General features: G+C 71.5%; 56 protein-coding genes and 3 pseudogenes (1 of these 59 only partly in view). 38 read left to right on the plus strand and 21 right to left on the minus strand.

The window, feature by feature from the left end:
* Window positions 1-44: the 5' end (the start) of an NAD-dependent epimerase/dehydratase family protein gene (locus tag AB0F11_RS01760; RefSeq protein ID WP_362167119.1), read on the minus strand. Its footprint begins 712 nt before the window's first position; the window shows 44 of its 756 coding nt (coding positions 1-44); its start codon is at window positions 42-44; its stop codon lies beyond the left edge, outside the window.
* A gap of 293 nt (window positions 45-337) precedes the next feature.
* Between AB0F11_RS01760 and AB0F11_RS01765 the strand changes: the two genes are divergently transcribed.
* The 8 genes from AB0F11_RS01765 (at window position 338) to AB0F11_RS01800 (ending at window position 8,355) form a co-directional block, all read left to right on the plus strand.
* Window positions 338-1,405, plus strand: coding sequence for a hypothetical protein (locus AB0F11_RS01765; protein WP_362167122.1), 1,068 nt, complete (start codon window positions 338-340; stop codon window positions 1,403-1,405).
* Window positions 1,402-1,980: a hypothetical protein gene (locus AB0F11_RS01770; protein ID WP_362167124.1), complete on the plus strand. Its 579-nt coding sequence runs from the start codon at window positions 1,402-1,404 to the stop codon at window positions 1,978-1,980. The genes AB0F11_RS01765 and AB0F11_RS01770 overlap by 4 nt, the downstream gene beginning before the upstream one ends.
* Complete coding sequence (locus AB0F11_RS01775; RefSeq protein WP_362167126.1) at window positions 1,977-3,437, plus strand: glycogen/starch synthase; 1,461 nt, start codon at window positions 1,977-1,979, stop codon at window positions 3,435-3,437. The genes AB0F11_RS01770 and AB0F11_RS01775 overlap by 4 nt, the downstream gene beginning before the upstream one ends.
* Before the next feature lie 48 nt (window positions 3,438-3,485).
* Window positions 3,486-4,109 carry an SIS domain-containing protein gene (locus AB0F11_RS01780; RefSeq protein WP_362167128.1) on the plus strand — a complete coding sequence of 208 codons (624 nt, stop codon included), beginning with the start codon at window positions 3,486-3,488 and terminating at the stop codon, window positions 4,107-4,109.
* Entirely contained in the window at window positions 4,106-4,720 is a 615-nt protein-coding gene (locus AB0F11_RS01785) for an HAD family hydrolase (protein ID WP_362167130.1), read from the plus strand. The genes AB0F11_RS01780 and AB0F11_RS01785 overlap by 4 nt, the downstream gene beginning before the upstream one ends.
* Window positions 4,721-4,756: 36 nt before the next feature.
* Complete coding sequence (galT, locus tag AB0F11_RS01790; RefSeq protein WP_362167133.1) at window positions 4,757-5,893, plus strand: galactose-1-phosphate uridylyltransferase; 1,137 nt, start codon at window positions 4,757-4,759, stop codon at window positions 5,891-5,893.
* A gap of 90 nt (window positions 5,894-5,983) precedes the next feature.
* Entirely contained in the window at window positions 5,984-7,000 is a 1,017-nt protein-coding gene (locus tag AB0F11_RS01795; RefSeq protein WP_362167134.1) for a hypothetical protein, read from the plus strand.
* An 86-nt stretch (window positions 7,001-7,086) separates the two neighbouring features.
* On the plus strand, window positions 7,087-8,355 hold the full coding sequence (locus tag AB0F11_RS01800; protein ID WP_362167136.1) for an MFS transporter: 1,269 nt from the start codon (window positions 7,087-7,089) through the stop codon (window positions 8,353-8,355).
* Window positions 8,356-8,460: 105 nt separating this feature from the next.
* On the opposite strand, the gene AB0F11_RS01805 is transcribed toward AB0F11_RS01800, so the two are convergent.
* Entirely contained in the window at window positions 8,461-9,453 is a 993-nt protein-coding gene (locus AB0F11_RS01805) for a LuxR C-terminal-related transcriptional regulator (protein WP_362167138.1), read from the minus strand.
* A 138-nt stretch (window positions 9,454-9,591) separates the two neighbouring features.
* Here AB0F11_RS01805 and AB0F11_RS01810 point away from each other — a divergent pair, with 138 nt between their 5' ends.
* From AB0F11_RS01810 to AB0F11_RS01820, 3 genes are all read left to right on the plus strand, one after another.
* Window positions 9,592-9,900 carry a hypothetical protein gene (locus tag AB0F11_RS01810; protein ID WP_362167140.1) on the plus strand — a complete coding sequence of 103 codons (309 nt, stop codon included), beginning with the start codon at window positions 9,592-9,594 and terminating at the stop codon, window positions 9,898-9,900.
* A 151-nt stretch (window positions 9,901-10,051) separates the two neighbouring features.
* Window positions 10,052-10,804 carry a response regulator transcription factor gene (locus AB0F11_RS01815; protein WP_362167142.1) on the plus strand — a complete coding sequence of 251 codons (753 nt, stop codon included), beginning with the start codon at window positions 10,052-10,054 and terminating at the stop codon, window positions 10,802-10,804.
* A gap of 6 nt (window positions 10,805-10,810) precedes the next feature.
* Window positions 10,811-11,050, plus strand: a complete 240-nt coding sequence (locus AB0F11_RS01820) for a helix-turn-helix domain-containing protein (protein WP_362167144.1) — start codon at window positions 10,811-10,813, stop codon at window positions 11,048-11,050.
* Window positions 11,051-12,602: 1,552 nt separating this feature from the next.
* Here the strand turns inward: AB0F11_RS01820 and AB0F11_RS01825 are convergent.
* The 3 genes from AB0F11_RS01825 to AB0F11_RS01835 form a co-directional block, all read right to left on the minus strand.
* A complete protein-coding gene (locus tag AB0F11_RS01825; RefSeq protein ID WP_362167146.1) occupies window positions 12,603-13,643 on the minus strand; it encodes a vWA domain-containing protein in 1,041 nt (346 codons plus the stop codon).
* Window positions 13,644-13,757: 114 nt separating this feature from the next.
* Window positions 13,758-14,879 (minus strand): hypothetical protein, encoded by a 1,122-nt coding sequence (locus AB0F11_RS01830; protein WP_362167148.1) that lies wholly within the window; start codon window positions 14,877-14,879, stop codon window positions 13,758-13,760.
* 89 nt (window positions 14,880-14,968) lie between these two features.
* Window positions 14,969-15,820, minus strand: coding sequence for a methyltransferase domain-containing protein (locus AB0F11_RS01835; protein ID WP_362167150.1), 852 nt, complete (start codon window positions 15,818-15,820; stop codon window positions 14,969-14,971).
* 132 nt (window positions 15,821-15,952) lie between these two features.
* On the opposite strand from AB0F11_RS01835, the gene AB0F11_RS01840 reads away from it, so the two are divergent.
* From AB0F11_RS01840 to AB0F11_RS01850, 3 genes are all read left to right on the plus strand, one after another.
* The gene (locus AB0F11_RS01840; RefSeq protein WP_362167153.1) at window positions 15,953-16,570 is read left to right on the plus strand and encodes a TetR family transcriptional regulator; all 618 of its coding nucleotides are present in this window, start codon (window positions 15,953-15,955) and stop codon (window positions 16,568-16,570) included.
* A gap of 157 nt (window positions 16,571-16,727) precedes the next feature.
* Complete coding sequence (locus AB0F11_RS01845) at window positions 16,728-17,066, plus strand: hypothetical protein (RefSeq protein WP_362167156.1); 339 nt, start codon at window positions 16,728-16,730, stop codon at window positions 17,064-17,066.
* A 295-nt stretch (window positions 17,067-17,361) separates the two neighbouring features.
* Entirely contained in the window at window positions 17,362-17,889 is a 528-nt protein-coding gene (locus AB0F11_RS01850; protein ID WP_362167158.1) for a DoxX family protein, read from the plus strand.
* Between the two features lie 9 nt (window positions 17,890-17,898).
* Here AB0F11_RS01850 and AB0F11_RS01855 read toward each other — a convergent pair whose 3' ends face one another.
* From AB0F11_RS01855 to AB0F11_RS01865, 3 genes are all read right to left on the minus strand, one after another.
* Entirely contained in the window at window positions 17,899-18,147 is a 249-nt protein-coding gene (locus AB0F11_RS01855) for a helix-turn-helix transcriptional regulator (RefSeq protein WP_362167161.1), read from the minus strand.
* A complete protein-coding gene (locus tag AB0F11_RS01860; protein ID WP_362167163.1) occupies window positions 18,147-18,632 on the minus strand; it encodes a DUF2975 domain-containing protein in 486 nt (161 codons plus the stop codon). Before AB0F11_RS01860 ends, AB0F11_RS01855 begins: the two co-directional genes overlap by 1 nt.
* Before the next feature lie 82 nt (window positions 18,633-18,714).
* A complete protein-coding gene (locus AB0F11_RS01865; RefSeq protein WP_362167164.1) occupies window positions 18,715-20,106 on the minus strand; it encodes an FAD-linked oxidase C-terminal domain-containing protein in 1,392 nt (463 codons plus the stop codon).
* Window positions 20,107-20,268: 162 nt separating this feature from the next.
* Here AB0F11_RS01865 and AB0F11_RS01870 point away from each other — a divergent pair, with 162 nt between their 5' ends.
* The 10 genes from AB0F11_RS01870 to fabG all read left to right on the plus strand — a co-directional run bounded on the left by AB0F11_RS01870 (window position 20,269) and on the right by fabG (window position 30,409).
* Complete coding sequence (locus tag AB0F11_RS01870; protein ID WP_362167166.1) at window positions 20,269-21,288, plus strand: beta-ketoacyl-ACP synthase III; 1,020 nt, start codon at window positions 20,269-20,271, stop codon at window positions 21,286-21,288.
* A 71-nt stretch (window positions 21,289-21,359) separates the two neighbouring features.
* Entirely contained in the window at window positions 21,360-21,599 is a 240-nt protein-coding gene (locus AB0F11_RS01875; protein WP_362167168.1) for a phosphopantetheine-binding protein, read from the plus strand.
* A complete protein-coding gene (locus AB0F11_RS01880) occupies window positions 21,599-22,822 on the plus strand; it encodes a beta-ketoacyl-[acyl-carrier-protein] synthase family protein (protein WP_362167170.1) in 1,224 nt (407 codons plus the stop codon). The genes AB0F11_RS01875 and AB0F11_RS01880 overlap by 1 nt, the downstream gene beginning before the upstream one ends.
* A gap of 159 nt (window positions 22,823-22,981) precedes the next feature.
* A complete protein-coding gene (locus tag AB0F11_RS01885; RefSeq protein ID WP_362167172.1) occupies window positions 22,982-24,844 on the plus strand; it encodes an acyl-CoA dehydrogenase in 1,863 nt (620 codons plus the stop codon).
* A complete protein-coding gene (locus tag AB0F11_RS01890) occupies window positions 24,844-25,266 on the plus strand; it encodes a thioesterase family protein (RefSeq protein WP_361903070.1) in 423 nt (140 codons plus the stop codon). The genes AB0F11_RS01885 and AB0F11_RS01890 overlap by 1 nt, the downstream gene beginning before the upstream one ends.
* Window position 25,267: 1 nt before the next feature.
* Window positions 25,268-26,164, plus strand: coding sequence for a fumarylacetoacetate hydrolase family protein (locus AB0F11_RS01895; protein ID WP_362167174.1), 897 nt, complete (start codon window positions 25,268-25,270; stop codon window positions 26,162-26,164).
* A complete protein-coding gene (locus AB0F11_RS01900; RefSeq protein ID WP_362167177.1) occupies window positions 26,158-26,898 on the plus strand; it encodes a 4'-phosphopantetheinyl transferase superfamily protein in 741 nt (246 codons plus the stop codon). The genes AB0F11_RS01895 and AB0F11_RS01900 overlap by 7 nt, the downstream gene beginning before the upstream one ends.
* Entirely contained in the window at window positions 26,899-28,494 is a 1,596-nt protein-coding gene (locus AB0F11_RS01905) for an acyl-CoA carboxylase subunit beta (RefSeq protein WP_362167179.1), read from the plus strand.
* A gap of 44 nt (window positions 28,495-28,538) precedes the next feature.
* Window positions 28,539-29,621: a branched-chain amino acid aminotransferase gene (locus AB0F11_RS01910; RefSeq protein ID WP_362167181.1), complete on the plus strand. Its 1,083-nt coding sequence runs from the start codon at window positions 28,539-28,541 to the stop codon at window positions 29,619-29,621.
* A gap of 68 nt (window positions 29,622-29,689) precedes the next feature.
* Entirely contained in the window at window positions 29,690-30,409 is a 720-nt protein-coding gene (fabG, locus tag AB0F11_RS01915; protein WP_362167184.1) for a 3-oxoacyl-[acyl-carrier-protein] reductase, read from the plus strand.
* A gap of 54 nt (window positions 30,410-30,463) precedes the next feature.
* On the opposite strand, the gene AB0F11_RS01920 is transcribed toward fabG, so the two are convergent.
* On the minus strand, window positions 30,464-31,033 hold the full coding sequence (locus AB0F11_RS01920; RefSeq protein WP_362167186.1) for an XRE family transcriptional regulator: 570 nt from the start codon (window positions 31,031-31,033) through the stop codon (window positions 30,464-30,466).
* A gap of 66 nt (window positions 31,034-31,099) precedes the next feature.
* Between AB0F11_RS01920 and AB0F11_RS01925 the strand changes: the two genes are divergently transcribed.
* The 3 genes from AB0F11_RS01925 to AB0F11_RS01935 all read left to right on the plus strand — a co-directional run bounded on the left by AB0F11_RS01925 (window position 31,100) and on the right by AB0F11_RS01935 (window position 33,699).
* Entirely contained in the window at window positions 31,100-31,846 is a 747-nt protein-coding gene (locus tag AB0F11_RS01925) for an AzlC family ABC transporter permease (protein ID WP_362167188.1), read from the plus strand.
* The gene (locus AB0F11_RS01930; protein WP_362167189.1) at window positions 31,843-32,175 is read left to right on the plus strand and encodes an AzlD domain-containing protein; all 333 of its coding nucleotides are present in this window, start codon (window positions 31,843-31,845) and stop codon (window positions 32,173-32,175) included. Before AB0F11_RS01925 ends, AB0F11_RS01930 begins: the two co-directional genes overlap by 4 nt.
* Before the next feature lie 1,164 nt (window positions 32,176-33,339).
* Window positions 33,340-33,699, plus strand: a complete 360-nt coding sequence (locus tag AB0F11_RS01935) for a helix-turn-helix transcriptional regulator (RefSeq protein WP_362167191.1) — start codon at window positions 33,340-33,342, stop codon at window positions 33,697-33,699.
* 59 nt (window positions 33,700-33,758) lie between these two features.
* Here AB0F11_RS01935 and AB0F11_RS01940 read toward each other — a convergent pair whose 3' ends face one another.
* The 6 genes and pseudogenes from AB0F11_RS01940 to AB0F11_RS01965 form a co-directional block, all read right to left on the minus strand.
* Complete coding sequence (locus tag AB0F11_RS01940) at window positions 33,759-34,235, minus strand: hypothetical protein (protein ID WP_362167193.1); 477 nt, start codon at window positions 34,233-34,235, stop codon at window positions 33,759-33,761.
* A 96-nt stretch (window positions 34,236-34,331) separates the two neighbouring features.
* Window positions 34,332-34,760 carry a hypothetical protein gene (locus AB0F11_RS01945; RefSeq protein WP_362167195.1) on the minus strand — a complete coding sequence of 143 codons (429 nt, stop codon included), beginning with the start codon at window positions 34,758-34,760 and terminating at the stop codon, window positions 34,332-34,334.
* 19 nt (window positions 34,761-34,779) lie between these two features.
* Entirely contained in the window at window positions 34,780-35,175 is a 396-nt protein-coding gene (locus AB0F11_RS01950) for an Imm50 family immunity protein (RefSeq protein ID WP_362167197.1), read from the minus strand.
* 1 nt (window position 35,176) lies between these two features.
* Window positions 35,177-35,659: a hypothetical protein gene (locus tag AB0F11_RS01955; RefSeq protein ID WP_362167200.1), complete on the minus strand. Its 483-nt coding sequence runs from the start codon at window positions 35,657-35,659 to the stop codon at window positions 35,177-35,179.
* 280 nt (window positions 35,660-35,939) lie between these two features.
* Window positions 35,940-36,498 (minus strand): annotated as a pseudogene (locus AB0F11_RS01960) (transposase); the annotation flags it as partial.
* 107 nt (window positions 36,499-36,605) lie between these two features.
* Window positions 36,606-37,577 carry a LuxR C-terminal-related transcriptional regulator gene (locus AB0F11_RS01965; RefSeq protein WP_362167203.1) on the minus strand — a complete coding sequence of 324 codons (972 nt, stop codon included), beginning with the start codon at window positions 37,575-37,577 and terminating at the stop codon, window positions 36,606-36,608.
* Between the two features lie 328 nt (window positions 37,578-37,905).
* Between AB0F11_RS01965 and AB0F11_RS01970 the strand changes: the two genes are divergently transcribed.
* The 4 genes from AB0F11_RS01970 (at window position 37,906) to AB0F11_RS01985 (ending at window position 41,927) form a co-directional block, all read left to right on the plus strand.
* Window positions 37,906-38,118, plus strand: a complete 213-nt coding sequence (locus tag AB0F11_RS01970) for a hypothetical protein (RefSeq protein ID WP_362167205.1) — start codon at window positions 37,906-37,908, stop codon at window positions 38,116-38,118.
* A 7-nt stretch (window positions 38,119-38,125) separates the two neighbouring features.
* Entirely contained in the window at window positions 38,126-38,440 is a 315-nt protein-coding gene (locus tag AB0F11_RS01975) for a hypothetical protein (protein ID WP_362167207.1), read from the plus strand.
* A gap of 244 nt (window positions 38,441-38,684) precedes the next feature.
* Window positions 38,685-40,361, plus strand: coding sequence for a CHAP domain-containing protein (locus tag AB0F11_RS01980; RefSeq protein WP_362167210.1), 1,677 nt, complete (start codon window positions 38,685-38,687; stop codon window positions 40,359-40,361).
* Between the two features lie 114 nt (window positions 40,362-40,475).
* The gene (locus tag AB0F11_RS01985) at window positions 40,476-41,927 is read left to right on the plus strand and encodes a transglycosylase family protein (RefSeq protein ID WP_362167212.1); all 1,452 of its coding nucleotides are present in this window, start codon (window positions 40,476-40,478) and stop codon (window positions 41,925-41,927) included.
* Between the two features lie 649 nt (window positions 41,928-42,576).
* On the opposite strand, the gene AB0F11_RS01990 is transcribed toward AB0F11_RS01985, so the two are convergent.
* Entirely contained in the window at window positions 42,577-42,942 is a 366-nt protein-coding gene (locus tag AB0F11_RS01990; RefSeq protein WP_362167214.1) for a hypothetical protein, read from the minus strand.
* Between the two features lie 83 nt (window positions 42,943-43,025).
* Window positions 43,026-44,552 (minus strand): helix-turn-helix domain-containing protein, encoded by a 1,527-nt coding sequence (locus AB0F11_RS01995; protein ID WP_362167217.1) that lies wholly within the window; start codon window positions 44,550-44,552, stop codon window positions 43,026-43,028.
* Between the two features lie 728 nt (window positions 44,553-45,280).
* Between AB0F11_RS01995 and AB0F11_RS02000 the strand changes: the two genes are divergently transcribed.
* The 3 genes and pseudogenes from AB0F11_RS02000 to AB0F11_RS02010 all read left to right on the plus strand — a co-directional run bounded on the left by AB0F11_RS02000 (window position 45,281) and on the right by AB0F11_RS02010 (window position 46,887).
* The gene (locus AB0F11_RS02000) at window positions 45,281-45,694 is read left to right on the plus strand and encodes a hypothetical protein (RefSeq protein ID WP_362167218.1); all 414 of its coding nucleotides are present in this window, start codon (window positions 45,281-45,283) and stop codon (window positions 45,692-45,694) included.
* Window positions 45,695-45,848: 154 nt separating this feature from the next.
* Window positions 45,849-46,433 (plus strand): annotated as a pseudogene (locus tag AB0F11_RS02005) (profilin family protein); the annotation flags it as partial.
* Between the two features lie 61 nt (window positions 46,434-46,494).
* The gene (locus AB0F11_RS02010; protein WP_362167221.1) at window positions 46,495-46,887 is read left to right on the plus strand and encodes a Tn3 family transposase; all 393 of its coding nucleotides are present in this window, start codon (window positions 46,495-46,497) and stop codon (window positions 46,885-46,887) included.
* Window positions 46,888-46,977: 90 nt separating this feature from the next.
* Here AB0F11_RS02010 and AB0F11_RS02015 read toward each other — a convergent pair whose 3' ends face one another.
* The gene (locus AB0F11_RS02015) at window positions 46,978-48,228 is read right to left on the minus strand and encodes an MFS transporter (protein ID WP_362167223.1); all 1,251 of its coding nucleotides are present in this window, start codon (window positions 48,226-48,228) and stop codon (window positions 46,978-46,980) included.
* A gap of 469 nt (window positions 48,229-48,697) precedes the next feature.
* Here AB0F11_RS02015 and AB0F11_RS02020 point away from each other — a divergent pair, with 469 nt between their 5' ends.
* The 4 genes from AB0F11_RS02020 (at window position 48,698) to AB0F11_RS02035 (ending at window position 51,734) form a co-directional block, all read left to right on the plus strand.
* The gene (locus tag AB0F11_RS02020) at window positions 48,698-49,405 is read left to right on the plus strand and encodes a hypothetical protein (RefSeq protein WP_362167225.1); all 708 of its coding nucleotides are present in this window, start codon (window positions 48,698-48,700) and stop codon (window positions 49,403-49,405) included.
* Between the two features lie 223 nt (window positions 49,406-49,628).
* The gene (locus AB0F11_RS02025; RefSeq protein WP_362167227.1) at window positions 49,629-50,597 is read left to right on the plus strand and encodes a hypothetical protein; all 969 of its coding nucleotides are present in this window, start codon (window positions 49,629-49,631) and stop codon (window positions 50,595-50,597) included.
* Window positions 50,598-50,934: 337 nt separating this feature from the next.
* On the plus strand, window positions 50,935-51,312 hold the full coding sequence (locus tag AB0F11_RS02030) for a hypothetical protein (RefSeq protein WP_362167229.1): 378 nt from the start codon (window positions 50,935-50,937) through the stop codon (window positions 51,310-51,312).
* Window positions 51,270-51,734 carry a site-specific integrase gene (locus AB0F11_RS02035; RefSeq protein WP_362167232.1) on the plus strand — a complete coding sequence of 155 codons (465 nt, stop codon included), beginning with the start codon at window positions 51,270-51,272 and terminating at the stop codon, window positions 51,732-51,734. The genes AB0F11_RS02030 and AB0F11_RS02035 overlap by 43 nt, the downstream gene beginning before the upstream one ends.
* 61 nt (window positions 51,735-51,795) lie before the next feature.
* Here the strand turns inward: AB0F11_RS02035 and murJ are convergent.
* The 3 genes and pseudogenes from murJ to AB0F11_RS02050 all read right to left on the minus strand — a co-directional run bounded on the left by murJ (window position 51,796) and on the right by AB0F11_RS02050 (window position 55,108).
* A pseudogene (murJ, locus tag AB0F11_RS02040) lies at window positions 51,796-53,360 on the minus strand (murein biosynthesis integral membrane protein MurJ).
* A gap of 126 nt (window positions 53,361-53,486) precedes the next feature.
* Entirely contained in the window at window positions 53,487-54,173 is a 687-nt protein-coding gene (locus AB0F11_RS02045) for a Tn3 family transposase (protein WP_362167262.1), read from the minus strand.
* A gap of 257 nt (window positions 54,174-54,430) precedes the next feature.
* Window positions 54,431-55,108, minus strand: a complete 678-nt coding sequence (locus AB0F11_RS02050) for a hypothetical protein (RefSeq protein ID WP_362167234.1) — start codon at window positions 55,106-55,108, stop codon at window positions 54,431-54,433.
* Between the last annotated feature and the right edge of the window lie 26 nt (window positions 55,109-55,134).

Consider the following 55,134-nt stretch of genomic DNA (forward strand, 5'->3'; position numbering starts at 1 on the left):
TCGTCGAGCTGGCGGGCGAGGAACCCGCGGCCGATGATCTCCATGGCGGTCGGTCAGACCGCGAGCGGCGGACGGTCGGCGGGAGCGTGCTTCAGAGGCATGGCGCACCTGGTCTCGGGACGGGGATCCGACGGGTGGTCTGCTCCATCAGGACGCCGTGGAGCAGCGCCATGCTCGCCCGCCGCCGGCACGCCTGTCGGCCCCATCTTCCCTGGCAGAACGGGGTGTTCGGCAGGACATGGTCACCCGGCCATACCCGAAGGGCCCGATTGTGGGCGCCGTCCGGCCGCTCCTAGGGTCCTGAACCGTCAGACACGGACTATCTCTGGGGGTACGGGTGACCCAGGCACCCCTGTTCACCGATTCGAGCTGCTACCACGCAGCCTTCGCAGCCCTGCTGCACGCGATCGAGCCGCAGACCGACCCGTTCCTCGTCCTCGGCAACAACGCCGCCACCGCCGCACGCCTCGGCGACAACGGCCTGCTGGCGTTCAGCGACCCGCTCGAACCCCTGACGGCCACCTTCGGCCGGCACGGCTACGAGCTCGTGCGCCACCCGGTCGCCGACGAGCAGGACTGGCTGCAGGCACTCCAGGTGCTGCAGGCGGGCCGGGCCGTCGCGATCGCCGCGGACGCGTACCTGCTGGAGCACTACTGGGTGGGCTACGGCACCAGCCACGCCCTGCACGTCGTCGTCCTGCAGGACTTCGACGAGGCGAGCGGCACCGTCCGCCTGCTCGATCCCGGTGAGGTCGTCTTCTTCGACGACCGGGTCCCCGTCGAGAAGCTGACCCCCGCCATGTGCGAAGGGGACGCGGGCCAGGCATGGATGGAACTCGTACCGCTGCCCGGACGCCCGCAGGGCGCCACCGCCCCGGGCCTCGACCGCGACGCGCTGCGCGGGCTCGCCCTCGCCCTGTCCGGCCCCGCGGAGAGCACCGCGGCGGGCACCCCTGAGGGCACCCCGGAGGGCACCGCGGACTGGATCAGCGGCACCGAACTGGTGCACGCCCTGCACCGCGACCTCGACACCTACCTCGACCTCGTCGGCAACCGCGAGCGCTCCGGCGAGGGCACCCAGCAGGACTGGGGCCTGGGCCCCTGGCTGCTGCTGGGCCTGTGGTGGTACCACCACACCCTGCGCTGGCTCGCCGGACACCTCGGCACCCTCGCCGCCGACGGCACCCTCGCCGGCCGCCCCGAGATCGTCGAGGCCGTGGACCGCGCCTCCCGCGACCTGCTCGTCGTACGCAACCTCATGATGCGGCTCGGCGTGATGGACCCCGGCGACCGGCGGTACGCCACCTTCCACGGCCAGCTGCGCCCCCGCCTCGAACTCGCCGTACAGAACCTGGACACGGCCGGATCGGCCCTGTCCGAGCTGGCGAAGGAGACCACCCCGTGAGCACCGCCACCCCGCCCGCCCGCGCCCTGCGCCTGGACCTCGCCCCGTACCGCAACAACGCCGCCTTCCTCGCGGCGGGCGTCGACCCCTCCGACGGCTTCGACGGCTTCGGCCGCGCCTACCCGGCCGAGGAACTCGGCGACACCGCGGAGCTGCTCGGCCTGCCCGCCGGCCTGGGCCACGGCGTGCCCGACAACATCGCCTGCGAGGGACAGGTCCTGACCCTTGAAGTCCCCCTGCTGGTCGACGGCATCGAGGTGGTGGGCGCCGGCTCCGGCGGCACCGTCAGCGAGATGCTGCTCCTGCACCCCGACGCCGACGGCGCCCCGCCCGCCGCAGAAGCCCGCGTCGAGCTCAGCGACTTCCTCTCCCGGCGCCCCGTCTTCGACGACCGCTGCTTCGCGCACAGCCCGTACCTCTACGACGTCGGCGGCCGCCCCGAACACGGCGCCGAACCGCGCCTGTGGGCCTCCACCGTCCACTTCCCGCAACCCGTGCGCTGCGCGCGCATCACCCTGCCCGTCAACCCCGACCTGCACGTGGTCGGACTCTGGCTGCTGCCGGCGGCAGGATGATGAACTGCCTCTACCTCACCCAGGAACTCGCCCCCTACTTCATGGAGGGCGGCCTCGGCCAGACGGCCCGCGCCCTGCCGGCCGCACTGGAGCGCGACCACGCCATCACCCACGACATCGTCGTCCCCCACTACCCCTGGCTCGTCGCCCGCCACGGCCTGGAAACCGAATGCGTCTGGTCCACGCCCGCACTCACCGTCGGCGCGGTGACCGGCCCCGCCCGCGTCGAACGGCTCCTGAACCGGCCCGGCCCCGGTGAGGTCTTCCTCGTCCGCGCCGACCACTGGTACGACCGGGGCGGCATCTACCGCGACGAGCGCTACGTCGAATTCCCCGACGCAGCCCTGCGCGCCGCCTTCTTCGGGGCGTGCATCGGCGCCTGGATCGGGGCCACCGGCCGCCGCTACGACATCGTCCACGGCAACGACTGGCAGTCCGGCCCCGCCCTCGCCCACCTGCGGGCGCTGCGCGCGGCGGACACGGCGCCGGCGCTCCTGGCCAACGTGCACAGCGCCGAGTACACCGGCGAAGTGGCCTCCGCCGCGGTCGACGCCCTCGCACTCCCGCCCGGCTGGGACCGCGTACTGAAGGACGCGGCAGCCGCGCACGGCGAGCAGCCCAGCCTGCTGCTCCTCGCCCTCCTCGCCGCGGACGCCGCCACCACCGGCAGCCCCGCGTACGCCGGGGAACTGCTCGCCCAGACGGCGGGCACCGCGATCGGCACCGCCCTGGGCGCCCTCCCGCTGACCGGGATCGTCGCCGGAATCGACACCGCCCTGTGGCAGCCCGCCGCGCAGGGCCGCCTGACGCAGCCCTACGACCGCCACACCGTGCGGGCCGGCAAGGCCGCCAACAAGCGGCTCCTCCAGCAGCGCTTCGGCCTGAAGGAAGACCCCGAGACGGCCCTCTTCGGCGTCTGCTCCCGACTGGTCCCCGAGAAGGGCGTGGACCTGCTGATCGAGGCGGCCGCCCCGCTCGTGCGCGACGGGCAGGCCCAGCTGGCCGTCGTGGGACAGGGGGACGAGGCACTGGTCGCCCGGCTCACCGCACTGGCCCTGGACGCACCGACCGCGATCGTCCACGTGCCCGCCTTCGACCAGGACTCGGCGTGGCTCACCTACGCCGGATCCGACTTCACGGTCATGCCCTCGCGGGTCGAGCCGTGCGGACTCAACCAGCTCATCGCGATGACGTACGCAGCCGTGCCCGTGGCCAGCGCGGTCGGCGGACTCACCGACACCGTCACCGACCTGGCGTCACCCGACGGCACCGGCTTCGTCGTACCGGAACTGACCGCCGAGGCCCTGCGCGCAACCATGCTGCGGGCCGCGCACTGGCTGGCCGGACCGGCCGACGAGGTGGACGCCGTCCGCCGCCGGGTGATGGACCTGGACTGGTCCTGGGCCCGGTCGGCCCGCGACACCGCCGGACTGTACCGGCGCACGGCAACACGCTGAACACCTCACCCACCTCCACTCCACCCATTCACGAAACGGGGTCCTCCCATGTCCGAGGCGACCGATCGCCACCTCGAGATGTCCTCCTACCTGACCCGGATGCGCCAGGCCTTCTCGGACGTCTCCACCACCGACCTCCTGTGGGTCGCGGAGACCCTGGAGCGCGCCTACCTGAACGGCCGCACCCTGTACATCTGCGGCAACGGCGGCAGCGCGGCCACCGCCTCGCACCTCGCCGTGGACATCTCGAAGAACACCCGCGTGCCGGGCCGCGCGCCGGTGCGCACCATGTCCCTCGTCGACCACGTCCCGTCCCTGACGGCATGGGCCAACGACGTCAGCTACGCCGAGGTGTTCACCGGACAGCTCGCCGGCCTGGCCGAGCCCGGCGACGTCATCATCGGCATCACCACCAGCGGAACCTCCCCCAACGTGCTGCAGGCCCTGCGCTACGGCCGGGCGCACGGCATGACCACGGTCGGCCTGCTCGGCCCGGACGGCGGGCTCGCGCGCGAGCTGTGCGACGCGTACGTCCTCGCCCCCGCCCAGTCCATCGAGGAGCAGGAGGACCTCCACATGGCGTTCGCGCACATCCTCACCCGCCACATGCGCTCCTTCGTAGGCGACCGTCAGGAGGCGCTCGCCGGCGCGGCCGCGCCGGCGGTGCAGTGACCGGCCGCGCCGCCGTCTTCCTGGACCGGGACGGCACCGTGACCGAACCCCGGCACTACCCCAGCCGCCCCGAGGACCTCGTCCTGCAGCAGGGCGTGGGCCGGGCGCTGCGCGAGCTGGAGGACCGGGGATGGGCGCTGGTGATCGTCACCAACCAGTCCGGGCTGGCCCGCGGCCTGTTCCCCCTGCAGGGCCTCGACGCCATGCACCGCCACCTGCGCACCCTGCTCGCCGAGTACGGGGTGACCCTCGACGGCATCTACGCCTGCCCGCACCACGAGGACGGCGCCGTCGACGGGCTGTCCTTCCGCTGCGGCTGCCGCAAACCCGAGCCGGGGCTGCTGCGCTGGGCGGCCGAGGAACTGGACCTGGACCTGTCCGCCTCCTGGATGGTCGGCGACTTCGCCTCCGACATCGAGGCCGGCCGGCGCGCCGGCTGCCGCACCGCATGGGTCGGCCGGCCCCCGCCGTACGACCCCGCCGGCACGACCGCAGGGACGGCGCCGGCACACCCCGCGGACCCCGACACCCCGGGAAGCGGACCGGAACCGACCCTGCGGACCGCCACGACCGCCGAGGCCTTGCGCCACATCGCCCTGTCGCGCCAGTGAGCCCGCCAGGGCACTGCGAGAACGATCGGACCTCCCATGACTCTGCCCCCGCACCACAAGACCAGCGCCCTGCTCGCGGACGGTCGCGAGATCCACTTCTACGACGACCACGCCGGCCGGCGCCGCGAGGTGGTCGACACCCGGGAGCTGCCGCCCGTCGAGTCCGGATCCGAACTCCGCTGGGACCCGACCATGGAGGAATGGGTCGTCATGGCCGCCCACCGCAAGGCACGGCCTGCGGACGCGTCCCAGCAGTGCCCCCTGTGCCCCTCGACGGACGGCGCCGCGACCGAGATCCCGGCCCACGACTACGACGTGGCCGTCTTCGAGAACCGCTACCCGGCCCTGCGCAGCACCGACGGCGCCCCCGGCGACCCCGGCGCAGCCCTCGCGATGCCCGCCGGCGGGCGGTGCGAGGTGATGGTCTTCGCCAGCGACCACGACGGCTCCCTCGCCCGACTGCCCGAACAACGGGTGCGCACCGTCATCGAGGCGTGGGCCGACCGGACCGGGGCGATGAACGCCCTGCCCGACGTCGAGCAGGTCGTCTGCTTCGAGAACCGCGGCAGCGAGATCGGCGCCACCCTCGCCCACCCGCACGGCCAGATCTACGCCTACCCGTTCGTGCCCAGCCGGTTCGAACGCATGCAGCGGGCCGCCCGGCACGCGCAGGCCCGCGGCACGGGCTGCGTGTTCTGCTCCGTCCTGAAGACCGAACTCGCCGCCGGGCACCGCATCGTCGCCCGCTCGCGCCACTGGACCTCGTTCGTCCCGCACGCCGCCCGCTGGCCGTACGAGGTCCACCTGTACGCCAACCGGCACGTCCCCGACCTCGCCGCGCTGACGGAGGAGGAGCGCGCGGACCTCGCCGGGGTCTACCGCTCGCTGCTGCGCCGCTTCGAGACGGTGGCCGAGGCCCCGCTCCCGTACATGGCGCTGTGGATCCAGGCCCCGGCCCGCGGGGAGCGGGAGCTGGGCCACCTCCACGCCCAGGTCTTCTCCGACCGGGCGACCCCGCTCAGGCCCAAGCGGCTGGCCGCGGGCGAACTCGGCGCCGGCACCTTCATCAGCGAGGTGGAGCCCGAACGGGCCGCCGCCGCACTGCGGGCCGCCGAGACCTGGCCGCAGGAGCCGAGCCACGCCGAGGAGTTCGCCGCCGCCGCGGTCCGCTGACCGCGCCGGCCGGCGACCCGGCCGTACGGGCGATCGTACGGGCGACGCTGCAGGCGACCGACAACGACTGAGAAAGCCGAGGAACCAACCGTGTGGATCAGCAGCGCACCCCTGCGCATCTCCCTGGCCGGCGGCGGAACCGATGTACCCAGCTACGCCGAGCGGTTCGGCGGCATGGTCCTGGGTGCCACCATCGACCTGCGCGTCACCGTGGTCGGCCGGCCCGCCCGCACCCACACCCACGTCCGGGCCTGCCTGGACACGTGCAGCTCCACCGCCGGCGGCGCAGCCCTCGCCAACCCCTTCGCCCGGGAGGCCCTGCGCCGCCACGGGGACGGCGGCCCCCTCGACCTGGCCTCGTTCGCGGACGTCCCCGGCGGCAGCGGACTCGGCAGCTCCTCCGCCTTCAGCGTCGCCCTGCTGGCCGGACTGGAAGGCGGCCGGCTCGCCCCCGCGGCCGCCGCCGAGGCGGCGAGCGCCATCGAGATGCAGGGCCTGGGGCGTCCGGTGGGCCGCCAGGACCAGTACCTGTCCGCGTTCGGCGGCTTCCGGCTGCTGCGGTTCCCGCGCGAGGGAGGCGTCGAGGTGGAGGAAGTCCCGGTCGACGAGGGGTTCGTGCGCCGGCTCGACGAGGAACTCCTGCTGTTCTTCACCGGTACCACCCGCGACGCCGGCGAGGTGCTCGGCGAGCAGAACGCCCGCGTGGGCGGCAGCGACCGGGACGCGGAAGGCCGGCTGCACGAGATCAAGGCACTGACCCCGCCGGCGCTGGACGCCCTCAAGAACAACGACGCCACCGCGCTCGGCGAGGTCCTCGGCCGGCACTGGAACCTCAAGCGCCGCCTCGGCTCGCGCGTCTCCCTGCCCGTCGTCGACCGCGCGTACGCGGACGCCCTCGACGCGGGCGCGAGCGGCGGCAAACTGCTGGGCGCCGGCGGCGGGGGCTACCTCCTGCTGCACGCGCGCGACACGGTGCGCGACCAGGTGCGCGCCGCCGTGACGGCGCACGGCTTCACCGAGCAGCCCTTCCGCTTCGACGGGCGCGGCGTCCGGGTCACGGCCGTGGACCCGGCCGGGCGGTACGAGGAGCTGGTGCCCGCCGCCTAGCCTCTGTGCGGTCCCCCGTCCTCCGCCTGCCCGCAGTCAGCCCCCGGCCCGCTCCTCCTGGCGGGCCCACCTCTTACGGAGACCTCATGCTCGCCCCCTACCGACGGCTGTTTTCCGCCAAGGGATCCGTCGGCTTCACCACGACGGGCTTCCTCGCCCGCCTCGCCCTGTCCATGTCCGGTGTCGGCACGGTGGTGATGATCGCCTCGATCCGCGATTCGTACGCACTGGCCGGCGCCGTCGGCGGCGCCTCGCTCGCCACCACCCTGCTGACGGTCCCGCTGCTGGGCCGCCTGGTCGACCGCTACGGCCAGTCCCGCATCGCCGTGCCGGCGGCCGTCTGGTCGGCGCTCATGTCCGCGGCCCTGGTGACCTGCCTGTCGCTGGACGCCCCCACCTGGACCCTGTTCGCGACGAGCGTCCTGTCCGCCACCGCGCCGAACGTCGGCGGGATGGCGCGCGCCCGGTGGGCCGACCTCTACGACGGCGACGCCGACTCCATGCACGTCGCCAACTCCTTCGAACAGGTGCTGGACGAGCTGTGCTTCATCCTCGGCCCGCTGCTCGCCGTCGCCCTGGCCACCGGCGTCGCCCCCGAGGCCGGCCGGATAGCCCCGCTGCTGCTGACCCTCGTCGGTACGGTCCTGTTCGCTGCGCAGCGCTCCACCGAACCCCGGGTCAAGCCGGCCGACCCCGGCGCCACCCGCTCCCCGCTGCGCAACCGGGGCCTGCAGGTCATGATGCTGGTGTTCCTGTTCACCGGTTCCGTCTTCGGCTCCCTGGAGATGGCCACCGTCGCCTACACCGAGTCGCTCGGCCACAAGTCCTCGGCCGGCATGGTGCTCGCGCTGCAGGCGATCGGCTCCGCGGTGGCGGGCATGGTCTTCGGCGCGCTGACCCTGCGCGGGACGAGCACCTCCCGGTTCATCGCCGGCGTCGGCGGCATGGCCGCGCTGATGCTCCCGCTCAACCTCGCGGGCGGCATGTGGTCCCTGGCCGGGCTGATGTTCGTCGCCGGCATGGCGACCTCACCGACGATGATCACCGGTATGGGACTGGTGATGGAGCTGATCCCGCGGTCCCAGATCAACGAGGGCATGACCCTCGCGGTGACCAGCCTGCTCGGCGGCATCGCCCTCGGCAGCACGGTCGCCGGCTGGTCCGTGGAGCGCTTCGGCGCCGACTCCGGATACCTGCTGCCGTCCTCCGCGGCGGTCCTCGCCCTGCTCGTCGCGGCCGCCGGCCTGGCCTGGCTGCGCCGGGAAGTCGCGGCCCGGTCCGCCGAATCGGCCCCGGAGGCCGACGAGGCCCCCGAGGCGGAGGAGGCCACCGAGCCCTCGGCCGCCCTGGCCTGAGGCCGGCCCCCGCCGCTGCCCACCCCGGCCCCGGCGCACCGCAGGGCGGGCTCCCTCCACGGGAGCCCGCCCTGCGGGCACGGTACCTGCCCGATCCCCCCGGGATCAGAGCGCGGCCACCGCCGGGAGCCAGCCGTGCTGCACCGCGAGCGCGCCCGCCTGGAACCGGCTGCGGGCACCGAGGCGTTCCATCATGTCGTTGGCCGTGCGCCGCGCCGTGCGCGGCGAGACGCCGAGCCGCTTGGCGATGGCGTCATCGGTCATCCCCCGGTAGAGGAAGGCGAGCACCTCGCGCTCCTGGGGGCTGAGCCCCGAATCGTCCCGCTTCTGCACCGCCCCGAGTTCGGCGGCCGACTCCCACGTGCTGTCGAACAGGGCGCACAGGGCGGTCAGCGTGCCCTGCCCGGTGAGCACCACGGCCGCCTGCCGGGCATCCTCCGCCCGCACCGGGATCACCGCCGTCTCACGGTCCACGATGACCATCCGTACCGGCAGGGAGGGAACGGTGCGCACCGCGCCCCCGTGGGCGGCGAGCCACTCCGCGTACGCCACGGTGTGCGGGCTGTTGCGCACGCTCTCCAGATACACCGTCCGCATGCGCACCCCGCGGCGCAGCAGCTCGGCGTCGAGCGGCTTGGCGCTCTCCAGACTCTCCGGCGTGTGCGCGCCGTTGGGGGCGAAGGTCATCACCTCGTGGCGCACACGGCGGGTCAGGACGACGAGCTTCTCGCGGATCTCCTCGATGTCGTCCAGGTGCTCGACGTGCGGCTGGCCCGCGGCGGGCCGTACGTCGGCGAATTGTGCGATCAGTTGCGCAGCGGCGGCCCTCGAGGCCTCGACCCGCTGCTGCTGTGCGGCCAGCTCCGCCTGCTGGCGGGCCAGTAACGCCTCCATGCCCAGCTCCGGAGTGACCGCGCGCAGCCCCTCCGCGGACGGGCGGACGAGCGACAGGTCGTGCAGCCGGTCCAGCGCACCCCGTACGTCCTGCTCCGCCCGGCCGAGCGCTCCCGCGATCCCGGCCACACCTGTGCCGGGGTTCGAGAGCATCGCCAGGTAGACCTCCTCGGTCAAGGTGTCCAAGCCCAGTGACGCAAGCATCGATGCCTCCCCCTCATCAGACTCGAGAATGATCATGGCAGATTGTCAGTAAGACCGTCAGGCCTGTTGAGGTAGTTGCCGGAACCGTCCAGCCCGGCCTTCTTGCCGCGCCCTACACGGGCCGAGATGTTCTTTTTCATGCATCTCATCCACCTGCGACTGGTGTCCGGCAACGGCCGCGCACTGCCCGCGGACGCAGCCGCCCAGCTGATGGCCCGCAGCCGGCCCGAGGACCGGCTCGAGCACGTCAGCGTCGCCAAGGCCCCCTCCGCCTCCGGCACTGCCACCCTCGGCCTGTTCTTCGCCACCCCCCGGCTGGCGGACGCGGAGAGCGCCGCCCTGGCCCTGGCCCTGCGGGCGCTGCGCGCGCCCGCCTTCGCCGGGTTCGCGGTGGAGGCCTGCGGCGCCGCGCTCCTCCCCTTCACGGGAACCGGACCTGAGCTCTGACCTGATTCGGTCAAGGACACATCCGTCCAGGTCAGAGCGCTTCCCTGACCACCGGACGACGGCAAAACTCAAGATCAATTCGGGACGCCGGAACCAGCCGCAGGATCCGCGGTGTCCCCTTGGTCCCCCGTCAGGAGAAAGCACCGCGCCCATGCCAGACGTCATCCCCCCCACACCCCGTTCCTCCCATCCCCCGCTGCCCTCGCTCTCCGCGCTCCCCGCCGACCTGCTGCTCGAAGCGGACCAGGCCGCCCTGGACGCCGCCCGCGGCCGGGGAGCCCGCAACGTCGCCCTGCTCGTGTCGAGCCCGGTCATCCGGGCGGGCCTGGAGGCCCTGCTCGACCAGGTGGCCGCCGTCGGCGAGGTGCTCGCCCTGGACCCCGAGGCGCTGCACACCCCGTACGCGCCCGGAAGCTTCGACGTCCTGATCGTCGCCACCGCGCAGTGGCACCTCCTCGCCGAAGCCCAGGACGACCGGTCCTGCCCGCTGCCTCCCGTCCTCGTGCTCGGCGACCCCGTCCACGACCGCCGCAACGAGGCCTTCGCCTCCCTGCCCGGCGACGGCTTCCTCTCGCTCGCGGACCTGTCCGGCCAGACCCTCTCCGACGCCATGGACCGCACCCTCGCCGGCGAGGTCCCGATGCCCGCGGCCCTGGCCCGCGAACTCCTCGGCATGCACCGCATCCCTCTGCCCCCGACCGTCTCACGGGCCGCCACGCTCACCCCCCGCGAGAACGAGACCCTCCAGCTGATGGCCAGCGGCATGAGCAACAAGCAGATCGCCCGCGCCCTGACCATCTCCACCCACGGCGCGAAGCGGCTCGTCGGCTCGATCCTCGCCAAGTTCGACGCACCCAACCGCACCGCGGCCGTCGTCAGCGCCGTCAACGCAGGGCTGGTGTGATCCGCCGTGAACCTGAGACTGCCGAAGAAGAAGCACCTCCTCGGACCCGAACGCGCCCGCTTCGCCGCCGAGCTCAAGCAGGCCTATCTCAACGGGACCTCCATCAGGGAGCTGTCCGAGCAGACGGACCGGTCCTTCGGCTGGGTCCACCGCATGCTGAGCGAAGCAGGCGTCACGTTCCGCTCGCGCGGCGGCCCCGGCCGAGCAGCCGGCCCCGACACCGACACCGACACCGGCGGGGCCTGAAGGCACCCGCCCCGAAAGCGGCTCCGCACCTCGCACGGCCCGCACCGCCGCCCGGTGGTCCACTGCACCCCGTCCTCGCACGCCCAGTCGCCACACCCCCACTGCGGCAGCGCCACCCCCAACAGCCAGCGCCCCGGATCGCGGATCTCGTCCGCCATCGTCCGGGCGAGGCGCCGCTCCAGACGCCCCCTCAGCCGCTCTACCGACATGCCGAGCCCCAGCTGCGCCGAGACGGCCCGGCCGATCCTGCGCAGCACGTACCGGCTCCTGATCCGGGACAGCAGATGCCGTACAGGCTCGAGCACCCGGTGCAGGCGAAGGCTGAAAGTGAGCGCCGGTCCGCCGTATCCCACGGTGGTGTCGCCTACGGCGGCCGACCCCGGCGCCGCCGGGTCCTCAGGTCGTTCAGTCGTGTGGTCTTCCTTGTACGCGAGCGATCCGTCCGAGCCGCAGTGACCGGATCCCTCACCAACGGCAGGACCGGAGGGCTCGTCGTACACGCGGTACACATGGCGCCCGTACGCACCCGAACGGCGGTCCACCCCGATCCAGCCGGCGCACTCCACCTCCTCCACCAGCCGGGACGCGGCGCCCGGGGACAGCGGCCGGCCGGCCCGGATCCCGCTGCGGTGGTACAGCCCCCGCGCGAGTTCGACCAGGCCGAGCGGCAGCCGACGCACCTGCGCGTACGCCAGCAGGGCGTAGACCCGCAGCTGGCGCGGCGTCAGCTCCTCGGCGGCACGCACCGGCAGCCACACGAAGCGCTCGTCCGGCTCCAGCTCCCGCAGTCGGCGCACGGCCGTCGCACCCCGGCCGCTGGGCTGCGAACGCCGCACGCTGGTCAGCTCGGTGACCCCGTCCGGCGCGGGCCGCATGAGCTCCGTCAGGGCCCGCTCGACGGTCGACTTGCCCAGCCGGAGGTACCCGGCGAGGACGGCCACACCGGCGGTGCAGCCCTCCGGGCGCTGGGCCAGAGCCTTGATCTTCATGTACGCCGCCAGCGTGGCGTCGCCGCTGAACGGCGCGACCACCAGCCGCAGCGGAACCCGCACCCTCTGGCGGAAACCGGCCCCGGAAGGGCCTAAGGGCATGGGCGAAGCTTGGAAAGCGCGCGTGGCGTAGGGCAAGATGGTTCTGTCTTTCCTGTGATGGCAGGGAATGACAAAGCCCCTCACGGGGCCGCTGCTGTCGTGGCAGTGATGTCGCCTCCGGCGGACGGTTGGTAGCCGTCCCTGCGGGGGCCTTCGCCCGGTTCGGTATACCGGACGGTGAACGCCGCACAGGGTGGGTGGTGCCACCCTGTGAGCGGTGCGGGGCAGACCTCGAGCTGCCCGAATCTCTACGCCATCTCCACATCCCCCGGTCTGCTGCGGCCGCAAGACTTTTCAAGGATCGGCCAACGAGATTGATCTTAGTCCCGAAAGTTTGCAATCCCCAAGGGGCGGGCCGGGTCCGCACAAGCCCCCCACACGGACCCAACCCTGCGCCTGTGCAAGCCGGTTGACAGCCTGACCGGCCCGACCGGCCCGACCGGCCCGACCGGCCCGCCGGATCAGCTCATCAGCAGCAGCCGGGTCTGCGGAACGAGCTTCCGGTTCACACTGGTGCTCTGCACGAAGATCGTGAAGTCGTCGTTGTGGTCCGGCTTGACGCGGACCTCCGCATCCGGCAGGCCGAGCAGCACCCGGGCCTGCGGCCCCGTGTACACCCGGTCCGTCTTCTTCTCCAGCACCGCGATCTGCTTCCGCGCCTGGATCTTCTCCGACTTGCTCAGCTGATAAAAGGCACCGCCCGTACGGTAGCTGTGCCCGTTTTCGACGATCCAGTCCCGGATGGCCGCTGCACGGTCCACGGAAAGCAGCTGATATCCCGACGGATCCGCGGGCCGGAGACCGGCTTTCTCGATCGTGTCCTTGTTGACCGCATCCGCGCCCGTGGAAAACATCGCCCGCGTTCCCCGGATTCCCTTGCTGCGGCCCACCATGAACTTCTCGGTGGCCTGCTTGATGACCTCTCCGGCCTCCTGCAGCCCCTGCGTGCTCGTGGCGTCCCAGATGGCGATGTTGTCCTTCGGGAACCCGTACTGCATGGCCTCCCGCTTGCCCATCTGGTCCGGCACGAGGACGGCCAGGGTCCAGTTGTCCGCCTGCGTCTCGATCATCGTGGCCACGGCCTGCACCAGTTCACGGGGCTTGCGGGAAGGGGCGTCGGGGCAGTGGTGGCTCGCGTTCTCCTGCCCGTCGGTCAGCACGAACGTCAGGAAGCTGTGGTCGCCGTACAACTGGGCCGTCTGCGCCAGCTCCCGCTGCGACTTCAGCGCGGCCGCCAGCAGGGCCGTCATCCCGCCGGTCCGGTACAGCTGCTTCAGGGACGGCATCCGCAGCACGTCCTTGTCATAGATGACGCACTCCACGGTATTGGAGAAGACGTACACCGTGACACGGGTCTCCTGGTCCAGTTCCCTGGACCGGCGGGCAAGATAAGCGATCTGCTCATCGGCGACATCGACGACCTTGCCACTGAGGTGCGACATGGACGAACTGGCATCCAGCACCAGGGCGACGTGATTGATGTAATTCTGCTTCCCGGCCATATCGGCTCCCCCTCATTTCCGAAGCGATGGATCCACCTTCTCACCCGCCACTGACAATTGATCCCGGCTCGGCGCCGCATGCACGACCGCTCGCCTGGGGCCGTGGAGCGCGGGCTAGAGGAGGCCGGCGCGCATGTGCTCCGTGAGGTTCTCGAGGATTCCGCGCAGCCACGGGCTGCGGACGCCCGGCAGCCGGACCAGGGTGCGCTCGAACACTCCCGGGTCGGCCCGGAACAGCCGACCGGGCCGCGGGGCGGGCGGGTCGTCGCGAAGAACGCCGGCGGGCATGCCGCCCGAGGCGGGGAAGGGCAGGTGCGGCTCGGGAAAGGCCAGCCACCGCCACACCCCGAACGGCAGCGGCACCGGGTACGCCGCGGCGGCCGGGTCGGTCGGGGTCCAGGTCTCCCCGGTCTGCGGGTGGGTCGGAACGAGGAGGATGTCGGCGTCCGCGTCGGGCACGGGCCGCCGCGGTCCGGCCAGAACGGCGCGCCGCGACGGCAGACCCGAAGGAAGCAGCGCATCGAGAGCACGCTGGAACACCTCCGCGACCAGCCCGTCGGGAGCGACGGCAACCGGCCGGCCCTCCGAGGCCACCAGGAGATGGGCGAGCGCCTGGCCGGCCGCCGCCTCCCACTGCGGACTCCACCCCCACCAGCGCCCCGCCTGCGGCCCCGCCCCCGGCCGCGCCCCCCATCTGACGATCGGCTCGAACGGCGGCGTGCCCTTCCCCTCCGCCGCCAGCTTCTCCCAGGAGAGCGCTGCGGCGTCGGCGCCGTCAACGGGCAGGCGGCGCACGGCGTCCGGAGCGAGCCACACCGCCTGCCACAGCGAGCAGTCGTCGATCCGGCTCGCCACGGGCAGCCCGCACGCCTCACAGGCCATGTTCGGGCCCTCGCCCCCGTCGAGACCACAGCAGTAGCCACCGCCCTTCTGCGGGACCAACCGGGTGCCGCGGGCATCGCCGGGAGCGATGACGACCGCACCGGGCACAGCGTCCGACAGGGCGTGGACCGGCGCGTGGACGCCACGGGCCGCGGCCTCGTCGGGACCGATCTCCTCCCACGTGCGCCACGGCGGCCCCCAGGGTTCCGGATCCACGGCGAACGTCCCCGGTTCCATGAGCACCGGGAGCTGAAGCCCGTTCCCGTACTTCTGATGGGCGTGGACCGGCAGGGCGACCCGGGACAGCGGGACGGTCAACTCGGCACCGCACCCCGCACACACAAAAACGAACAAACGCCCTCCACCGGCAAGAGAGAGGCATCATCGCAACCCGCCGGTGCCTGGCCAACGCACTTTCCGCGAGGCGGCGTGCGTGCCCGGCCTCAGACGCCGGGGGCCGTGGCGGTGAACAGCCGGCCGGTGCTGCGCAGCTTCAGACCGGCGTCGCTCTCGTACGGGCGGAAGGAGTCGGCCAGGCGGCTCCGGACGCGCGCGGCGGTGCCGGCATCGACGCCGGTGAGGAGGTGGCGGCCAGGTCCCGAGTCCAGGATGAAGTCGGCTGCCTGCTCCGCATCGCGTCCCCAGGTGCCGTACGCCGTCACGTGCTCGGCCCGTACGTCGCGCAGCCCCGCCCCGCTCAACAGAGAGGCCGCCGCGCCGGGGTCCGCGAGGGAGAACATGCCGGGCCCGCCGGCCGTGCCGAAGCCCTCCAGCGGCAGCAGGTCGCCGAGGGCGGCCAGGGCGGTCAGCCACTCGTTGCCCTCGGGTTCGGCGGCAGCCAGCAGCGCGACGCGGCCGCCCGGGCGCAGCGCGGCGGCGATGTTGGCGAACGCGGCGGCGGGGTCGGTGAAGAACATGACGCCGAAGCGGCTGATGGCGAGGTCGAAGGAGCCGCGGGGGAGCGGGTGGACCTGCGCGTCGCCCTGCTCGAAGCGGACGTTGCCGATGCCCTCGCGTGCGGCGCTCGCCCGGGCGCGCTCGAGCATGGGCCCGGAGAGGTCCAGGCCCAGGGCGCTCCCCTGCGGCCCGGCGGCGCGAGCGGCCAGCCGGGTCGTCGCCCCCGCACCGCAGCCGACGTCGAGGACACGCTCGCCCGGCTCGATTCCCGCCGCGTCCAGCAGGGGCTGGTCGAAGCCGGCGTTGACGGCGTCCCAGCGGTCCTGGTGCGCCGCCCAGTGGGCGCCCTCGTAGCCGTTCCAGGCCTGTGACTGCGCGGTGTTGGCGATGGGGTGCATGGCGAAAACCTCCGTGGACGCACGTACGGAAGGACGGACGGCACATAGAATGGGCGCCCGCCCAAACAGGACGGGTGCCACACTATGGGCGCATGCCCAAACCGGCAATCCCCTTCCCCCCAGGAGGACTTGGTGTCACCACGCGGAGTGGCCATCCCCGATCTGCGCGAGCGGCTCTTCGACGCGGCCGAGCGGGTCCTGGCCCGCGAAGGGGCCGCTGCCCTGACCAGCCGTTCGGTCACAGCGGAGGCCGGATGCGCCAAGGGGGTGCTGCACACGCACTTCGCCGGGCTGGACGAGTTCGTCGCCGAACTGGTGCTGGACCGCTTCACCCGCACCGCCGACCGGGCCGCCGCCCTCCCCGCGAAGGCCGGCACCGGCACCGTCACCGGCAACCTGCTGGACCTGACCTCGGCGGTGCTCAGCCTGGATCCCGGGGTCGTCGGCCTGGCCGTGACCCGCCCCGCGGCAGCCCTGCGGGTGCGCGAGGCCTGGGCCGCGGGAGCGCCCGGCTTCGACGCGATCCAGGCCTCGACCGAGACGTACCTCGGCGCCGAACAGCGCCTGGGCCGCATCGGGGAAGGCCTCGACCCCGAGCCGGTGGCCCTGGCCCTGGTCGCCACCCTGCACCACCTGCTGATGACGACCCGCCCGGGCGCCCCGTACCCCCAGGACCGCATGAAGCGCCTGATCCACGCCCTGGTGGGATCACGCACGGACGATTCCGGCAATCGCCCCCGACGTGCGTGACTGCGGCGCAATTCCTTCGGCCCGCGGGGCTCGAAGAGGCGGGCGTGTAATGCACGAGCGAGTCATGGAAAGCCAAGGGGAGAGAAAATCGGCATGCGCTCTGCATTCAGAAGAGGTCTCAGCACCACCGCCGACGTCGCTCTTGCCGGAATCGCAATTGCAATGCCGCCCGGGATCGGCCCAGGCCGACGACTCCCTGGTCTCACAGACTTCCCGGATCGCCGAGTACCAGGCCTACCTCGCCATGAAGTCGGCGCAGGGCGACGAGCAGGCCAAGGAAACCGCTCAGGGATTCTCGGCCCTCTCGACCACCCAGAAGTCCCGTTTCCTCGACCTCCTCGAAGACCGCTCCCTGATGACCAAGTTCTTCGAGACGGCCGAGTCCGCCGCGGCTGTCGCGGGCACCACGCCGGCCGTGATGGCGGGCGGCGACGTCGTGGTGGAGCGCGAGTCCGCCGGCGCTGTCGTCCTGGGCGTCAACCGGGCGGTTACCTGAAGGACGAGTAGACCGAATAACCCATAATCCCGAAGATGGGGCATTCGGTCGGGAACTGCGGAATTCCCGTTGACGTTCCGATTCGCCCACCCGGCTTCCCCTAAAACCGGCGTTGCCGACGGATTTCGGCTGCGCTGCCCACCTGCCCGGGTGATTGCCATGCAATCACCCGGGCCTCGGTGATTTCAGGCCACGGCGCTCGCCCGTTCGGCGGACATAACCCGGGTCGCGGGGCGTCACCGCCCGGAGGGGATACAGATGTTCCGCACCCGCCCCTCGTTCCAGGGAGACTCCGATGAGCTGCATCAACCGACGCGACCTCGCCCTGCTGGCCCTGCGCGCCGGAACCGGGGCCGTGCTCATGGCGCACGGTACGCAGAAGCTGTTCGGCTGGTTCGGGGGCGGCGGCCTCCAAGGGACGGCGGCGGCGATGGAGCGGATGGGCTTCACCCCGGGCCGGCGCAGCGCCCTGGCCGCCGGGCTGGGCGAGACCGGTGGCGGGGCGTTGCTCGTCCTGGGTCTGGCCACCCCGGCCGCGGGCGCCGCGGCGGCGGGTGCCATGGCGGGCGCGGTGTCCGTCCACGCTCCGGCCGGGTTCTTCGCCCAGGCCGGCGGGTTCGAGTACCCGGCGTTCCTCGGGTTCACCGCGGCCACGATCGGCCTCGCCGGCGCGGGCCGCTACTCCCTCGACCACGCCACCGGCCACACCTTCGACCAGCGGTGGATGCTCGCCCTGGCCTTCACCGCGAGCGCGGTCGCGGCAGCCGTGGTCGTCGCCAAACGGGCGCAGGGGCAGCAGGACGCCGACGGGCCCACCGGCTGACGGGTCAGGTCACACGCCCGCGGCGTCCGCGGCGTCTTCGGCGTGCTCGGCCTCCTCGGCCTCCCAGCGCAACAGGTCCCCCGGCTGGCACTCGAGCACCTCGCAGAGCGCGGCGAGCGTCGCGAAGCGCACCGCCTTGGCGCGGCCGTTCTTGAGCACCGCCAGGTTGGCGGGCGTGATCCCCACGCGGTCCGCGAGCTCGCCCACGGACATCTTCCGCCTGGCCAGCATCACGTCGATGTCGACGGCGATCGGCATCAGATCACCTCGTCCAACTCGGCCTGCATCTGCGTCGCTTCGGCGTCGCGCGCGACGGCCTGGGCGAGCAGCATCCGCAGCACGAGCACGATCAGCGCGACCCCCAGGATGGCCAGCCCGATCCCGCCCATGATGACGGTGACGCCCGGGTCGTCGCGCTGGCCCGGCGCATTGACGGCCGTGACCGCGAACCACAGGAGGGCGGCCGCCACGATCGCCCCGATCACGCCGTTGACGTACCGGAAGGCGGCGTGGGAGAACACGGTTCCCCGCCGCACCATCGCCACCAGCCGCCCCACGCAGACCAGGGCGACCTGGGCCGATCCCATGCCCAGGAACACGATCACGCGCAGCGGGGTCAGCGGGAGCGACCCGTCCTCCGGGTCGGTGAACAACGCCCACACCATCATGACCTGTACGAACACGGTGCCGACGAGCACCACCCCGAGCACGGCGCGCAACGCACCCACTGCCAACTTGCCCATGACCCACTCTCCCATCGAATCGCGATGGAAACCTATCGAATTTCGATAGGTTGAGCAAGAGGGTCGGTCCGGACCCGACCGGTCACGCCGAAGCGGTGAACACCTTCCCCGGGTTGAGGATCCCCGCCGGGTCCCAGACCCGCTTGATGCCCCGGTGCAGGTCGAGCACGGCCGGCCCGAGCTCCGACACCAGCCCGCGCATCTTCAGCAGCCCCACCCCGTGCTCCCCGGTGACCGTGCCGCCGAGCGCGACCGCCTCCTCGACGATCTGCTCGAAGACCTCCCGCCCCCGCGCCAGCTCACGGTCGTCGCCGCGCGGCACCACGATCATCGGGTGCAGGTTGCCGTCGCCCGCGTGCGCCAGGCTCGCGATCCGTACGCCCTGCTCGCGGCCCGTGGCCTCCAGCCGGGCGAGCATCTCGGGGACGAGCGTGCGCGGGACGCAGATGTCCTCGCTCAGCACCATGCCCTGGCGTTCCAGCGCCGGATAGACCAGCCGCCGTGCCGCGAACAGGGCGTCGGCCTCGGCCTGGTCCTCCGAGCGGGCGCTCCAGGTGGCGCCTGCGGCCCGGAAGCAGGCCAGCACCGTGTCGGCCTCCTGCCCCCCGGCCTCCCCGGGCGCGTCACAGCGGGCCAGCAGCAGCACGTTGCCGGTGTCGCCCAGCCCGGTGTTCTTCCACTCGTCCACGGCGCGCAGGCAGTACCGGTCGACCAGCTCCAGCGCACTGGGGACCACTCCGGACGCCACCACCCGGGCCACGGCCCGCCCCGCGGCGGGCAGGTCCTCGAAGGAGCCGACCACCGTCTGCTCGGGCGCCCGCTCCCCGCGCAGGCGCACGGTGACCTCGGTGACCAGGCCGAGCGTGCCCTCCGAACCGACCAGCAGGCCGGCCAGTTCGAAGCCCGCACTGCTCTTCGCCGTCCGACGGCCGACCCGTACGACCTCGCCGCGGCCGGTGACCGCCTCCAGGCCGAGCACGTAGTCGCGCGTCACGCCGTACTTCACGCAGCACAGCCCGCCCGCGTTGGTGGCGACGTTCCCGCCGATGGTCGACCAGGGCGCGCTCGCCGGGTCCGGCGGATACCACAGCCCCTCGGCGGCGCAGGCGGCCCGCAGGTCGTCGTTGACGACACCCGGCTGTACGACCGCCAGCCGCTCGTCCGCGTCGATCCGCAGGATCCGGTCCATGGCCGCGAACGACACCACCACGCAGCCCTCCACTGCATTGGCCCCGCCGGACAGCCCGGTCCCGGCCCCGCGGGCGACGACCGGCACGCCCCGCTCGGCGCAGTACGCGACCACGGTGGCGACCTCGGCGGTGCTGCGCGGCTCCACCGCCGCCACGGGCAGGACGTACGGGGCGCCGGCGGCCTCGTCGTGTGCGAACGACGCCAGCCGCACGGGATCGGTGACCACCCGTCCGGCGGGGAGGAGCCCGGCGAGATCAGACGCTGTCGTGGTTGTCGTGCTCATAGCCGGGAGGCTCGCACCGGCCCGACGGAAGGGTCAATTGGCCCTTGGTACACGCCCGAAAGCACGTGTACCAAGGGCCAATTGCCTGGTCACAGCCATCTCGGCAAGTCTGTTGACGCCAGGACAGGCCGTGGATTGCGGCCTCTACGAGGGGGTGGGTCAATGGCGGCAGTGGTCACCGGGATCGGGGGGTACCTCCCGCCCAGGACGGTCACGAACGACGACCTTTCGCGGACGCTCGACACGACGGACGAGTGGATCCGCACCAGGACCGGCATCCGGCAACGGCGGATCGTCTCCGAGGGCCTGTCGACGGGCGAACTCGCGGTGCGGGCCGGCGCCCGCGCCCTGAGCTCGGCCGGGCTGAGCGGCGTCGACGCGCTCGTCGTGGCGACCACCTCGCCCGAGCGGCTCTGCCCGGCGGTCGCACCGGAGGTCGCCTCCCGGCTCGGACTCGGCACGATCGCCGCGTTCGACCTGACGTCGGCGTGCAGCGGGTTCCTCTACGGGCTCGCCACCGCGGCCGGACTGATCGAGTCGGGCACCGCCGACACCGTGCTGTTCATCGGGTCCGAGGCGTTCACCACCCTGGTGAACCCCGCCGACCGGGCCACCGCGCCGATCTTCGGCGACGGGGCGGGCGCGGTCGTGCTGCGCCGCGGGGAACCCGACGAGCCCGGCGCGCTCGGCCCGTTCGACCTCGGCAGCGACGGCGCCCTCGCGGACCTGCTGGCCATCCCGGCCGGCGGCTCCCGCCAGCGCTCCGCCGACGGCGGCCTCGGCCACGCCACCGTACCCACCGAGGACTGGTACCTGCGGATGGAGGGCCGGGCCCTCTACACCCAGGCCGTCGAACGGATGACGCAGTCCGCGCGCACCGCCCTCAAGCGGGCCGACTGGTCCGTCGGGGACGTCGACTGGTTCGTCGGCCACCAGGCCAACATCCGCATCGTGGCAGCGGTGGCCGAGGAGCTGGAGCTCCCCGACGAGCGGGTCGCGGTCAACATCGACCGGGTGGGCAACACCCTCTCGGCGTCCGTGCCGCTCCTCCTCAACGACTACGCCGCCCGCGGCGAACTCAAGGCGGGCCAGCGGGTGCTGCTCTCCGCCTTCGGCGCCGGACTCTCGTGGGGCTCGACCGTCCTGGTCTGGCCCGAGATCCACGCCGAGCCGGTCGACTGACCCCTCGCCCCAACCGACTCCCGGCCGGGCCGCCGGCCGGGCATCTTCGTCCCCTTCCAGGAGGAAACACCATGAGCTCCGTTCACGACGCCGTCGTCGAGGTCTTCGTCTCCCGCTTCGACCTCGACCGCGAGAAGGTCGTCGCCGACGCCACCTTCGACGACCTCGACCTCGACTCGCTCTCCCAGATCGAGCTGGCCACTGCCCTGAAGAAGCGCCTGGGCGTCGCCATCACCGACGAGGAGCTGTCCGAGGTGTCCGTCGTCGCCGACATCGTCGCCCTCGTCGAGCAGAAGGGCGCCACGGTCTGATGACCGGTTTCGCCGCCGCCATCACCGGGATCGGGCTCGTCACGCCCGCCGGCATCGGCGTCAAGGAGAGCTGGGACCGGGTCGTCGACGGCCGGCCGACGGCCGCGCACCACACCGACCTGGCCGGCCTGCCGGTGACGATGGCGTGCCGGGTGCCCGACTTCGACCCGGCCGCACAGGGCCTGCGCGGCGCCTGGCAGTGGGACCGCTACTCGCAGTTCGCCGCCATCGCCGCCCGCGAGGCCCTGGCTCAGGCAGGGCTCACGCCCGGCGAGTGGGCGGACAGCTCGCGCGTGGCCGTCATCCTCGGTTCCGGGGCCGGCGGCACCGCGACGCTGGAGGAACAGCACCGGGTGCTGATCCAGGAGGGCCCGTCCGAGGTCTCCCCGCTGACCCTGCCCATGGGCCTGCTGAACATGGCCGCCGGGCAGGTCGCCATCGACATCGGCGCCAACGGCCCCTGTATGGCCCCGTGCACGGCCTGTGCCGCGGGCGCCAGCGCGATCGGCCTCGGCCGCGAGCTGATCCGCTCCGGACTCGCCGACATCGTGGTGGCGGGCGGCGCCGAAGCCCCCATCACCCCGCTGTACGTGTCCTCCTTCGCCCGGATGCGGGCCCTGTCCCGGCGCCTGGACGACCCGCAGACCGCGTCGCGCCCCTTCGACGCGGGCCGCGACGGCTTCGTCCTCGGCGAGGGCGCCGGCGTGGTCGTACTGGAGTCGGAGGAGCACGCGCGGGCGCGTGGCGTGCAGCCCGTGGCCCGGGTGATCGGGTACGGCGCGTCCGCGGACGCGCACCACGTCACCTCCCCGCACCCCGAGGGCAAGGGGGCCGAACTCGCGGTCCGGGCGGCCCTCGCCGACGCCGGGCTGACCGGGAGCGACATCGGCTACGTCAACGCCCACGGCACCTCCACCCCCGTGGGCGACGTGATCGAGGCGGGCGTCATCCGCCGGGTGGCCGGGACGGACGCCCTCGTCAGCTCCACCAAGGGGGTCACCGGGCACCCGCTGGGCGCCGCAGGTTCCATCGAGGCCGCGTTCGCGGCGCTCACGGTGCACCACGGCGTCATCCCGCCGTCGGCGGGGACCACCGACACCGACCCGAGGGTGGAGGTGGACGTCGTCCACGGCACCGCCCGCCACCGCCGGGTGGACGTGGCCCTGAGCAACTCCTTCGGCTTCGGCGGCCAGAACGCCGCCCTGCTGATCGCGTCCGCCTGACGGCCCCGGCAACGCCGACGGCACCGCCCGACCGGCCGGCGGCGCGGGGACGGGGGCCGGCGCACCCCCGCCCCGGCCCCCGCCCCGCCCCGCCCCCGCCGACGGCCGGTCGGCCGGTCGGCCGGCCGCACGATCCGAACCGCTGGAAAGGACCTCCCCATGACCTCGTCGGCCTCCGCCGACCTCACCCGGCTGCTCTTCGACGGCAGGTACGAGCAGACCCACAAGGACCTCCACGACCTCCTGCTCGACCCCGTCTTCGACCCGCGCGAGGGCCTGGACATGACCGGGGCCGGCAAGCTCGCCTACGAGCGCTCGCGTGCCGTGCACGCCGCCCTGGAGAGCCCCCGGGAGATCCTGGCGGACCCGTGGCGGCTCTTCGCCCTGGCCGAGTGGCCCTCCCTGGTGGACGTCTCCACGTTCTCGCTGCTGATGGTCCACTACAACCTGGCCTTCGGCACGGCCCTGGAGCACGGCGACCGCGAGGACCTGAAGGACCTGGTCGACGAGCTGGACCGGCTGGACTCCTTCAGCCCGTACATGGCCACCGAGCTCGGCTACGGCAACAACGTGGCCGCACTGCGCACCGAGGCCGTCTACGACCCCGCCACCGAGACGTTCGTCCTGAACACCCCGGACGCGCTCGCCCAGAAGTACATGTCCTACAGCGGCTTCCAGGACGTCCCCAAGCTGGCCGTGGTGATGGCCCGCCTGAAGGCGGACGGCAAGGACCACGGCGTGTTCCCGTTCCTGGTCCGCATCAGCGACGGGACGAAGCTGTGCGAAGGCGTGCACGCCGCCCCCTGCCCGGAGAAGCCGGTCCAGGGCCTGGACAACGGCCTCACCTGGTTCGACCACGTACGCGTCCCCCGCCGCAACCTGCTCCACGGCGACATGGGCGCCTTCGGCGAGGACGGCGTCTTCCGCCCCGCCTCCGGCAACCAGCGCAAGCGCTTCCTGCGGGCCATGAGCCGCATCCTGCCCGGACGGCTGTGCGTCTCCAGCGCGGCGACCGGCGCCGGCCGCGCAAGCGTCTACATCGCCCTGCGCTACGCGGTACAGCGGCTCACCAACGCCCCCGGCCGCAACGACCTGCCCGTCATCGAGTACCGCAGCCACCAGCTGGCGCTGTTCACCGCGCTGGCCCGGACCTACGCGATGACGCTGCTGCTGAACCACGCGAAGCGCGAGTTCACCGCGGCCCCCGACACCGCCGTGCCGGCCGAGCTCAACCACCTGGTGTCCATCACCAAGGCGCTGTCCACCTGGGAGATGACCGACGTCATCGCCGTCTGCCGGGAACGCTGCGGCGCCCAGGGCATCTTCAGCGTCAACCGGATCGCGGACTACGGCTCCCTGCTCCAGGGCCTGGTCACCGCCGAGGGCGACAACCAGGTGCTGCTGGCCACCACCGCCGGGCAGATCATCGCCGCCGGCGACGCGGACGACGTACCCACCGACGCACCCGACCCCCGGGGCCGCGACCTGCGCGACGCGCAGTTCCTCGTCGCCGCGGTCCGCCACCGGGAGCAGGAACTGCTGCGCCGGGCCCGCACCGCCATGGCCGACGACTCCGCGGACCGCAGCTACTTCGAGGCGTGGAACGCCACCATCAACACCGGCCTGGAGATGGCCCGGGCGCGCGGCGTGCGCACCGCGCTGGAGTGCATGGCCGAGGCTGCCGCCGCCGCGCAGACCGAGGAGTCCCGCGCCGCACTCGGCCTGCTGACCGCCCTGTACGGGCTGACCGAGATCGGCCGGGACGCGGGCTGGTACCTGGCGCGCGGGGTCCTCACCGCCGCCCAGGCCGAAGAGCTCGCCGAGCAGCAGGACGCGCTGTGCGCGGACCTCCTGCCGTACGTGCAGGTCCTCACCGACGGGTTCGGCCTGACCCCGCAGCTGCTGCGGGCGCCGATCGCCGCCGACGACTACGTGACGGCCTTCCAGGCCCGCACCGGCGCACACGGCCCGGCCGCCGCCCCGTCCCCCGCCCGCTCCGCCGCGGAAGGAGACCCGTCCTGATGGCACGCCACACCTACCCCTGCCCGATCCGCTGGTCGGACATGGACGTCTACGGCATCGTCAACAACGTCTCCTACCTGCGCTACCTGGAGGAGGCCCGGGTCGACTTCGTCTTCCGGATGGCACCCACCGACGGCGACGCCTTCTTCCGGGACGGCTCGGTGGTGGTGGAGCACTCCATCCGCTACCGCAGGCAGCTGGTCCACCGGCACGCCCCGGTGGAGATCGAGATGTGGGTGTCGGACCTGCAGTCGGCCACCGTCGCCATCGACTACGTGGTCCGCGACGGGGACACCGTCTACGCCACCGCCTCGACGGTGATGGCGCCGTTCGACTACCGGGCCGGACGCCCCCGGCGGCTGACCGACGAGGAGACCGCCTTCTTCGAGAAGTACCTCGAGCAGAGCCCGGCGGCCCGCTGACATGCGGCTGCTGCGGATCGGCCCGCCGGGGCAGGAGCGGCCCTGCGCCGTCGGCCCGGGCGGCGCCGTCCGGGACCTGTCCTCGTGGGTGCCGGACTGGACGGGCGCCCACCTGGACCCGGACGTGCTGCGCGGCCTGGCGGCGCGGCTGGAGCAGGAGGGCGCGGGGCTGCCCGAGGTCGATCCGGCCGCCGAGCGCATCGGGCCGCCCGTCCGGCCCGGAGGGCACCTGCTGTCCATCGGGCTCAACTACCGGGCGCACGCCGCCGAGGCCGGACTGCCCCTGCCCGACGAGCCGATCGTCGCCAACAAGGCGCCGTCCGCCGTGGTCGGCCCCCACGACGACCTGCTGCTGCCCCCGGGCGGCGAGAAGACCGACTGGGAGGTCGAACTCGCGGTGGTGATCGGGCGGGCCGCCCGCTACCTGCCGGAGCCCGCGGCGGCCGCCGCCCACATCGCCGGCTTCGCCACCGCCAACGACCTCTCCGAGCGCAGCTGGCTGCTGGAGCGCGGCGGTCAGTGGGTGAAGGGCAAGTCCTTCGAGACCTTCGGCCCGCTGGGGCCGTACCTGGTGACCCCCGACGAGGCCGGGAACCCCCAGGCGCTACGGCTGACCTGCAAGGTCAACGGCCGCCTCATGCAGGACGGCTCCACCGCGGACATGGTCTTCGACGTGGCCCACCTCATCTGGTACCTGAGCCGCTTCATGGTGCTGCACCCCGGCGACGTGGTCCTGACCGGCACGCCCGGCGGCGTCGCCCTCGGCCGGCCGGACCGGCCGTACCTGCGCGCCGGGGACCTGGTCGAGGCGGAGGTCGAGGGACTGGGCGCACACCGCCAGCGCTGCCGACCCGCCGAGGTACCGGCCGCCGCCGTACCGGCGGGGGCGCGATGCTGATCGCAGACCTGCTGCCCCCGCCGGTGGCCGCCTGGGAGTCCTTCCAGGACCACCCGGAGTTCGTGCCCCACCCGGCCGAGGCCGTCTCCCTGCGCAGCTCCGCCCCCGGACGGCGCAGGGAGTTCACCAACGGCCGGTACTGCGCGCACCGCGCACTGCAACGGCTCGGCACGCCCGCCGCCCCGATACCGGCGGGGGAGCGCGGCGCGCCCGGCTGGCCCCCTTCGGTGGTCGGCAGCATCACGCACTGCCGCGGCTACACCGCCGCCGCGGTGGCCCGGCGCGGCGAGATCCTCGCGCTCGGCATCGACGCCGAACCGCACCTGCCGCTGGACGCCGACGTCCTGGAGTTCGTCGCCGGCCCGGAAGAACGCGCGCTCGTGGCGGAGCTGCTCGCCCGCCGCCCCGAAGTGCGCTGGGACCGGCTGCTGTTCAGCGCGAAGGAGAGCGTCTACAAGGCCTGGTTCCCCGCCACCGGGCTCTTCCTGGGCTTCCTCCAGGCCCGTGTCCGCTTCGACCCGTCGGCGGGGACCTTCCACGCCGACGTACCCGCCGCCGTACGGGCCGGCGCCCGGCCCCCCGGCGGCACGCGGCTGCCCACCCGGCTCACCGGCCGCTGGCAGGTCTCGGACGGGGTGCTCGTCACCGCCGTCGCCGTGCAGGCCGCCGAAGCCGACACCACCCCCGCCGCCGCACCCGCCGCGTCGGCCTCCCCGGAAGGAGAGCGAGAGTAGATGACCCTCCAGCAGGAAACCCCCGGCCGGACGCCGCAGCCGCGCACCGACACCCGCGCGCGGGTGGCCGAGCTGCACGCCACCCGGGAGGCGGCCCTCCGCGGCCCGAGCGACCGGGCGACCGAGGCCCAGCACGCCAAGGGCAAGCTGACCGCCCGCGAGCGCATCGAACTGCTCCTGGACCCCGGATCGTTCCGCGAGGTCGAGCAGCTGCGCCGGCACCGGGCCGTCGGATTCGGCATCGAGGAGCGACGCCCCCACACCGACGGTGTGGTCACCGGCTGGGGCACCGTCGAGGGCCGGACCGTGTTCGTCTACGCCCACGACTTCCGCATCTTCGGCGGCGCCCTCGGCGAAGCGCACGCCGAGAAGATCCACAAAATCATGGACATGGCCATCGCGGCCGGTGCCCCGCTCGTCTCGCTCAACGACGGGGCCGGCGCCCGCATCCAGGAAGGCGTCTCCGCCCTCGCCGGCTACGGAGGCATCTTCCGCCGCAACGTACGGGCCTCCGGAGTGATCCCGCAGATCTCGGTGATCCTCGGACCGTGCGCCGGCGGCTCCGCCTACTCTCCCGCCCTGACCGACTTCGTGTTCATGGTGCGCGGCACCTCGCAGATGTTCATCACCGGCCCCGACGTGGTCCGGGCCGTGACCGGCGAGGACGTCACCCAGGAACGCCTCGGCGGCGCCGACGTGCACGCGGAGCAGTCCGGGGTGTGCCACTTCGCCTACGAGGACGAGTGGACCTGCCTCGGCGAGGTGCGCTACCTGCTCTCCCTGCTGCCGTCCAACAACCGCCAGGCCCCGCCCGCCCCCGCCTCCACCGACCCGGACGACCGCTACTGCGACGCCCTGCTGGGCCTGGTGCCGGCCGAGGGCAAGCTCCCCTACGACATGCGCAAGGTCATCGAGGAGATCGTCGACCACGGCGACTTCCTGGAGGTCCACGAGCGCTGGGCCCCCAACATCCTGTGCGGGCTGGCCAGGCTCGGCGGCGAGACCGTGGGCATCGTCGCCAACCAGCCGGTGGCGCTCGCGGGCGTCCTCGACATCCGCGCCAGCGAAAAGGCCGCCCGCTTCGTGCGGATGTGCGACGCCTTCAACATCCCGCTCCTCTCCCTCGTGGACGTCCCCGGCTTCCTGCCCGGCGTGGACCAGGAGCACGGCGGCGTCATCCGCCACGGCGCGAAGCTGCTGTACGCGTACTGCGAGGCCACCGTCCCGCGCATCTCCCTGGTCCTGCGCAAGGCGTACGGCGGCGCGTACATCGTGATGGACTCCCGTTCCATCGGCGCCGACCTGTCCTACGCCTGGCCGACGAACGAGATCGCGGTGATGGGCGCCGAGGGCGCCGCCAACGTCATCTTCCGCCGGGAGATCGCCGCGGCCGACGACCCGCAGGCGATGCGGGAGCAGATGGTCAAGGACTACCGCGCGGAGCTGATGCACCCCTACTACGCGGCCGAGCGAGGCCTGGTCGACGACGTGATCGACCCCGCCGAAACCCGGTCGGTGCTGATCAGCGCCTTCCGGATGCTGCGGACCAAGCACGCGGACCAGCCCGACCGCAAGCACGCCAACACCCCGCTGTGACCTGAGACCCCAACGGGTACCCCTGCGACGCCTCGGAGCAAGCCATGACCATCACCTTCACCACCGAGCCGGCCACCCCGCTGCCCGCGGCCGAACGGGCCGCGCTCCTCGAGGCACCCGCTTTCGGCGAGGTGTTCACCGACCACATGATCAGCATCGACTGGGACCGGGAGCACGGCTGGCACGACGCCCGCCTGCACCCCTACGGCCCCCTCGTGCTCGACCCCTCGGCCCAGGTCTTCCACTACGGCCAGGAGGTCTTCGAGGGCATGAAGGCCTACCGGCGCCCGGACGGCACCGTGGCCACCTTCCGCCCCTACGCCAACGCGGCGCGGTTCAACCGCTCCTGTGCCCGCATGGCGATGCCCGCCCTGCCGGAGGAAACCTTCGTGGAGGCGCTGGAACTGCTGGTGACCGCCGACCGCGACTGGGTCCCCGAGCAGCAGGGGCACAGCCTCTACCTGCGCCCCTTCATGATCGCGACCCAGCACACCATCGGCTTCTACGGGCCCTCCGCCGCCTACCGGTTCATGGTGATCGCCTCGCCGGCGGCCTCGTACTTCACGGCCGGAGCCAAGCCGCTGACCGTCTGGCTGTCCCAGGACTACACGCGCGCCGCGCCCGGCGGGACCGGCGAGGCCAAGTGCGGCGGCAACTACGCGGGCACGCTCGTCGCCCAGGCACAGGCCCGGGAACAGGGCTGCGACCAGGTGGTGTGGCTCGACTCGGCCGAGCGCCGCTGGGTCGACGAGATGGGCACCAGCAACCTGTTCTTCGTGTACGGCAAGCGGCTGGTCACCCCCGAACTGTCGGGGACCCTGCTCGCGGGCGTCACCCGGGACTCGGTGCTGGCCCTGGCGGCCGAGCTCGGCTACGAGGCCGAGGAAGGCCGGATCAGCGTGGAGCAGTGGCGGGCCGACGCCGAGTCCGGGGCGCTGACCGAGGTGTTCTCCTGCGGAACGTCCTCCATGGTCACCCCCGTCGGCTTCGTACGCAGCACGGACGGAGACTGGACGGTGGGCGGCGGAACGCCCGGCCCGGTCACCACCCGTCTGCACACCGAACTGACGGGCATCCAGACCGGCCTTCGCCCGGACCCCTTCGGCTGGGTCCACAAGATCGCATGACCGCGGGGCCGCGGTCGCGGCCCGCGAAACGGCACAGAAGTACGCAGGAGAAGGGGAGTGGGGAAGGCATGAGCCGTTCGGTCCTGGTCACCGGCGGGAACAGGGGCATCGGCCTCGCGGTGGCGCGCACGTTCGCCGAGGCGGGCGACCGGGTCGCGGTGACGTACCGCACGGGTGAGCCGCCCGCGGAGCTGAAGGAACTGGGCTGCCTCGCGGTCAGGTGCGACGTCACGGACGCGGGCGCCGTGGAGCGGGCGTTCGAGGAGGTCGAGGCGGCCCACGGGCCGGTCGAGGTGCTGGTGGCGAACGCCGGCATCACACGCGACCTGCTGCTGATGCGGATGTCCGAGGAGGACTTCACCGCAGTCCTCGACACCAACCTGACCGGCGTCTTCCGGGTGGTGCGTCAGGCCGCGGGGGAGATGCTGCTGTCCCGCAAGGGCCGGATCGTGCTGGTCTCCTCCGTCGTCGGCCTGCTCGGCGCGGCCGGGCAGGCCAACTACGCGGCGTCCAAGGCCGGCCTGGTCGGCTTCGCCCGGTCCGTGGCGCGCGAGCTCGGCTCGCGCGGCGTCACCTGCAACGTGGTGGCGCCGGGCTTCGTCGAGACGGACATGACCCGGGCCCTCAGCGAGAAGCAGCGGACCGCCATGCTGGACCGGGTGCCGCTGGCCCGCGCGGCCCAGGCGGACGAGGTGGCCGCGGCCGTGCACTTCCTGGCCTCCGAGGGCGCCGCGTACGTCACCGGTGCCGTCCTGCCGGTCGACGGCGGCCTGGGCATGGGCCACTGAACTCCCCGCCGCGGACTCATGCCGGGTCGGACCCCTGCGGGTCCGGCCCGGTGTTCAGTGGTGCTCGGAGACGAGCACGGCCCGGGTCCCGGGCTCCAGCGCCTGGAAGAGGTGCGGCACGTCGGCCGGGTAGCAGATGTAGTCGCCGGGGTGCAGTTCCACCGGTTCGTCGGCGGTGCCCACCATGGCCCGCCCGGAGCTGATGATCACGTGCTCCATCACGCCCGGCAGGTGCGCGGCGGAGGACCGCTGGGGCCCGGGTTCGGCCGTGATGCTGTACACGTCGCGCCGGGCACCCGGCGGGCAGGCGGAGAGAAGGGTCGCACCGTAGGCGCTCTGCGCGGAATGCACCGCCGGACCCTGGCCCGCGCGGATCACCTGGACCTGCGGCCGCGGGACGGCGAGCAGCCCGGAGAACGGGATGCCGAGCGCCACGCACAGGGCCCACAGCGTCTCCAGGCTGGGATTTCCCCCGCCGGATTCCAACTGCGAGAGCGTGGACTTGGCGATTCCGGCCCGGCGGGCCACCTCGGTGAGGGAGAGCCCCGCCCGCACGCGCTCCGCCCGCAGGGAGGCGGCGATCACTTCGAGCGGGGGCTTGAGGGCGGGGTCGGCATCGGACATGGCGTTCGCTCCAGCGGTCGATTGTTCATCTTGACGAACAAGCTTGACCTGTTCATCATAAACGCCATGCGTTCGATATGGAGAACACTGGATCGCGGGCCCTTACGCGACATCGCCCTCGTCTGCCTGGCCGTCGGCGTCATCGGCGTCTCGTACGGCGCCGCCTCGGTCACCGCCGGCTTCGCCTGGTGGTTCCCCGTGCTGATGGGCGCGCTCGTCCTCGCCGCCTCGTCGGAGTTCCTGTTCGTCGGGATCATCGCGGCCGGCGGCAGCCCGATCGCCGCCCTCCTGGCCGCCCTCCTGGTCAACGCCCGCCACCTGCCGTTCGGCCTGGCGGTCCCGGACGTACTGGGCCGGGGCTGGCGCCGCCTGCTCGGCACCCACCTGATGAACGACGAAACGGTCGTCTTCGCCCTCGCCCAGGACGGCCTCCCGCGCAAGCGCGCCGCCTACTGGGCCTGCGGCCTCGGCATCCTGGTCTGCTGGCCGATCGGCGCCGCACTCGGGGCCCTGCTCGGCAGCGTGGTCGAGGACACCGGCGCCCTCGGCCTGGACGCGATGTTCCCCGCGGTGATCGTGGCACTGGTCCTCCCCGCCCTCAAGGAGCGCGCCCTGCGCCGAACCGCCCTGACGGGCTGCGCCCTGGCCCTGGCAGCGGTCACGTTCCTCCCCGCCGGCCTCCCCGTCCTGGCCGCACTGGCCGCGCTGCCCCTGTTCGTCCTCATCTCAAAGCGCCGGCCCGAATCGGCGGACACACCCGACCCAAGCCACTGCTCGGAGCCGTCGGAGTCATCGAAGGGGGCCGTCCGATGAACGACCCCGTACCCGTGGTGCCGGCCCTGGCCGCGATGCTGGCCCTGGCGGGCGGCACCTTCCTGCTCCGCCTCTCCGGCCCGGCGCTGCGCTCCAGGGTCACCTTCCCGCAGCGGGCCGAGAAACTGCTGGAAGTCTCGGCGGTCGTCCTGCTCGCCGCCCTCGCCGCCACGTCGGCCCTCACCGAGGGCGCCGACTTCGCCGGAGTGGCCCGGCCTGCCGGCGTCCTCGTCGGCGGCATCCTCGCCTGGCGCAAGGTGCCGTTCCTGGCCGTGGTGCTCGCCGCTGCCGGCACGGCGGCCCTACTGCGCCTGGCCGGAGTCCCGTAACCCCCTGCACCCCCCAGCCCGACCCACCCCCCACCCCGATGCGCCCGCCGGCACCCCGCCGGCGGGCGCATCGGCGTGCGCTCTCTCCCGGAATCCATTGCTGGTTGATTTCTCAACGAGACAAGCGAGATATTCGGACCGGTGCAGGGCGTATTTCAGCCGGATGGTGTCTCAGATATTGGATCACTCATTGCCTGCACAGGAATGCGTCAAGTAGCGTGACATGCGCGGTGACCAGCGAGTAACAACTTTGGTCACCGCGAGCGCGCCGACCGCTTGCGTCCGGGCCACCCATTCCTTCAAGACAGCCGAGGGAGTTTTCATGGGCGAGGGGTATGCACCCTGTACCCTGGCGGGCCTTCAGTATGATGGTGCCGTGGCGGCACAGGCCCTCGGTACCCCCCGGGCCCGACGTTCCCGGCCGCACCCGGCTTCCTTATCGCCATTTCTCGACAGCGGCTTGAATTACCTCCCCCTGTGGCTGGAAATCTGGCGGCTGATAATAGCCGTCAGGATGACTGGCAAAAAACAAGGGAAGACCGGAGTCCGGGCACCTGAGTTGAGTGCCGGAATCACCGGCGATATCCGCCATCACCTCACCGCCACACCCAACGGAACTCGATTCCCCCGCTCTGCCAGAGCGTTCGGGCGGCGACACCGCACTCACGCCGACCGCCCGCGCACCACCCCCTGCGGTGCACCGCCCCCCGGCACGTTCGGACGACGGGAACGGGCCAACGCCCGCGCCGCCTCCCAGAACCCGCCCCCGCCCGCACGGCGGTAACGGGCCGACCCCCTCCGCGCAGAGGCCGCCGGCATCCCCTCGAACAGGCCGGCCCCGCGGACCGTGCGGCGCCCCGCCCGTCCACCTCCGGCCTTGCGACGGACGAGACCCTGCACGCGCTGCCGGGCGACCCACCCCCGGCACACGAGCTTCCTGCGCCCGCAGTGCACGTCCGGGCCCGGATCCCCGCCCGTCCCCGGGCCGGAACCCGCGCGCCCCGCACGTGCCTCCACTCACGCGCCGTGCCCGCCGGCCACACATCCCCCACTCCCTGAACGAGCGTCACACGACCACGCCCAGGCCCCGCACGGCCTGCGTCGATCCGTCGGCACCACCGACGGCCCACCCCCCGGTCCAGAACTCAGGAGTCCGCCACCACCATGAACATCGCACAGACCCGGAGCCCGCACGCCTGGGGCTCCTACCTCGCCACCGACCGGAGCGCCGCACCTCACGACGGAGCCTGGGACGCCGTCCTGGCCCGCGTGCCCCGGCTGTCGGAACGCGAGCTCGACGTCTTCCGGCTCCTGGCCAAAGGGGCGTCGAACCGGACCATAGCGCTCCGTCTGGCCATCACCGAACGCACGGCCAAGGCCCACGTGGCGCAGATCCTCGCCAAACTGGACGTGGAGTCACGCCTCCAGGCCGGCATCGTCGGCTTCGCCTGGGGAACCCTGAGCCGAGGAGCCGAAGAACCTCCCAAGGCCCTCGCCTCCTTCCCCACCCACCCCCTCCGCTAGCCCGCGGCCCGGATCGGCCGACACCGGCGGCCCGATCCGGTCCCACCTGTCCGCCCCGGCTACCACTTGGCGAACGGCGTCCGCATCGCGAGTTCGGGAGCGGCCTGTCGCAGTGCGGCACCGAAGTCACCGGCCAAGCCGGTGAGAAGCTCCAGCGCTGCCGCACGCGACAGGACTTCCACGTCCGGATCCGGTCGCCATGCAGTGCCCGACACGCATCGGATCTCCGTGGTGTCCCCCGCCGGCACGAAGATCAGGCGTCGCTCGACCCCCTGCCCGTAGAGGTCGACCTCGGCGGAACGGCCCGACTGCAGACTGTCGATCGCCTCGGGCAGCTGCTCGATCGCCGATGAAAGGTCGTACGAAATGTTGACCGGCCATTCCTCCTGACCGAACCCCGAGACGACGAAACGTGCATCGGTCTCGGAAAGCAGCTGACATGCGTCCATGGCCAGCGACTCGTAGTCCTCGGAGAGCTCGACCTCCACCACATCGGGAGGAAGCTCCCCCGAAGGCAACGTGAGGGACATCCTCATGTTCACTCTTCTTCCCCTGGGTCGGCTCTTCTCGTTCCAGGATCAAACACTGCCAAGCACACCCGGATTCGCTGCAGAGTCCACCGGTGGCTTTCGTCAGATATTCAGGCTGACAAGCCAGTATTCGTATTCCTCTGCGGTGACACCGCAGAGGTGGTGGCCGGACTGGGAGCGTGCGATGAATTCGATACGTCCTTGGTCATCGACGAGGCGAGAGACGTCAGCGGTGTCGGTGAGGCGCACACGAACCCAGCCGACCTCGGAGGCTCCGGTCACGACTGCTGTGAGGAGGAACGTACCGTCCTCGCCGAAGACCTCCGTCTGACGTGCACGTTGGAGCCAACGCTGGTGCACTCCCTCGAGGTCTCCCTTCAAGGGAAGGGATGCGACGGGCTCCACACCGAATCCGGCCATGGCGCGCCAGGCCATGTCGACCGACGGGCCAGGTTCGTTGCCCTGGACCGCGTCCACCTCGAAACCGCTGCTCCGGATGAGCGCGATGAGATTGTCCTCGCTCGTTCGCATTTCGGTTTTCGGCTTTCGGTCAGAGCGCGCCTTGCTGATAGACCCGGGTGTGCGAGACGAGTGAAGCGGTGGCGGAGAAGGCGATCGAGCGGTTGTCGCTGTCCACGGCGACCCGTAGGCCCTCTGCCGTATTGCCTCCCGCGATCCGGACGGAGCGCTCTGCCTCCGCGCGGATGCCCGACATCCGCAGGTCGGCCACACCGGTGAACTCGATCCAGAAGGCCAGAGTGTTGTACGGCTTGTCCGACCACTCCGGCTTCGGATGCTGCGGCAGCTGCTGCGTCTCGAAGCCGAAGGTGACCGAGGTGTCCCGTTCGTCGATGTGGACGTGGAAGAGGGTGCAGGTACTCGGGTCGGGCAGGGGGCCCGTGCCGTAGAGGGCCCGCAGTTCCGGCCAGTCGTTGTCTTCGGTCATCTCACACACGCTCGTAGAAGGTGTTCACGTACATCGGGGGGATCGTCGGATAGAGCTTGCTCTCCAACGGCCGACTGAAGTGGTGTGGGCCGCTGTCGCCGCCGTCCGCGTCCTGCGTGAAGACGCTGAACCTGCCCGCCTTGAGCGACGCATTCGACGTGAAGGCCACATCGACTCCTGTACTGGTTACGTGCACCGCGAGCCGATGTTCCGGCAGCGGACGCAGTGAGACCTCTGCTGTAACCGGCGGCCGCCATCCCTCCATCACGAAATCCTGCACCATGTAGAACTGGATCTGGCACTGGGCCGCGTCCCCTGGCGGACCCTCCCAGCGATCCGGGAACGGGAGGTCGAGCCGCAAGGTGACGGTCGGGTCCCAGCCGTCGAGGCGCACCGACCTCAACCGGACCCCCGACAGGTTGGGGACCTCGTCGTAGTACGTCGCGAAGGCGCGGGCATTCACGACGAAGTCAGTCCAGGTCATAGTAGTAATGCTCCTCTGCGCCATCGATCTGGCCGTTTCTGGGTCATGCCCGGGACGGACATGCACGTGTGGCGGCTGACATCCGGGCTCACCGGGCGTCTGGTGGCCGAACCAGTGGTCCTGGTAGATGACGATGTCGCCCATTGGGTAGTTCGTACCACTCAGATCGGCTGGTGGTCCGGCCCCATGGGCTGTTTTCCACCCTGCCACTCGGGTGTCGTGGCCTTCACCCAAATCGTCCGGGTCTGTCAATCGAACGGTGTGTCCAGGGTGGTTGGGGTCACTGGCGGGCTGCGGAGAGTCGGCCGTCGAAGGTGATGTCGAAGGCGTTCAGCGCGGTCCTTCCAGCGCATGGTCCAGCGGGCCTGACCTCGGCCGGTGGGGTCAAGCGACATGATCGCCATGTAGACGCACTTCAAGGCCGCGGTCTCGTTCGGGAAGTTCCCACGGGCCTTGACCGCCCGTCGGATCCTCGCGTTCACGGACTCGATCGCGTTGGTGGTGCAGACGATGCGGCGGATCTCGGTGTCGAAGCGGAGGAACGGGGTGAACTCCTCCCACGCGTTCTCCCACAGCCTCACGATCGCCGGGTATTTCTTGCCCCAGGCGTCGGCGTAGACGGGCTTGAGGAGCTTTGCGATCTTGTCCCAGTCCTGGCGTGCGGCATAGCGGAACGAGTTCCGCAGCAGGTGGACCACGCAGGTCTGGACGGTGGTGCGGGGCCAGACGGTCTCGACCGCGTCGGGCAGGCCCCTGAGGCCGTCGCAGACGAGCATGAGGACGTCGTTGACGCCGCGGTTCTTGATCTCGGTGAGGAGGTGCATCCAGTGCTTGGCACCCGACGCTCTGCGAGCCGTGCGAGGCCAAGACGGTCGCGGCCACGGACCAGGCGCCTCCCGGGGCGCGGGCCGGTGGAGCCGAGCGGAGGGATGTTTCGTGGGGCGGTTCAGAGCCAGCCGCGGTGGGCGGCTTTGATCCCGGCCTCGAATCGGCTGCTCGCGCTGAGGCGTTCCATGATCGAGGACATGTGGCGGCCGACGGTTCGTGAGGAGACGCCGAGGCGCTGGCCGACGGCGTCATCGGTCAGTCCGGTGCCGAGCAGGCGCAGTAGTTCACGTTCGGTGGCGGTGAGGCCGGTGCTGGGGTCCTCGGGCTGGGTGGCGCCCAGCGGGATGGCCGTGTTCCAGGCCTGTTCGAAGAGGTCGAGGAGTGCGGCCAGGATGCCGGCTTCCGTCACGTAGAGGGCGCCTTTGCGATTGTCCGCGGGGTCGATCGGGACCAGGGCCTGGGCGCGGTCGACCAGCACCATTCGGGGCGGGACCGAGGGTGCGGTTCGGACCTCGCCGCCGTGGCTGAGCAGCCAGTGGGCGTAGGTGGCCACGTGGGGCTGGTTGCGGGCCGAGTCCTGGTAGAGGGTTCGCATCGTGATGCCGCGGGCGAACGCTTCGGCGTCGGCGGGCCGGCTGGCGGCGAGGTCCTCGGGGCGCTGCTCGCCGGGCTGGCTGGCGAGGACCTCGCTGGTGGCGCTGTGGCCCATCCGTTCGAGCCGGGCGTGGATGGCGTCCATGCCGAGCAGGCGCTCGCCGTGGGTTGCACGGTGTTCGGCGCGGTCGGCGATCATGCGTGTGACGGCGGCTCGTGATGCCGCCAACTGTGCTTGCCGGGAGGCGAGTTCGGCCTCCTGCGCGGTGAGCATGTCGGCCAGGCCGATGTCGGGGCTGACCGCGCGCATCTCCCCGGGGCGCTCGGCTGAGGCCCGGACGAGAGTGAGCCGGCCCAACTCGTCCAAGTGGTCATGCACGTGCGCCGGACTCAGGCCGCAGTGGGAGGCGATCTCGTCCACGCCGTACGCGGGATGGTCGAGCATCGCCTGGTATACCGCGGCACTCCCGGCCGTCAGGCCCATTACTTCAAGCATGTCATCCCCCCGAATCACAGGCCGCGGTCGAGCGGCCGCTGGCATCCAAACAGCTATTCGACGTCCGGTTCAAGATCCAACCCGGAGTGTCGGCAGTGATGCGCGGCATGCGTGAAGGAGGCAGATTGGCATGTACACGACTGGTTGTCCGGATCCCGTCAGGCCGGTTGGCGACATCCGGAAGCCCTTCCGGCCCTCCAGCCGGGTGGCGAAACTATTGATCGCCGCCAGGGAAACAGCACCGAACGGCAGCCGAACGAAGCGTCAACCGCGGGACGCCCGGGCCGGCTCAGCACGCCTCTCCGACCAGCAGACGAAGGACTCCACCATGATCCGCACCCGTATCGCCCAGGCCACCGCGGCTGCCGCCGTCTCCCTGACCGCCGTCCTGTTCGCCGCCGCCTCCTCGGCCGACACCGCCCCTGCCACCGGGACGGTCCTCGCCTCCTCCGACAGCCTCGGTTGGGGCAGCACCCCCTCCTCCAACAGCCTCGGTTGGGGCAGCACCCCCTCCTCCAACAGCCTCGGCTGGGGCAGCTGAGCACGCGATGGACATCGTCTACGCCAGCCTGAAGCGCCGTCATGCCCCCGCAGCGGCGGACGCGAGCGAGGCGGCCGAGGCTGTGGACGCCCTGTGGGCGCACGCCGACCCCGCCGACGGACTCCAGCACGCCAGTGCGCAGCCCGCCCCCGACCGCATGGACTTCCTCCTTTACCTGCTCAGCCGGGACCCGGCCGACGAGCCCGACGCCGTCGGACGCGCCCACAGCCTGATCTCCCGCTGCCAGCGGACCTCGCCCCTGCTCCGCCGGCACTACCTGCCGCCGGAACCGCCGGCGCCCATGGACCGAGCCGCGGGATGACTGCGGCAAGCGCCGCCCCGCCTCTCTCCGCGCAGCGGACGCCCGCGCCCGCCGAGCCGTAAGGCCCGCCACGCGCCGTACCAACCCGCCGGGCCGCAAGGCTCCGCGCCGCACCAGCCTCCAGCCGGGACCACCGCTCGCCCTGCTGCATCCGAATTCTCCGCTGCCCCCGGCCGCACCACGCCCCGGTCCGGCGCGTGCCCGCAGCGTGCACCCATCCTTCCCGCCACACGTTGGAGCACCCATGTCCCGCATCCGTACCCGCCTCGCCTCCTCCGCGACCGCCGTCGCACTGGCCGCCTCCGGCCTCGGCCTGCTGGCCGTCCCCAGCGCCCACGCGGCCACGCTCGGCGACTCGATCGCCGCGACCGCACTGGGCCAGCTCGGCAGCGACGCCTGCGCAAACGGAGGCGCCGGCTACTACGCCACCGCCACGAACCAGAGCTCCAGCTGTTACGGCGGCAAGAGGACACACGCATGGTGCGCGGACTTCGCCGGCTGGGTCTGGGCGCAGAACGGAGTCAAGAACCTCGGCAGCCTGAACGACCTCGCCAACAGCTTCAAGACCTACGCGGACAAGAACCAGGGCGGGCTTTCCGGTACCCCACACGTGGGCGACGCCGTCTTCTTCCATCCGACGTCCTTCAGCGGCACGGACTTCGACCACGTCGCGATCGTCACCGCGGTCAACGCCGACGGCACCATTCGCTGGACCGGCGGCAATCAGGGCGGCTACCCGGGCAAGGTCACCACCAACACCGCTTCGGGCCGCGTCGGCACGGTCGTATGGCAGAGCGCCGGCTACAGCGTCAGCATCCGCGGCTACGCAAGCCCGGTCGCCGCCGCCACCCCGCCCCCGCCCGTCCCGGACCCGGTCGCCCCGCAGGTTACCGACGTCGCGCCGGCCGCCGTGTACAACCAGGACAACGGCACCGCCGAGGTCTTCGCGATCGGCACCGACGGCGTGCTTTCCCACGCCTACAGCACCAACGGCGGACAGTGGAGCGACTGGTACCCGATCGACCCCTCGTTCCGCTTCACCGGGAAGCCGACGGCCGTCTACAACCCGACGAACAAGACCACCGAGGTCTTCGCGGTCGGCACCGACGGTGTGCTTTCCCACGCCTACAGCACCAACGGCGGACAGTGGAGCTCCTGGACCACCATGGACCCCGGCTACCACTTCACGGGCTCGCCGTCCGCCGTCTACAACCCGTCGGTGAACGCGGTGGAGCTGTTCGCGATCGGCACCGACGGCAAGCTCAACCACAAGTACTACGCGAACGGCGCCTGGTCGGCCTGGAACACCATGGGCAACTGGACCTTCATCGGTTCCCCCACGGCCCTCTACGAACCCGACCTCAACACCACCGAGGTCTTCGCGATCGGCACCGACGGCGTGCTGTCCCATTCGTACAGCACCAACGGCGGCCAGTGGAGCGACTTCTTCACGCTGGACCCGAGCTACCGCTTCACCGGCGCCCCGGCCGTCGTCTACAACCCGGCGAACAAGACGGCGGAGGTGTTCGCGGTCGGCGCCGCCGACGGCGTCATGTCGCACGCCTACAGCGCCAGCGGCGGCCAGTGGAGCCCCTGGTCCACCCTCGACACCGGGTACAAGTTCGCCGGCGTCCCTTCCGCGGTCTACAACTCCACCACCAAGGCCGTCGAGTTGTTCGGCACCGGCGCCGACGGCATCGTCAACCACAAGTACTACATGGGCGGGAGCTGGTCGGGCTGGGAAGCGCTCGGCAACTGGAAGTTCGCCGGCACCCCGGTGGCCCTCAACGAGCCGAACACCAACGCCGCCGAGGTCTTCGGCATCGGCCAGGACGGCGTGATCTCGCACTCGTACACCAGCGCCGGCAGCCCGTTCAGCAGCTGGCACACCCTGGGCACCTGGAAGTTCGACACCCACTGACCCCACGCCGATCCGTCCGCGGCCACCGGGTCCACCCGGACCCGTGGCCGCGGACGACCACCCCCTGCCCGCGGCACAAGACCGCTGCGACGAGCTTTCCGAGGACATTCTCAGATGACCCGCACCCCTTTCCCCGCCCGCACCCGCATGGCCACCACCGTCGGCGCACTCGGCCTGGCCGTGGCAGCGGCCGCGCTCGGCGCCGGCCAGGCGACCGCCGCCTCGGTGACGACCTGGGACAAGGTCGCCCAGTGCGAGAGCACCGGCAACTGGTCGATCCACACCCCCAACGGCTACTACGGCGGCCTGCAGATCAGCCTGAGCAACTGGAAGTACTACGGAGGCACCGCCTACGCCGCCCGCCCCGACCTCGCGACCAAGCAGCAGCAGATCCTGATAGCCGAGAAGATCCTCGCCGACCAGGGCGCCGGCGCGTGGACCTGCAGCCCGGGTACCGGCCTGGCCACCGACCACGCCAACCCGTATCCCGACACGGCCCCCACCCCGGCCCCGGCACCGACGACGGCCCCCTCCTCGGCAGCCGCCCCCGTCGTCTACAACCCGGACACCAAGACGGCCGAGGTCTTCGCGGTCGGCGCGGACGGTGTGCTCTCGCACAGTTACAGCGTCGACGGTGGTGCGTGGTCGGACTGGTCGACGTTGGACTCGTCGTTCCGGTTCTCGGGCGCGCCGACGGTGGTGTACAACCCGGTGAACAAGGTCACCGAGGTCTTCGCGACGGGTAAGGACGGGGTGATCTCGCACAATTACCTGTTCAACGGTGGTCAGTGGAGTGGCTGGTCGACGTTGGATCCGTCGTTCCGGTTCTCGGGTAGCCCGTCGGCGGTCTACAACGTCTCGACGAACGCGATCGAGCTGTTCGCCACCGGTACGGACGGTGTGCTGAACCACACCTACAACCTCGGTGCCGGATCCTGGCAGGGCTGGACCTCGCTCGGCACCTGGAAGTTCGCGCGCACCCCCACCGTCGTCTACAACCCGGACACCAAGACGGCCGAGGTCTTCGGGATCGGCGCGGACGGTGTGCTCTCGCACAGTTACAGCGTCGACGGTGGTGCGTGGTCGGACTGGTCGACGTTGGACTCGTCGTTCCGGTTCTCGGGCGCGCCGGCGGTGGTGTACAACCCGGTGAACAAGGTCACCGAGGTCTTCGCGACGGGTAAGGACGGGGTGATCTCGCACAATTACCTGTTCAACGGTGGTCAGTGGAGTGGCTGGTCGACGTTGGATCCGTCGTTCCGGTTCTCGGGTAGCCCGTCGGCGGTCTACAACGCCTCGACGAACGCGATCGAGCTGTTCGCCACCGGTACGGACGGTGTGCTGAACCACACCTACAACCTCGGCGCCGGATCCTGGCAGGGCTGGACCTCGCTCGGTACCTACCGCTTCGCCGGCAACCCCACGGCCGTCTACGAGTCCGGCACGCACGCCGCCGAGGTCTTCGGTATCGGGGCTGACGGCCTCATCTCCCACGCCTACAGCGCCGACGGGGGCAGCTGGAGCAACTGGACCACGCTCGGCACCTGGAAGTTCCAGACCGCCTGATCCGACACGGCGAGGAACGTACGCCGCCCCGGAGCTGGAGGGCCCCGGGGCACACGGCCGCCCTGCCCCGGCGCCGGGAGAGCGGGCGTGGCGCGCATGTGGCGACGGGAACGTCCGCCTCGTCGGCCAGCACGCGACGGAGCTGAGACCCACCCGAAGGCCGGGCGCGCGGATGTGGCAGACCTCGGCATTGGCGTTCAGGTCCGCCTGCGGAGTCCGCCCTTCGCGCACGGGCCGGAACCAGGGGCGCTCGGCCACCGATGCGGCCTCGGCGTCGCCGGCCAGCGCCTGGTCCACCACCTCGCGAAGCAACGCGGCCCTGGAGCCGAAGGCGGGCATGCCGGGTTCAGGCGGCAGCGCCGGGATCCGTTGCGCCGCGCCTCGCCAGGGTCCGGCTCCCTCCGGAAGGGCTCTGTCCACCGCGCAAGCCCGAACGCTCGGGGTGCCGGCATCCGGCCACCGCGCCCACGCACCGGTTTCGCCTCGATGGCTAGGTGCGGGTGGTCGACCGGCTCCGTACCAGGTCGGGCGGCCTGGGCAAGTCACCCGGGAGGGCGGCTTGCCCGCTTCCTGAGCGGCCCGGGCAGCGGCGCGAGGGCCCGTACCGGGGAAAGTACGCCCGGTACGGGCCCTCGTAGTCGGTGCGGGGTCAGTCGTTCCAGACGTCGCCCTTGAAGTCGCCGCCGGTGCCACGCTCGTAGTAGCGCTGCCCGTACAGGCCGCCCACGCAGGTCTGCTGGTAGCGGTAGGGGTTGGTGGCGATGGAGCCGACCATCACGCCCGTGTCGGCGTCCCACAGCTCGGCGCGGCCCCAGTAGCTGAGGGCCTTGTGCGTGCCGCCGAAGCAGACCTGGTGGTCGCCGTTGGCCGGGATGCTGCCGCTGGTGCACACGTTGCCGCCCCAGCTCTCGCAGGTCGCGCTCGCCGCGCTTGCGGGTGAGGCGACGACTCCGACGGCCACGGCAGCCATGGTCGCGGCCATGAGACCGAGGCGGGCGAATCGATTCTTCTTCATGTCCGTTCCTCCACTGAGGGGGCCGGATGTCTTCTGGCCCTGACGCGCTCAAAGCTATGAGCGGCCACCTGTCGGCCGGTATGTCATCCGTGCACGGTTGCCGGGCAGGTGACAGTCACGCCTGCACGGTCGTACACGCCATCGGGGGACACCGGTTTCGCGAAGGGAGGCTGCGTGCCGTGGAGCGCGAGGAAGGCCAGCGCGAGCTCGTACACGTCCACCCCTCCGGCCGTCAGCTCCCGCTCCAGCAGCGTCTCCGAGCTCCGCAGGTGCTCCCGAACCGTCTGGGGATGCAGACCCAGCTGTTGTGCCGCCGCCCCGACCGAGCAGTCGGCCAGGATCCAGACCCCCAGCGTGCGGTGCAGGTTGCGGGCGTCGGTTTCGAGCGGACCCAGCACGTCCCGGGCCCAGTCCCGGCCGGCGTCGGTACCGATCAGGGCGGGCAGGCCCGGGTGGTGGCGGCCCGGTGCGGTGGGCCGGTCCCGCAGTCGCAGGGCCAGGTGGAGGGCGGTCCGTACTCTTACGTCGTCGAGGTCCGCGCCCAGCAGTTCGCCTGCCCGCTCCATCCGCGACCGTACGGTGTTGCGGCTGACTCCCATGATCTTCGCCGTCCGCACGGCGGTGAACCTCAGCGCCAGGGACACCGTCGACAGCAACTGGTCCCTGGTCCGGGCAGGGAGCGCGTCCAAGGGCCGGAGCAGGTCCGACGCCCAGCGGGCCGCCTCGGCACCGGCCAGCAGCTCCACCGGATCCGTGTGGTTTCGATGCCGGGCACGACGGCCGGGCACGTACCGAGCCGCCACCAGGTTGCGGCGCGCATCCTCGTAGGCTGCACGGGCATGTGCCAGCGGGTGGAGGCGGCTGCGGCCCTGGAACACTCTCGGACGGCGTGCGACATAGTCGGACAGGGCGCGCCCGATGCCGTCGGCGGCTCGGACGTCGGCCACGGGCACCACCGTGATCACATGATTGTCGTAGGTCGGACAGGGGACGACCAGGGCCCGGCCGACGGTCAGTTCCTCGCAGTCCCGCGCCACTTGGGCGCGCTCCTCCACCGGCATTTCCAGCAGAGCCGTCCAGGCCCAGTCCGCTTCCAGCAGGCCGGGCCTGATCCCGGCCGCCGTATGCTGGGCCAGGGAGACGTTTCCGATCATCAGCAACTGTAGTACGGCGAGACGCAGATGGAGCAGGCTCGCCTCCCGTTCCCGGCGGTCGGTCTCGGCTCCCTCCAACCGCAACAGCAGCCCGAGGACTATGGCGGAAAATCTGGTCAGCGCCGCACTGTCCCCGTCGAAGGGGTGCTCACGGGTGACGACCAGGACGTGGAACGGCGGCTCGTCGCCCAAGGGGACCATCCGGATGTGGCACCCCTCTTCGGAGACGACGGCGGAGCCCAGTTCGCCCCGGGCCACGGCTGCCGCTTCCGCCGTGTGGTGGGCCGTTGCGGGGCAGAGGACCTCTGCCCTTCCCCCTAGCGTCCGGCCCAGCCACCGCTCGGTGCGGCGTGCTGCCACCTCTGCGCCGTCCGGACCCACGCGCGCGTGCCGCAGGAGTTCCGTCAGCCGCAGGGTCTGGGGCGTCGCGCCGGGTATCGGCTTCGATAAGCCCATGCTGTGTGCCTTTCCCCGAAGAATCAGCTGTGGTGCGGCCGGAGCGTCCCCGGCCTTGTGAAGGTGATCAAGCGCCGGCGGGTGAGCCGGATACCAGCCGGAGAGGGGCTCACGCAGGGACCCGGCGCAGGTCGGCATCGACCGGGCCAGAGCGCCGGCTTCATCTGGGCACGGCAGCCGGGATCGGCGCCCGGCGTCCACGGGCGGGCGAGTGGCCCGCCGCGCCCCACGCCGCCCCTGCGCGATGCCTCGTCGACGGGGGCTACCAGTGCTTCTCGGATCACGTGGCGACCTCAGTTCTCGCTGCGTTGAAGATCGCAGCTGCGGCGGCCAGTGGTCATCAGCCGAGGGCACGAACCGCCTCCCTCGTACGGGGGAGCGGCTATCCGATGACGTGAGTGGAAGCAGCCACTGCTCAACCGGCCATGGGAGGCATCCGATCGCCCATTCAGCGGAGTGCCGCGGAGGCGGCCCGCAAGTGTGGCGGAGAGGACGTCCGCGGACAGGTCCTGGACGGTTCCGTCGTACTCGTACCGTTCCACGCCGCGAAGACCGAGAGGTCGCAGACGGCCGCCAGCCGGGGATCGAGGGGTGAGATGGGTGGGGAGGTCATGCCGTTAGCCTCACGGCACGCGGGCTCCTGCTCCCGTGCCGAACGAGGGGAAAGTGGACCGGAACCGTGAAGCGCCCCAGCCGGACGGGCTGATCGACCCGCTGGGCGACTGGAGTTGGGGCGAGGGACTGCCGTACGAGGCTTTCGGCCGAGCCGTGCACCTCTGGCACCTGCGCCTGGCGGCCGGAACTCCGACTTCCCCGACCCGGCGGCGGGTACGGACGAGCACCCGCAGTTCGACTGCGGCGCGGTCGTCGCCTGGCTCCTCGCCCACGACAAGCAGCAGGCGTTCTCCGGCTCCGACGGCGCCGCAACCATGCGCTGGTACAGGAAGTCCACGGCGACTGCCGATGAGTCCGTGCGCGGCGGCGCCTGGACGGCCGGGGACCTGACCGTGTGTGGCACCTGCCACGCCGACGACGTCGCCCGCGAACAGGCCGCCCGCCTCCCGGCTGCTGTACCGCCGCCCTCGGAGGACGACCGGGAGCCGGCCAGGCCCGGCCACGGCCTCTTCCGCCGCCGCGGCTGACCCCGACCCACGCTGGTCAAGCCCAAGGGGAGCCTGGGCAAGCCACCCCGCGCACAGGCTTGGCCACGTCGGCCGGCTTCGCCGTCACGCCGCAGGAGCGTGCGGCGATCGCCGCCGGCTTCTCGGACCCAACACCATTCAAGGCCGTGGCATCATGGCGAGCGGTCAAAGGTACATCCCGCTCCGCGCTGACGGCCGTTCCATCTACGGCATGCAGGGCAGCAACGGCCTGAGCTGCGTCAAGACCACCCAGGTCATTCTGCTGGGCGCAAACCGGGGCGGCATCGCGTACCACCACATCGCCGACACCTACATCGCGCTGTTCACCCACTTCATCCCGTGCGGGGTGTGGGAGGCCGTCTACATCATCGAGGGCCTGCTGAAAAACACGTCCGAGGTAAAGCCGACCACCGTGCACGCAGATACTCAGGGCCAGAGCTTCCCTGTCTTCGCGCTCGCCCACCTGCTGGGCTTCGACCTGATGCCCAGGATCAGGAACTGGAAGGACCTGACCTTCTACCGGCCCACGAAGCGGACCGAGTACGTGCACATCGACGCCCTGTTCGGGGAGAACGGCCGCAACGTCATCGACTTCGACCTGATCGAGTCCCAGTTCCGGCACCTGATGCGGGTGGCCGTCTCCGTGCGCGAGGGCGCCATCTCCTCCACGCTGCTGCTGCGGCGCCTGCGGGCCGGCTCCCGCAAGAACGCCACCCACACCGCGTTCCGTGAAGTCGGCCGCGTCATCCGCACCGTCCAGCTGCTGCGCTACCTCTCGGACGCCCCGCTGCGTCTGCGGGGTGACCGCCGCGACGAACAAGGTCGAGGCGTTCAACGGCTTCTCCCAGTGGATCGGCTTCGGCAACGGCGGTGTCATCACCGACAACGGCCCCGTCGAGCAGGAGAAGACCGCGAAATTCAACGCGCTGCTCACGAACACGGTGATCTTCCACAACGCCCTGGACATCGCCGAGATCGTGCGCCAGCTCCAGGAGGAGGGCTACGTCATCGACCCCGAGGACCTGGCCCATGTCTCGCCGTACCTGACCGAGCACGTCCGCCGCTTCGGCGAGTGCTCCACCCATGAGCTCGGCCTCGTGCCCGAGGCGTACGACCCGCATCTGGACGTCGACTTCAGCCCGCTGCGCGGTGACGCCCCGCCCGCGCCGGACGGCTACGGTCAGGCGGCCTGACCACCCATGTCATGTCGCTACTCCAGCGGCCACGCGATGCACACACACTGTTCCATGCCACGCGGAAGGCTCCTGGCACCTACTCCCTGGTCATCTCGTCGCTCCCGCAGCAACGCCCGGCTGCGGCCGGGTCCGCATACCCCAGCGGGCAAGAGATGGGCCGGCAGCACCCAGCATTGCGAAGAACAACGCCAGCAGCAGCCAGCCCGTCGTGCCGAGGCCTAGCACCACCGTGGTGAGGATCGCAGGGGCAAGAGCCTGGCCCGCGTTGAAGCCGAGGCCGAGGACACCTTGGTACTGGCCCTGGGCATGGTCGGGGGCAAGACCGAAACCCAGGGCGAAGCACGCCGAGGACTCCCAGACCTCTCCCAGGCTGTGGACGAAGATCGCCGCCAGGACCAGTCCTGCTGCCGCCCAGACAGGGGCGTACGCCGCCAGCGCCATCATCGGACAGCTGACGAGGAAGAGCAGCCCCGCAGTGCGAAACGCCCTGCCGCCGTCGTACGGGGTCTCGATACGGGAGCCGATCTTGGTCTGCATCAGTACGCAGAAGGCGGAATTGACTGCGAACAGCGCGGCCACCGTCCAATGCGGCGTTTCGGTGTGCTCGGAGATCCAGATCGGCAGGAGCAGGGAGACCACCGGGTACTGCAGTCCCATGGCCCCGTAGAGGGCGGTGAACGTCAGGAACGGACGGTCCGCGAAGACGAGCCAGCGCCGCTGCCGCGGCGGCGCTGCCAGCACCGGATAGCGGGGCAGCAGAAGCAGAAGCACCGCGCACAGGGCGAAGCTCGCCGCGTTGCCGAGAATCAGCGTGACATAGGCGCCGCGGGTGTCCGCGGCCAGCGCCAGCCCGGCACCCACCGTTCCCAGGACGACGCCCAGGTTGACGAAGGTGCGCAGCTTCGCCCGGAACATGGCCGGTCGCTCACCCCCGACCCGGGCCACCAGAGCCCCCCACGCCGCCCCTCCGACTGCCGCGGCGATCTGGTCGACCGTCGCGATGATCGTGAGCGCGGCCCAGCTCTCGACGAGGACGAGGGCCGCCATCGATACCGCCTGGACCGCGAGGGCCAGCATCATGATCACGCGTGCGCCGCGCCGGTCAGCGAGATGACCCCCAGGTATCCCCGCGCACAAGCCGATCACTCCGGCGATGGTGAGCGCGGCGCCGACCTGCACCGCAGGCAGGCCCACGACCAAGGTGAAATAGAGCGCCGACGCCGCGTTGAACAGACCATTGCCGACCCGGTTGACGAAACTGGCGGCGACCAGCACGCGCTCCGGCCCACTGTCCCCCGCCAGCCGGCCTATTCGACCTGCCAAACCGCCCTTGATCATGGACCGCAGGCTAACAGCGCCGCAGAACCCGCCGCAGTCGTACGAAGATCGCGTGCCCCAACGGCGACGCAGGCCCCGACGCGTGTTCCATCCCCTGAGGGCCGGTGTCGGCAAACGAACGAATGACGACAGGCGCGCCGGGCGTCCAATGAACCCAGACTTTCCGGGGCCCGACGGCGGCGCCGATCTATCAGATCCGATGGCTGATGATGACAGGGTTTGCTGACAGCCAGTGTCGAATGCGACCACCGAGAGCGGGGAGCGGCATGGCCAACCTGGTCTACAAACGGGTGTCGACGGGCCAGCAGTCGACCGACCGGCAAAACCTCGTCCTAACCGAGGCCGGGGATCGAAGACCCGGTCTTCTTCGAGGAACAGGCCGGCACCTCCAGCCGCCTCCACCCCCTTGAGCGGCCGAAGTTCGGCGAACTGCTCGCCTACGCCCGGCCGGGCGACACCGTGCACATCGATGTTCCGCCTCGTACGCGGCACCGGGCACATCCTCGACGTGCTCGACGTCCTCCACCGCGACCAGGTCGCGCTGCGCATCCACGACGGCGCGTTCTCCGCCATGGACCTCACCGCCCGCCACCCCCGCACCGGCGAACTGCTGTCCACCGTGAAGTTCATGGTGCAGACCCTCGCCGCCGCCGGCGAACTCCAGCGCGAGCTCACCTACGACGGACTGCGGGCCGCCGAGGCCAAGGGCAACAAGGGCGGGCGCCGCCCGGCCGTCCCGGCCGACAAGACCGACGCCGTGCGCACCGCGTACCTGGAGGCCGCTCCATCGCCGCTCTCGCCCGCGATCACGGCGTCAGCCGCGGCGCCATCCGCACCGCCGTCGCCGATCTCCTGCCCGAATACACGGCCGCCGGCCCAAGCGCCCCGGCCCCGGAGCTGTCGGTCGTCCTCGACATGCCCGGCAAGGTCGCCGACTTCCTCCGGGCCGCCGACCTGGAACCTGTCGAGCGCGTCGCGCTCGACCAAGGGGTGGCCGTACGACGCGGCCAGGGCTACACCCTGCGCGTCAGCGCCACCCCCGCGGTCCACCGCCAGCTCCTCATCCGCTTGCCAGTCCCTCGACGGCACCCCGGGCGCCCCAGCGATCCCAGCTCAGCGCAAGGCGCGCCGCGAGTACGAGAACCGCGTCGCCGCCCTCGCGAGCAACACCCTGTAGCGAGTCCTCCGGTCTGCAAGATCATCCCGTGGCGGGTTTCTGGCGTATCCGGGTCATGCCCCAGCTAGATCGCCCGCCCCGCCCCCCGCCGCCCTGGTTCCGGCGGGTCGCCGGGCAGGTCATGATCAGGTGTCCGAGGGTTCGAAGGTGGGGGTGTGCTGTGGAGGATCGGCGGAGCGATCCGACGTTTGCGATGTGCCGGGAAGTCGCGGGCGGGGCGGACTTGGCCTCGTTCGCGGGCGGCCCGTTCGACGTGCGAGCGGTGGTGGCCGGCATCCTGCCCGAGCTCCGACGCGACCTGCCCCTCGACGCCGTGGCGTGGGGCAATTTTCCCCACGGCCCCGATGCCCGAGAGGCCGTTGCCGCCCTCCGCGCCGACGGCGAACCGGGCATGGACGCGACGGGTGTGCTGTGGGGCCTGTGCGCCAACGACAGCCGGGCGGCCGCCGCCCTCGCCGTACCGTTCCTGATCCCCCTCGCCACCGACGCCCACCACCCACACCGTGCCGCCGCCCTCGACGTCCTTTCCGGCCCGGCCCGCGCCCGGTACTTCGGCGTCGCCTCCCGCGAGGAACTCCTCCTTCACCGCACAGATCCCGTACGTCACGCCCCCGACGGAGACGACGACTACGGCTACGAAGTAACCGCCTACCCGGCCGGCTGGTCGGTGGCCGCCGCCCGAGCCGCGATCACCGCGGACACGCCCACACTGCTGCCTCTCCTCGGCGACCCCGACCCTGCCGTCCGCCTTGACGCCGCCTACGTCCTGGCGACCGCCGCCGACCTCGACCACATCGTCCGGACCGCCCTGGCCACCGGGTTCGCGGCGGAGCGTGACGCCATGGTCCGCGCCGCCTTCGTCCTGGCCACCGCCGAGATCACCCGGGCCCACGCGCACTCGCCAACCGCGGCCTGGCTGCGAGAGCGCTGGCACGACCGGACGGAGGCCCCCGAAGTCCGCCTGGCAGCGGCGATCGGATGGCTCTGCCTCACCGACGACCCCGCCCCCGAGGAACTCCGCCGGACCGTCGACGCCCTCGCCGACGACGAACGCGCACACGCCATGGAGGCCCTGCCGTGGATGAGCGCCGCCTCCGGAACCAACGAACCGGGACTCCTGCGCTGCAAGCGCTGCATGCTCCAACCGGAGGCACCCGACCCGGAAACGGTCTTCTGGGACTCCCTGTTCTGAGCAACCGGGCTGCGGTTGTGCAACGGAGGCGTCCAGCGGGGCCAACTGCGGCGCACGGTCACACGAAGCGATCAGTTGTGATCAACTGCTGCGGTCCGCCGTGCGAGCTGGTGATCTGGTGCGGTGATTCTGAGGCTGCCGCCCAGGTCCGTTCCGACGTGTGCGTCCTGGACGAGTTGATGTCGCCGTAACGGGAGGCTGGATGAGGCCCGTACGTGGCTGGTCATGCGGGACAACTGGGGGAGCCGCTGGACAGCCGCCTGGCAGATCAACGGGTCGGAGGTCGTCGAAGTCCTCCGCGCGGATCTACCGGATCTCGCTCACGACGTGGGGATGGATGCTCGCTGGCGAGCCCGCCCCGACCGGCCCGGCCCGCCGGGGCGCGAAGCCGCCGGTCTTCCCGGTCGCCGCGATCGACGATCCGGTACTGCCGGAGGTGCTGGCCGAGCTGGCGGCGGCGCGGGCGGATGAAATGGACGCCGACACGGTCAACCGGGAGCTGTCCATCGCGCGCAAGGCGATCGGCTGGTGGCAGCGCCAGGGCTGGGCCGAGGGCGATCCGACGATCGGTATCGAGCGGCGGCCGGCACCCCCGGACCGCACCGAGGCCCTGGCCGAGAACCAGATCGCCACCTTGTGGCGCCTGGAGGTCGCCCTGCGGGAGAAGACCTTGTGGAAGATGCTCTACGAGTCCGCGGCCCGGTGCTGTGCCTGAACGTGGAGGACCTCTACCCGCAGGACAAGCGCGGGAAGATCGCCCGCCGCACCCGCGGCCCGCTGTTCCTCACCGACCGCAAGTCCCCGGCCGGGACGCCGACGCTCGACGTGTGCCCGGAGACCGGCCGGGCCCGGCTCCCCTACCGCCGGGCCGAGGAGATCTTCGAGGAGAACACCCGGCTGCTGGCCAATCCGCTGGCCTCACCCGACGACATCGAGGACCTGGACGGCTGGAAGCTCCACCGGCTCCGCCACAGTGCCCTCACACACGACGCCGAGGACGGTACGTCTACCCCGATGCTGCTGGCCCGCTCCCGCCACGCCTCCGTCCGCTCCCTGGAGCGGTACGCCCGCCCCGGCGTCGACGCGGTCGCCCGGCACGTCGCCGAGCGCGACCCCGCCGCACGTCGCCGTACGTGACACCCATGTTGGCGGCTGGGGCCGGCGTTCTTACCCGCCCCCTTCCATCGTTTGCCTGGGCTCAACGCATCCCGGGCAGGCGACGGAGCTCGGTGACTTTCAGCAACCGGGCAAGAAGGAGATACGCCAGGGCTGTCGCGAGCGCCCCGGCAGCCAAGGCGACAGCAGTAGGCCACGTTCCATCTCCCAGGCCAGCGCACGCACGCGCTGCGGCCCAGCCCAGCCCAGCAGCCGGGCACGCGGCGCACAGCAGCTTCACGTAGGTGCGGCGCAGACCTCCGTCGTCGATGCGACCCCCAAGCCTCCTGCGTAGCAGATGCGCGGTAAGTGCGAGACCGGCCACATAGGAGAGGGTGTAGGCCCCGGCCATGCCGACCACCGACCAGCGGGCGGGCAGGGCCACATGGCAGGCCGTGGCCAGGACGATGTTCACGCCTGCGATCCAGGCCGCCATGAAGAACGGGGTGCGGGTGTCCTCGAAGGCGTAGAAGCCGCGCAGCAGCAGGTACTGGGCGGAGAACGGGATGAGTCCGAGCCCGAACGCCTGCAGCATGTAGCCCAGTGGGCGGGCTGAGGCGGCATCGGCTGCTCCGTGGGCGAACAGCAGCGAAGAGATCTGGGGCCCCAAGGCGAGGAAGAGGAAGGCGGCGGGCACGATGACCACGCCGCTGATCCGCAGCGCCCGGGACAGGTCCGCGCGCAGATCCGGAATGCGGCCCTCGGCGACGGCCCGGCTCATGCGCGGCAGCAGCGCCGTCACCAGGGACACGGTCACGATCGACTGCGGCAACATCCAGATTGTCTGCGCGTAGGTGTAGGCGGAGTAACCCGCGCCGGCCTGTGGCAGCTCCTGGTCGGCGGCGTTGGCGTAGTTCGTGACCACCGTCAGGGAGACCTGGTTGGCCAGGACGAACAGCAGCGTCCACTTCGCTGCGTGCACGCTCTTGCCCAGGCCGGTGCCCCGCCAGTCGAACCGCGGCCGGAACGGAAACCGGCCGCCCGGGCGAACGGGATCAGAGCCAGGGCCTGGACGGCGATGCCCGCGGTCGTCCCGATCCCCAGCAGCCGCACCTGGGCGGCGGTGATGTCCTCCACCCGGTCGGGCACCGTCATCAGCCCCAGATAGACGGCGAACATGCCGACCAGCACGACGTTGTTCAGCACCGGGGTCCACATCATTGCGCCGAACTTCTCACGCGCGTTCAGCACCTGCCCGTAGATGCTGAACAGGCCATAGAAGAAGATCTGCGGCAGCAGGAACCGCGCGAACGTCACCGTCAGCTCGAACGCCTCGTGACTGTCCGGGGTGTCCCGCATGTACAGGCCCACGATCTGCGGCGCTGCCCATACCGCCAGCGCCGTCCCCAAGCCCAACACGCACCCCACGAGCGTGACCAGCCGCTGCTCGTAGGCCCGCCCGCCATCGGGTTCCGTGGCCCGGGCCCGCACCAGCTGCGGCACCAGCACAGCATTGAGCGCGCCGCCGATCAGCAGCGTGTACAGGCTCGTCGGCACGGTGTTCGCCGTGTTGTACGTACTGGCCAGCAGGCCCGTTCCCAGCGCCGCGGCCTGCAGCACCTGACGGATCAGCCCCGTCGCCCGCGACACCACCGTGCCAACAGCCATCAACAAAGACGAACGAGCCAGCCCGCCTTTGTCCTTATTCCGCCGGGCGGCACGCCGCCCCCTTGTCTGCTGCTCCTGCGGCATGGTCTGCGCCGCGGAGTTCGCCCCCTCCACCATGCCGTCAACCTATGCCCCAAGATCCCACGCCCCCAATTCGCGCGCCTCACTGCTCGCGCGGTCCCGGCACGCGTCCGTCCGCTCCCTGGAGCGGCACCCGCCCGGCCCGCTCACGCGGGGGCCGTCGCGCTCCCCCTCTCGGGACGGCGCGGGCCGGGAACCGCCTTGGCCGTGGTGGCCAGGTCCAGCTCCAGGCGGCTGTTCATGTCCAGCTCGAACCTGCCGTAGGGGTTCACGTTGCGTCCAGAACAGCGGGGACAGGGCCCGCCGGTCGGCGTCGGTGAGTGTGTCGGCCCGCTTCGGGTCGGCAAGGACCTGCTGCATCAGCACCGTGTTGACGTGCACGAGAGCGGACTGGAGCAGATGCAGGGCGAGCATGGACACCTCCTGGGATTCCTTGTCCGCACCTGCCAGGTCGCCGTCCTTGCCGTAGAAGAGGTCCTTGTTCGCGCTGTTCCAGTTCTCCACGACCTGCAAGCCCTCGTGGATCTCCTGCCGCAGCTCGACGTCGGCGAGGTAGCCGCACACGAACGCCGTACGCACCGCCCGCCCGAGTTCCTCGATCGCCTGGTAGGTGGGGTGTTTGGGGCCGCCGCGGGTGAAGCGGCGCAGGACCTGCTCGGCCTCGGCGGTTCTGCAACAGCACGTGCCGGGTGCGAGCCCTGCGCCAGAAGGAGCGCGACAAGATCGGCACAGAGGGACTGCGGCAACAGGCTCGAGAAGCCGTCGAGGCGCTGGATCCGCTGGCCGCCGGTGAGCTGCGGGAGGTGACCCGGCATGCCCGGACCGCCCGGACGGCTCTGAATGCGATGTACGGCGCCATGGGCGTCGCCTCGGTGGACCGGCGTCTGGACCTGGTCTCGGCGCGGCCGGCGGCCGTCACCCCGGAGAGCGCAGAACGGATCGTCACACCCGGGCCGGTGACGGAAACAGCTTCCCCGGCGGCGCCATCGTCACGGAAGGCTGGGGTGACCTGCGTGGACCGTGGCGTGCCGGGGCTCGGACGCGGTTGGCGAACCGTTCGCTCCGCCAGGGAGAGTCCGCCTTCTCCTCCGGCAGCGCCGGAGGTTCGGCCTTCGCCTCGGGATCGGGGACCAGGTCTCCGGCAACGGGATGTTGTATGGCAGCCGGTCCTGGTCGTCGCGTTGGCGCAGGTCGTAGTCGCATTCGGCGCACAGCAAACGTGCGGCCCGCGCCTGCTTCTGCGTCCAGGCCGGCCAGTCCGCCGCCAAGGCGAAGCCCGTCACCGCCATGCCCTCGGCCTTCGGTTGGAAAATCGTGAAGCCCCAGCCCGGACAATCGTCTGGGATGTTGTCGATGGAGTCTTTCAGCGAGGGCATCCAGCGCACCAGGTACGTCAGGTTGTTCCGGGCGATCCGAACCTTCTCGCCACGGCGCAGTTGGGTGCTGCGGGAGTTGGCCAGAGGCAAACGGCAGGCCGTCACGATCGTGTACGGCACCTCCAGCAGCTCCAGGTCCCGGCCGATCTCGGCGGCGGTGGCCTTCCACTCCCCGCAGCCGGTCTCGCGCCCCAGCGCGAGACCGTCGCCGTTCAGCACGCCGGACACCCTCCCCGTGCTGATGACGCGCCGCTGCCCGGCCCGCACTTCCGGGAGAACTGCTTCCGCCATCTGATCATCCTCATCTCGTCACAGCG

The organism is Streptomyces sp. NPDC032472 (genome assembly GCF_040636955.1).
Classification (GTDB): Bacteria; Actinomycetota; Actinomycetes; order Streptomycetales; family Streptomycetaceae; genus Streptomyces.

Coding starts and splice junctions, on each gene's coding strand:
- AB0F11_RS01775 (WP_362167126.1), top strand. CDS start 1,977: ATGATGAACTGCCTCTACCTCACCCAGGAACTCGCCCCCTACTTCATG.
- AB0F11_RS01780 (WP_362167128.1), top strand. CDS start 3,486: ATGTCCGAGGCGACCGATCGCCACCTCGAGATGTCCTCCTACCTGACC.
- galT (WP_362167133.1), top strand. CDS start 4,757: ATGACTCTGCCCCCGCACCACAAGACCAGCGCCCTGCTCGCGGACGGT.
- AB0F11_RS01800 (WP_362167136.1), top strand. CDS start 7,087: ATGCTCGCCCCCTACCGACGGCTGTTTTCCGCCAAGGGATCCGTCGGC.
- AB0F11_RS01805 (WP_362167138.1), bottom strand. CDS start 9,453: ATGCTTGCGTCACTGGGCTTGGACACCTTGACCGAGGAGGTCTACCTG.
- AB0F11_RS01810 (WP_362167140.1), top strand. CDS start 9,592: ATGCATCTCATCCACCTGCGACTGGTGTCCGGCAACGGCCGCGCACTG.
- AB0F11_RS01815 (WP_362167142.1), top strand. CDS start 10,052: ATGCCAGACGTCATCCCCCCCACACCCCGTTCCTCCCATCCCCCGCTG.
- AB0F11_RS01825 (WP_362167146.1), bottom strand. CDS start 13,643: ATGGCCGGGAAGCAGAATTACATCAATCACGTCGCCCTGGTGCTGGAT.
- AB0F11_RS01835 (WP_362167150.1), bottom strand. CDS start 15,820: ATGCACCCCATCGCCAACACCGCGCAGTCACAGGCCTGGAACGGCTAC.
- AB0F11_RS01850 (WP_362167158.1), top strand. CDS start 17,362: ATGAGCTGCATCAACCGACGCGACCTCGCCCTGCTGGCCCTGCGCGCC.
- AB0F11_RS01855 (WP_362167161.1), bottom strand. CDS start 18,147: ATGCCGATCGCCGTCGACATCGACGTGATGCTGGCCAGGCGGAAGATG.
- AB0F11_RS01860 (WP_362167163.1), bottom strand. CDS start 18,632: ATGGGCAAGTTGGCAGTGGGTGCGTTGCGCGCCGTGCTCGGGGTGGTG.
- AB0F11_RS01865 (WP_362167164.1), bottom strand. CDS start 20,106: ATGAGCACGACAACCACGACAGCGTCTGATCTCGCCGGGCTCCTCCCC.
- AB0F11_RS01870 (WP_362167166.1), top strand. CDS start 20,269: ATGGCGGCAGTGGTCACCGGGATCGGGGGGTACCTCCCGCCCAGGACG.
- AB0F11_RS01875 (WP_362167168.1), top strand. CDS start 21,360: ATGAGCTCCGTTCACGACGCCGTCGTCGAGGTCTTCGTCTCCCGCTTC.
- AB0F11_RS01880 (WP_362167170.1), top strand. CDS start 21,599: ATGACCGGTTTCGCCGCCGCCATCACCGGGATCGGGCTCGTCACGCCC.
- AB0F11_RS01885 (WP_362167172.1), top strand. CDS start 22,982: ATGACCTCGTCGGCCTCCGCCGACCTCACCCGGCTGCTCTTCGACGGC.
- AB0F11_RS01890 (WP_361903070.1), top strand. CDS start 24,844: ATGGCACGCCACACCTACCCCTGCCCGATCCGCTGGTCGGACATGGAC.
- AB0F11_RS01895 (WP_362167174.1), top strand. CDS start 25,268: ATGCGGCTGCTGCGGATCGGCCCGCCGGGGCAGGAGCGGCCCTGCGCC.
- AB0F11_RS01900 (WP_362167177.1), top strand. CDS start 26,158: ATGCTGATCGCAGACCTGCTGCCCCCGCCGGTGGCCGCCTGGGAGTCC.
- AB0F11_RS01905 (WP_362167179.1), top strand. CDS start 26,899: ATGACCCTCCAGCAGGAAACCCCCGGCCGGACGCCGCAGCCGCGCACC.
- AB0F11_RS01910 (WP_362167181.1), top strand. CDS start 28,539: ATGACCATCACCTTCACCACCGAGCCGGCCACCCCGCTGCCCGCGGCC.
- fabG (WP_362167184.1), top strand. CDS start 29,690: ATGAGCCGTTCGGTCCTGGTCACCGGCGGGAACAGGGGCATCGGCCTC.
- AB0F11_RS01920 (WP_362167186.1), bottom strand. CDS start 31,033: ATGTCCGATGCCGACCCCGCCCTCAAGCCCCCGCTCGAAGTGATCGCC.
- AB0F11_RS01925 (WP_362167188.1), top strand. CDS start 31,100: ATGCGTTCGATATGGAGAACACTGGATCGCGGGCCCTTACGCGACATC.
- AB0F11_RS01930 (WP_362167189.1), top strand. CDS start 31,843: ATGAACGACCCCGTACCCGTGGTGCCGGCCCTGGCCGCGATGCTGGCC.
- AB0F11_RS01935 (WP_362167191.1), top strand. CDS start 33,340: ATGAACATCGCACAGACCCGGAGCCCGCACGCCTGGGGCTCCTACCTC.
- AB0F11_RS01940 (WP_362167193.1), bottom strand. CDS start 34,235: ATGAGGATGTCCCTCACGTTGCCTTCGGGGGAGCTTCCTCCCGATGTG.
- AB0F11_RS01945 (WP_362167195.1), bottom strand. CDS start 34,760: ATGCGAACGAGCGAGGACAATCTCATCGCGCTCATCCGGAGCAGCGGT.
- AB0F11_RS01950 (WP_362167197.1), bottom strand. CDS start 35,175: ATGACCGAAGACAACGACTGGCCGGAACTGCGGGCCCTCTACGGCACG.
- AB0F11_RS01955 (WP_362167200.1), bottom strand. CDS start 35,659: ATGACCTGGACTGACTTCGTCGTGAATGCCCGCGCCTTCGCGACGTAC.
- AB0F11_RS01965 (WP_362167203.1), bottom strand. CDS start 37,577: ATGCTTGAAGTAATGGGCCTGACGGCCGGGAGTGCCGCGGTATACCAG.
- AB0F11_RS01970 (WP_362167205.1), top strand. CDS start 37,906: ATGATCCGCACCCGTATCGCCCAGGCCACCGCGGCTGCCGCCGTCTCC.
- AB0F11_RS01975 (WP_362167207.1), top strand. CDS start 38,126: ATGGACATCGTCTACGCCAGCCTGAAGCGCCGTCATGCCCCCGCAGCG.
- AB0F11_RS01980 (WP_362167210.1), top strand. CDS start 38,685: ATGTCCCGCATCCGTACCCGCCTCGCCTCCTCCGCGACCGCCGTCGCA.
- AB0F11_RS01985 (WP_362167212.1), top strand. CDS start 40,476: ATGACCCGCACCCCTTTCCCCGCCCGCACCCGCATGGCCACCACCGTC.
- AB0F11_RS01990 (WP_362167214.1), bottom strand. CDS start 42,942: ATGAAGAAGAATCGATTCGCCCGCCTCGGTCTCATGGCCGCGACCATG.
- AB0F11_RS01995 (WP_362167217.1), bottom strand. CDS start 44,552: ATGGGCTTATCGAAGCCGATACCCGGCGCGACGCCCCAGACCCTGCGG.
- AB0F11_RS02015 (WP_362167223.1), bottom strand. CDS start 48,228: ATGATCAAGGGCGGTTTGGCAGGTCGAATAGGCCGGCTGGCGGGGGAC.
- AB0F11_RS02020 (WP_362167225.1), top strand. CDS start 48,698: ATGTTCCGCCTCGTACGCGGCACCGGGCACATCCTCGACGTGCTCGAC.
- AB0F11_RS02030 (WP_362167229.1), top strand. CDS start 50,935: ATGCTCGCTGGCGAGCCCGCCCCGACCGGCCCGGCCCGCCGGGGCGCG.
- AB0F11_RS02050 (WP_362167234.1), bottom strand. CDS start 55,108: ATGGCGGAAGCAGTTCTCCCGGAAGTGCGGGCCGGGCAGCGGCGCGTC.